We start from the raw sequence: 57671 nt of genomic DNA on the forward strand, positions 1-57671 counted from the left end.
GGCCATAGCGTCTGTGACCCACCCGATCCCATCCCGAACTCGGACGTGAAACCAGACAGCGCCAATGGTACTACTGCCTAAGCAGTGGAAGAGTAGGTCGCCGCCAGGCTTTGAAGCCAGCACAAACAAAACCCATTCACAACGACACGCCCACGGCCCCGCGAGCAGCAGCTTGCGGGGCCGGTTGCGTTTGAGGGCCGATGGAGGGAGGGGCCCCCGTTCCCCCTGTTTCCAGCGGAGGCCCCTCGGGCCCGTCGGCAGGAGGACCAAGGGTGCCGCCGACGGAATGCCATGCAAGCTACTGTGCCGCAGCGGGAAAGCCCATTAGGCCGAATGGCCTAGCCGCGCTTGACAGCCGCGCCCGCAGTCCCGGATAGCTGGGCCGGGGAGACCGGCGTGAAGGCGGCGCATCGCGATCAGATCCTCGTCAACGAGGTTCGCACCGAACTGAAGGGGAGCGTCGCCGCCTGGATCGGCCTGGCGTCGGTTACGGCGTTCCTGGCCTGGGAGTTCGCCGCGCTTCGGGACCAGATCGGCTACCAGCTCTGGTTCGGCACCATGACCGTCTTCCTGACCGGCTGGCTGATCGCCTGGACGCGCTTCGTGACGCGCCCGCCCCCCGAGGACGCGATCGTTTCGACCTGGATACCCTGCGCGAAGGCCGGCATGATGCTGTGCAATCTGGCGACCGCTGCCAGCGTCTGGGTGTTTCTACCCGCATCGCCGCCCGAACTCCGGGCGTTGATGATCATTCTATACGCCTGGTATCTGATCATCCAGTTCGCAGCAGCCAGCGAAGCGACGCAGGTGCTGACGAGCGCAGTCGTCATGGTGCTGGGTTCGCTCACTGCCTGGCTGCTGGTGGCGCGGCCGCCTTATGCGCTGCCGCTCGCCTGTTTCCTGCCGCTGTTCGGCGCAACGTTGATCGCGGTGCGGAGGTTCATCCGTCAGGCAGTGGTGGCGGCGACAGCGGCGCGCGCGGAGACCGAGGAAGCGCGCGGCGAACTTGCCCTCGCCTTGACGGCCGTCGCCCGCGAGCGGGACGCCAAGACCCAGTTCATCCGCGCTGCTTCGCACGACCTGCAGCAGCCGCTCCAGGCGGCCGCCCTGTTCCTCGACCGCATCAAGCCGGGTGGCCGCGCCGCCGAACAGGCGCCCTCGATCGGCGGCCTGCGCCAGGCGCTGACTGCAGCGCGCGCCCTTGTCACCGCCATGCTCGAGCATCTGAAGCTGGAAGGCGGTGTGATCCGCCCGCGCATCGAGCGGCTGACAGCCGGTGACGTGTTCGACCGCGTGCTCCTGACCCAAGGGCCCGTTGCCGCTGCCGCGGGCATCCGCATCCGCCGGGCCGGTTCGCGTGTCGTGCTTACGGCCGATCCGGCACTGCTCGCCCGCGCGTTGGAAAACCTCATTGCGAACGCTGTCCGCCATGCCGAAGCGCGGCGGATCCTGCTCGGCTGCCGCCGCGAGCGTGGCAGCGTGCGCCTCTGGGTGATCGATGACGGCAAGGGGCTGGGCGAAGGCGACGAAGCGCGCATCTTCAGCCCGTTCGAACAGGGTGCCCATGTCGGCGCGTCCGGCGGCTTCGGATTGGGCCTTGCCTCGACGCGGGGGCTTGTCGCGCTGATGGATGGGCAATGTGGCGTCGCCAAGATGATCCGCGGAGCTGCCTTCTACATCTCTCTGCCAGTTACGACCGGTACAGAAGCCGAGGATCTGCGTTGCGCTGCCTGATTGGTGACGATCATCCGCTGATGAGGCAGGCGCTCGCCGCGACGCTCACCGGCCGCTGGCCGGAGCTGTCGGTCGATCAGGCGGCGGGCTTTCCAGAGACCTGGGCGCTGGCGGGAGGCGGCCCCGACTTCTGCCTTGTCGACTTGGCCATGCCCGGCGCCGAGCCGGTCCAAGGCGTGCAGCGGCTGCGGGACATGGCGCCCGACCTGCCGATCATGGTGGTCACCGGCCTGACCGATCCCGCCCTGCTCGACGCGATCCGCGCCTGCGGCGTCATCGGCATCCTTTCGAAGACGTTCGACGCAGAGGAGCTGCTCGACCCGCTCCAACATGCTCTGGGCCTGCCGAATGGTGCCGACGAGCCAAGTCTCACCGACCGCCAGCGTGACGTGCTGCGGCTGATGGGCAGCGGCCTCACCAACAAGGAGATCGGTCTCCGCCTTGGCATCGCGCCGGCGACCGTCAAGATCCACGTTTCCCGCATCATCGCCTTGCTCGGCGCCGCCAACCGCACCGACGCAGTGTCGCGAGCGGAGAAGCGGGGACTTTCATCAACAGCTTAGCGGCCTCGCGGGAATGACAAGGGTAGACGGACGCCTTAATCCGCTCTCATGACCGATCTCGCCGATCCGTTCGATGCCATTGCCGACGCGCCTTTCGATAGCGCGTTGTCGGAGCGCTATCTTGTTTACGCCCTGTCCACGATCACCGCGCGTTCGCTGCCGGACCTGCGCGACGGTCTGAAGCCGGTCCATCGGCGGCTGCTCTGGGCCATGCGGTTGCTGCGGCTCGACCCGGCGGCGGGATACAAGAAGTGCGCACGCGTCGTCGGCGACGTCATCGGCAAATATCACCCGCATGGCGACCAGTCGGTCTATGACGCGATGGTTCGCCTGGCGCAGACCTTCGCGCTGCGCTATCCGCTCGTCGACGGGCAGGGCAACTTCGGCAACATCGACGGTGATAATGCCGCTGCCTACCGTTACACCGAAGCGCGGCTGACCCAAGTCGCGATCGACCTGATGGCCGGCCTCGACGAAGGCACGGTCGATTTCCGCCCGACCTATAATGGCGAAGAGGAAGAGCCGGAGATCATGCCCGGCCTCTTCCCCAACCTGCTCGCCAATGGCGCGAGCGGGATCGCGGTGGGCATGGCGACCAGCATTCCGCCGCACAATGCGGCCGAAGTGCTTGATGCCGCCATGCTGCTGATCGACGAGCCGGACGCTGAGCCGGCACGGCTGCTGGAGCATGTGAAGGGACCTGACTTCCCCACCGGCGGCGTCATCATCGACGGGCCCGGCGCGATCGCCGAAGCTTATGCGACCGGGCGCGGCGCCTTCCGGGTGCGGGCGCGTTGGACGAAGGAGGATACCGGCCGCGGCACCTGGGTCGCGGTGGTGACCGAGATTCCTTATGGCGTGCAGAAGGGCAAGTTGATCGAAGAGATCGCGGCTCTGGTCAACGACAAGAAGCTGCCGATCCTGGAGGATATTCGCGACGAGTCCGACGCCGAGATCCGGATCGTATTGGAGCCGCGCAGCCGCACCGTCGACCCCGACATGCTGATGGACAGCCTGTTTCGCTTGAGCGACCTGGAAGTGCGGGTCCCGCTCAACATGAACGTGCTAGACGCGCACCACACGCCCCGCGTGCTGGGGCTGAAGCCGGTGCTCGAAGGCTGGCTCGCCCATCAGTTCGTCGTGCTGGTCCGCCGCTCCGAGCATCGGCTCGCCCGGATCGACGATCGGATCGAGCTGCTCGACGGCTATCTGATCGCCTATCTGAACCTCGACCGCGTGATCGAGATCATCCGTACCGAGGACGAGCCCAAGCCGGTGATGATGGCGGAGTTCGCGCTGAATGACCGGCAGGCCGAAGCCATTCTCAACATGCGCCTGCGCTCGCTGCGGCGCCTGGAGGAGATGGAGATCAAGGGCGAGCGCGCCAAGCTCGACGAGGAGCGGGAAGGGCTGCGCGCGCTGCTCGCCAGCCCCGCTCGTCAGAAGACGCGGATGAAGCGTGATCTTGCGAAGCTACGCGATCGCTACGGCCTGGAGACGACGCTTGGCGCCCGCCGGACGTCGATCGAGGAAGCCGGCCCGGCGCGCGAATATTCGCGCGAGGCGATGATCGACAAGGAGCCGATCACCGTTGTGCTGTCGCAGCGCGGCTGGATCCGTGCGCTGAAAGGCCATGCCGAGCTTGCCTCGGCCGAGACGATGAAGTTCAAGGAAGGCGACGGCCCGGCCTTCGCCTTTCACGCCTACACCACCGACAAGATCCTGATCGCGGCGGAGAATGGCCGCTTCTACACGCTGGCCGGCGACAGGCTGCCTGGCGGCCGCGGCTTTGGCGAGCCGATCGGGCTGATGATCGATCTGGATGGCCAGATCGGCGTCGCCGCCTGTTTCGCGGCAGGCGCCGGCCGCCTGTTGCTCGCTTCGTCGGACGGTCGTGGGTTCATCGCCAAGGTGGACGAGGTCGTCGCCGAGACCCGGAAGGGCAAGCAGGTCGTCAACATCCGCACCGGCGCCAAGCTGCGCATCGTCCGCCGCATCGCCGAGGATGCCGATTATGTCGCAGTCGTCGGCGACAATCGAAAACTCGTTCTCTTCCCCTTGACGGAGCTCCCTGAGATGGGCCGCGGCCAGGGCGTGACCCTGCAGCGCTACCGGGACGGCGGCCTGTCGGACGCGGTCGCGCTCAAGTTCGCGGACGGGCTCAGCTGGTCGATGGCCGGCGGCAGCGGACGTACGCGGACCGAAGCGGACCTCACACCCTGGCGCAGCGCACGAGGCGCGGCTGGTCGCATGGCGCCGATCGGCTTCCCGCGCGACAATCGCTTCGGCTGACGCCTACCAAAGGGAACACCGCCTTAACCATTCGCGTCTAGGGCAGAGGCCGAATGGCTCTCGCCCGCAAGCTCGCAAGCGCCCCCTCGGCGCATCCTCTCTCGCTGGTCGAGAGCGCGCCGCTTGCCCGAGCCGCGGACCAGTTGCGGCGCCCCTTCCTCGAGGCGCTGCCGATCGCAGCCGCGATCCTGGAGACCGATGACGCGAGCGACCTGCGCATCGTCGATGCCAATGATGCATTTAGCCTGTTGGGCGAAGATTTGCTGTCCCGCTGCGACTTTGCCGGCCAGGTACGTGACTTCCTGCAAGGTTCGGGAGCGATCCTGGAGTGCGATTGGAGCGACGGCGACCCGATCGCCGGCCGCTGTTACAGCATCCGTGCTGCCCGGCTCGCCCGCATTCAGGGTATCAAGCCGCGCTGCTTGCTGACCTTGCTGGACCGCACCGCCGAACGCGCGACGGAAAAAAGCCTCAGGCGCGAGATGTTCAGCGACAGCCTGACCGGCCTGCCGAACCGCGCCGGTTTCAGCGAAGCGCTGGAGACCGCGCTCGCCGGTGCGGAGCCCGGCTCGCATGCGGTACTGATCATCGATCTCGTCCGCTTCAGCCGCATCAACGAGTCGATCGGCCCAGTGGCTGGCGACGAGTTGCTGATCACCATCGCCCGCCGCATGCTATCCGCGATCCGCATCGGCGACACCCTCGCCCGGACCGGCGGCAACGAGTTCGGCGTCTGCGTGAAGCTGAGCGATGGGCCGGAGGAAGCACTCGCCGTCGCGCGGCGGCTCGCCGACGTGCTCGTCGCTCCGTGCCGCTTGTCAGATCTGGAAATTCGGATGGACTGCGCCATCGGCTGCGCGGTGCTCGAACCGGGCTGCGATGGCGACGAGCTCGTCCGCCGCGCCCAGTTCGCGGTGAAGCGTGCTAAAGCGAGCGGCGATGTGGAGCTTTACCAGCCCCGCGCCTTTGACCTTGCGCGTCATCATTTCTCACTGGAGACCTCGCTCAGGCGCGCGATCGAGGCGGAGCGGCTGACTCTAGCCTTTCAGCCGATCGTCGATCTGCAGACCGGCCGCGTCGAAAGTTTCGAAGCCCTGGCCCGCTGGCAGGAAGCGGGGCGCGACGTGCCTCCCAGCAGCTTCATCCCTGTGGCGGAGGAGTCGGGTCTCATCGTGCCGCTCGGCCGATGGGCGTTGGAGGCGGCGCTTCGCACCTTGCGCGGCTGGGACGAGCGCGCAGGCGGGCGCTCCTCTCCGCGCGTCAACGTCAATCTGTCGTCCATCCAGATCACGCGCGACGACGTGCCCCAGCTTGTCACCGGCCTGCTTGCCACCCACGACCTCGATCCGGCGCGTCTGACCTTGGAGATCACCGAAAGCGCCATTATCGCCGAGCCGGAGCGCGCGGCGCGCATGCTCCATCAGCTGCGCGACATCGGTGCGACGCTCGCGCTGGACGATTTCGGCACCGGCTATTCCAACCTGGCCTATCTGCAGCGCCTGCCGATCGGCGTGCTGAAGGTCGACCAGAGCTTTGTTACCAACATGCTGGGCGACAGGGACAAGGTCGCGATCGTGCGTGCAATCATTTCGCTGGCAGACGCGCTCGGCCTGAAGACCACCGCGGAAGGCGTCGAGACCAGCGAGCTGTCGCAGACTTTAGCCGCGCTCGGCTGCACCCGCGGTCAGGGCTATCTCTATGCAGCGCCGCTGGACCCCGAAGCCGCGTTCGACTTCTGGTCGCGGAGCGTGGCCGCGACCTCGTCCGCGAGCTGATCGACCCGCGCAAGCGGCGGGAAACCTTCTGCTACCCAACGATCCTCGACCATCCTGAGGGCCCGCGCGACGGCCGGTCCGGCGTCCAGCCCGCGCTTCACTAAGGCGCCGCCGGAAATAGGCAGGCGCGGCGGGTTCCAAGCGGCAATCGTAGCGGCCGCCTCTGCGTCGCCGTCGAGCAGCAGCCGGTCGATCGCCCCTTCCACACCGATGCGGTAGGCGAGTTCCTGCGATCCGGCGGCCGGTGCGGTGAGGGCCGCGGCGATGCGCTTGCGCTGCGCGTTCGACAGCTTCAGCCGCGCCGCGATCCCCTCTGCCTTGTCCGCGTCTTGCGGCCCGAGCGCGCTCAGCCGCCGGACCGGGTCGCCCGGTAGTTGCGCCGCCCGCTCCGCCCGAACCAGCGCTTCCAGCCGCTCCAATCCGGCTTGATCGAACTCGGGCAGCACTGGCTTGAATATGTCGGCGTTCAACATGTGCCCGATTGCCTGCGCCGGGTCGGCGGTGCCGAGCAGCTTCAGCAATTCATCGGCGATCCGCTCTCGGCTGAGCGCCATCAGGTCGTTCGCCCGTGCCTTACACGCCGCATAGGCGGCTTGCTCCGGCGCGCCGCGGCCGAAGCGTGCATGGAAGCGGAAGAAGCGCAGGATGCGCAGGTGATCCTCCGCGATGCGCTGCAGCGGGTCGCCGATGAAGCGCACCACCCCCGCCGCCAAATCGTCACCTCCGCCGAAATGGTCGAACACTTGCCCGGTCACCGGGTCGGCGGACAATGCGTTGATCGTGAAGTCGCGCCGCGCCGCGTCTTCTTGCCAGCCCCGGGTGAAGGCGACGGTCGCCCGCCGCCCATCCGTGCTGACGTCCCGCCGCAGCGTCGTGACCTCGACGGGCTTGCCGCCCACGACCACCCCCACCGTCCCATGCGCGATGCCGGAGGGACTGGACCACACCGTCAATCCAGCCGCTTCTGCTCGCGCCTTGACCTCCTCCGGCAACAGTTGCGTACCGATGTCGAGATCGCCGGGCTGCACTCCGGCGAGCGTGTCGCGCACCCAGCCGCCGATATAGCGGCTGCGGCCCTCGCCGAAGCCGATCGCCTCGCCCAGGCGCGCCAGCGCCTCGCCGTCCCAGCCGGCGGGCGGAACCGGAACATAGTTGATCGATGTGCTCAAAGCTTACCTCGTCATTCCCGCGAAAGCGGGAACCCAGTTGCTGCATCGGAGCAACCCGCTGGCCGATCAAGAAGAAGCTGGGTTCCCGCTTGCGCGGGAGTGACGAGAAGGATGTTCAGTCGCGCAGCCGATGCGCCAGATTGACGATCATCGCCGCCGTCGCGCCCCAGATCCGCCGCCCATTCCACAGGATTTCGTAATAGCGGCGCCGCTGACCCTGCCAATCGACTTCGCGATCCTGGTGATTGGCCGGGTCGAGCAGAAAGGCGAGCGGCGCCTCGAACCAGTCCGCCACCTCTGCCGCAGCGGGCGTCAGCGGCAGGTCGGGTGGCACCACGCCGATCACCGGCGTAACCTGGAACCCCGTGACGGTCACATAGCGGTCGACCGGCCCCACGACCTGGACACGGTCTCGCGGCAAGGCGATCTCCTCTTCCGCCTCGCGCAGCGCAGCCGCGACCGCGTCCTCGCCCGGATCGATCCGACCCCCCGGAAAGGCCACCTGTCCGGCATGTTTGCGCAGCGTTTCGGTCCGCTGCGTCAGGATCACGCCCGGCTCCTCGCGATCGGTGACGGCCACCAGCACGGCCGCCGGGGTAAGGCCGGTGACCGGCTCCAGCACCGCGTCACGCATGTCGCTCGACAGCGGCACAGGCTCGCGTCCGGAGCCGCGTGCCAGCGCCTCCGCCAGCCGCTCGGCCAGGCTCATCCGGCGATCGGGAAGAAGACGCCGTCGCTCCACAAGCCCGGCGGATCGGCCGCTTCCTCGATTGCGGCGTTGGCGAGCTCGTAATAGACCGAGCGCGCGACGAGAGCCTCCAGGCCATCACGCACCACCAGATAGGGATGAGGCCCGTCCGCCTTTTCTTCGAAGCGCAGCGGGTGATCGGGCCCGGCGACGATCAAATCGCCGGTGTTCAGCCGGAAGGCGAGCCGCCGGGCTTGCCCCTCGCCTTCGCTCTTCAGCTCGACGGCGACGAACGGCGCGTCCTCGACCGCAATGTCGAGCTTCTCGACAGGAGTAACCAGCACATAGGAGCCGTCCGGCTCGCGGCGGAGGATGGTCGAGAAAAGCTTGACCATCGCCTGCCGTCCGATCGGCGATCCTTGGTGAAACCAGGTGCCGTCGCGCGCGATCCGCATTTCGCTGTCGCCGCAGTGGCTGGGGTTCCAGCTCGCGACCGGCGGCAGCTTCGCCTCGCCGGCCAGCTTGGCGATCTCGGCGAGGGACAGTCCGGACAGGTCGGCAGGAGGGGCAGGCATGGGCATGGGTTTCGCCTAACTCACAATCCCGTCATGCTGAACTTGTTTCGGCATAACCGGTGAACCGACGGTGCGTTGGAGGGCTTATCTCGAAACAAGTTCGGGATGACGAACAGAGATGAGCTGCCCCTGGGCCCCCACTGTCCGCCTCAGCCGCGCCAGCAGACGATGCTGCTCGTACGGCCCCGCTTCGATCCGCCAGCGACCCGTCTGCTCGGCCGTGAAGCCCCAACGGCCATAATAGTCAGGGTCGCCGATCATCATCAGGGCGTCGGCACGTTCGGTTTCCGCGGCAGCAATCAGGGCGTCCATCAGCGCCGTGCCGACGCCTTGCCCCTGCGCCTCCGGCAAGACGGCGACTGGGCCGACCATCACCAGGCGCTCGACGTGCACGGCCGTGCGCAAAGCGACTGGCCAGCTCTGCAACGAACCGACCAGCCGGCTCCCATCCCAAGCCGCAAAGCTCAACTCGCCCAGCGACGCGGTCCCCTCCCGCAGCCGATAGGCGGTGCGGCCGTGCCGGTCGGCACCGAAGGCGGAATCGAGCAAGGCTTCGACCTCCTGCGGTTTGGCTTCGGTCAGGGGAGACAGGCGAAGGTTCAATCGTTGGTCCTCAAGACCGGGCATGGACGCCCGGAGCGGCGCGCTTTAGCGTTGCGGCGCCGCAATGGAAGCGAGATTCACTTGGGGGCAGGGAGGTTCCGCCTTTGAAGCTTTATGACGCCGTCTGGGCGCCGAACCCGCGCCGTGTCCGCATGTATCTGGCCGAAAAGGGATTGGAGATCGAACGGCGCATGGTCGATCTCGCCAATGGCGAGAATCTGCGCGATCCCTTTATCGGCTTGAACCCTCGCGGCACGGTGCCGGTCCTTCAGCTGGACAGCGGCGAGTGCATCGCGGACTCGGTCGCCATCTGCCGTTATCTCGAGGTGCTGCACCCCGACCCGCCCTTGTTCGGTCGCGATGCGCTGGAGATCGCCCGGATCGAAGCCTGGACCCGCAAGATCGAGGCGGAGGGCTATGCCGGCGTCGTCTACGCCTTCCGCAACCGCAACAAGCATATGACCGACCGCGCACTGTCGGGCCGCTGGCCGCCGGTTCCGCAGCTTCCCGAACTGGTGATGCGCGGCCAGAATATGTGGGCCTGGTTCCTGGAGACGCTGGACGAGCATCTGCGGGACCGCGACTGGATCGCGACGGACGCGTATAGCTTTGCCGACCTGACGGGGTTGATGACGGTCGATTTCGCCAAGGCCACGCGCCTGTCCGACGGCGACTTCCCGCCAGCTGTCGCGGCGTGGCATGCGCGCGTCTCCGCCCGGCCGAGCGCGACTGCGTGACGGCGGAGTTCGGCCAACCGCGCACTGCGATCGTCACGGGCGGCGCACGGCGCATCGGCTGCTCGATCAGCCGCGCCCTGGCGGCCGATGGCTGGCACGTCCTGATCCATCACCATAGCTCGACTCGCGAAGCCGCCGAACTCGCGGATGAACTCGGCGCCTCGACTGTTCAAGCTGATCTGGCCGACCCCGCGACTCCCTCCCGCATCGTTGCGGCGCTGGATGGGCTGCCGCCGCCCGCCCTGCTGGTGAACAGCGCAGCGGGCTTCGAACTCGATCAGTTCGACGATTTCACCGCCGAGCATTGGGACCGGCATATGTCGGTCAACGCCCGCGCCCCTGCCTTGCTCACCCAAGCCTTCGCCAAGGCAGTGCCGGAGGGGCAGAATGCGCTTGTCGTGAACTTGCTCGACGCCAAGCTCGCACAGCCCAATCCGGACTTCTTCACCTACACCATCGCCAAGGCGGCCTTCGCTGCGGTGACTGAGCTAAGCGCCCGCGTGCTCGCCGCGCGCAACATCCGCGTCTGCGCGATCGCACCTTCGGTCACTCTGGTGTCGGGTCTGCAGACCCGCGAGAATTTCGATCAGGTCCACCGCCTGAACGCGCTTGGCCGCGGGGTCACGGTCGAGCAGATCGTGGAGGCGCTCCGCTTCGTCATTGCGACGCCCACGCTCACCGGCCAGACGATCACGCTAGACGGTGGCCAGCGCTTCCTGGGCCTGCAAAGGGACGTGCAGTTTCTCTAGCAATCGTCATCCCGAACTTGTTTCGGGATAAGGGTGGAGCCGCTCGGACGCAGTCGATCAGCCGACTGAAGTCAGAGCGCCGGAAGGCTTATCCCGAAGCAAGTTTGGAATGACCTTTCTTCATCACTTCTGCGTCTTCAGCCAGGCGATCAGCTTCGCCCGCTTCGCCTTATCGGGCATGCCGACATAGATCATGCGCGTGCCGGGCACCTTCGCGCGCGGATTGGCGATATAAGCATCGAGTTCCGCTTCGCTCCAGACGCCCTTCTGCGCCTTGAGCGCCGGGGAGTAATTGAAGTTCGGCACGGCCGCCTTCTTCGCGCCGACGATCCGGTGCAGCGTCGGCCCCAATCGATTCTGACCCGGCTTGACGGTGTGGCACGCGGCGCAAGGGGCGAATGACGGATCGTTCTGCGCCTGCGCAGCGCCAGCCATGGTCATTGCTAATGCGAACAGAACCAAGCGCATCCGAAATCCCCGCCGCTTCAGCCTCGATGCCGCGCTCCTAAGCCGCTGAACATGAATGGCAAGTGACGTCGTTATTCGTCACCTTACCACTTCCGCAACTGCGAAATAAATCTGTTCGCACCTGCACAATTTTCATTGACCCAAATGTCATTGCTGTGAAACATTCGTGCAGGGGAACAAAGGGGACTGCGCATGAAGCTCGTCACCGCGATTATCAAACCCTTCAAGCTGGACCAGGTCCGCGAGGCGCTCACCGCGCTTGGCGTGTCCGGCCTCACCGTCACCGAGGTCCAGGGGTTTGGCCGGCAAAAGGGTCAGAAGGAAATCTACCGGGGCGCCGAATACACCACCAACACCGTGCCTAAGATCAAGGTCGAGGTGGTCTGCCCCTCCAATCAACTCGATCGGGTCGTCGAGGCGATCCAGCAGGCGGCCCACACCGGATCGATCGGCGACGGCAAGATCTTCGTCATCGAAGTCGGCCACGCCATCCGCATCCGCACCGGGGAGACGAACGATGCGGCGATCTGAACAGGGGGATCTCACGATGAAGCTGAAGCTTGCAGTGGCCGCCTTGCTCGGCCTGGGTGCGGAGCCCGCCTGGGCGCAGGGCGGGCCGGTCAAGGCGCCGACACCCGAGCAGATGGCGACTATGGTCGACAAGGGCGACGTCGCCTGGATGCTGGTCTCCTCCGCCCTGGTGCTGATGATGTCGGTACCGGCGCTCGCGCTCTTCTATGGCGGGCTGGTGCGCACCAAGAACATGCTGAGCCTGTTGATGCAGGTGCTGATGATCGTCTGCGTGGCGGCGCTCGTCTGGGTGTCCTGGGGCTATAGCCTCGCCTTCACAGGCGGCTCGCCCTTCATCGGCAATCTGTCCAAGGCATTCCTGCAGGGGGTGTCGACCAGCACCTACGCGGCGACTTTCAGCAACAACGTCTATCTGCCCGAATATGTCTATGTCGTCTTCCAGATGACCTTTGCCTGCATCACGCCGGCGCTGATCGTCGGCGCCTTTGCAGAGCGGGTGAAGTTCACCTCGCTGATGGTCTTCGTCGTCGCCTGGCTGACCCTCGTCTATTTCCCGATCGCGCACATGGTCTGGTATTTCGCCGGGCCGGACTTCCTATCCGACGCACCAACCGACGCCGGCTATCTCTATGGCATGGGTGCGCTGGACTTCGCCGGTGGCACGGTCGTGCACATCAACGCCGGCATTGCGGGTCTCGTCGGTGCGATCATGATCGGCAAGCGGATCGGCTGGCCGCGCGAGGCGACGCCGCCCCATTCGCTGACCATGACGATGATCGGCGCTAGCCTGCTCTGGGTCGGCTGGTTCGGTTTTAATGCCGGCTCCAACCTAGAGGCAAACGGCGTCGGCGCGCTCGCCTTCCTGAACACCTTCGTCGCAACGGCAGCCGCCGGGATCAGCTGGGCCGTCGTCGAGCAGATCAAGCATGGCAAGCCCTCGATGCTGGGCGCTGCGACGGGCGCCGTTGCAGGCCTCGTCGCGATCACCCCGGCAGCCGGCTTCGCGGCGCCTGGCACCTCGATCCTGCTTGGCCTCGCCGTCTCGCCGATCTGCTTCTTCTTCGTGTCGACGGTGAAGAACCGGCTGAAGTATGACGACACGCTTGACGTGTTCGGCGTCCACTGTGTCGGCGGCATCGTGGGCGCGATCGGCACGGCCATCGTCGCGGATCCGGCGCTCGGCGGGCAGGGCTGGTTCGACTATACGCAGTTTCCGGCCGTGCCCGGCGCCTATGACATGGCCGGGCAGCTCGTCACCCAGATCAAGGCGGTGCTGATCACGCTCGTCTGGTCCGGTCTTGTATCGGCGATCCTCTATTTCGTCATCGGCAAGACCCTGGGCCTGCGGCCAAGCGAGGATGCCGAGCGCGAAGGCCTCGACCTCTCCGCACACGGCGAGCGCGCCTACAACTACTGACGAGGTCCACCTGCGAGGGACTGACTGGCCGGCGGGGCGACTCGCCGGCCTCTTTTTTGTTGCAGTGCAGCATTTTTGTTCTTGTGCGCCGCGAAAAGCCTGTCATCATCCTGTCACGGCGGCACAGGCCCGAATGAGGCCCGAACCCGCCGGCGCAGGCTGGACGTGACGATAACCCAAGCAAGGTGGGGTATTATGCGCACGTCTTTCCAGGCTCTGACCATGGGCCTTCTTCTCGTCTCTTCGGCGGCTCACGCGCAGGAAGAGGAAGCTTCCGGCTTCACAATCAGCGGCAGCGTCGTCGGCGTGTCCGATTATCGTTTCCGCGGCGTCTCCCAATCTGACAAGGATCCGGCCGTCCAAGGTACGATCACGGTCACGCACAAGAGCGGGCTTTATGTCGGCGTGTTCGGATCGAACCTGGCGGGCTGGGGCACGTTCGGTGGCCCGAACCTCGAGTCCGACATATTCGGCGGCTATAAATTCCCGATCGGCGAGAGCGCATCGATCGACGTTGGGCTCACCTGGTACATGTATGCCGGCGGCGTCAACAAGACCGACTTCGCCGAGCCTTATGTGAAGGTGAACGGCACCGTTGGACCCGTCGCGCTCACCGCCGGCGTCGCCTATGCGCCGAGCCAAGAAGCGCTCGGCCGCTGGTATCGGACCGGTGCCGAGTTTGTCGCCGGCACACCGTCCGATCCGGGTGACAAGGAAGACAATCTCTATATCTGGGGCGATGCCGCGGCGGCGGTCCCGGGCACGCCGCTCACTGTCAAGGGGCATCTCGGCTATTCGGACGGCAATTCCGGCCTGGGTCCGAACGGGACCAGCGTGGCGCCGACCGGCAAGTATCTTGATTGGCTGCTGGGCATCGATGGGACCTGGAAGAACCTGACCCTGGGCGTCGCCTATGTCGACACTGACATCAGCAACGCGGACCGGCTGCCGCTGCTGCCCAATTTCGGCACGGTCGCAAGCGGCAAGTCGATCTCGGATTCCACAGTGGTGTTCTCGATCACGGCGGCATTCTGAAAAGTTAATCGCTTAACGGACCGTTAGCCAGGCAAGCCTATGAACCTCCGGTTCTTGTGGAGGTTCGCGCTTGCATCTCTGGCACTGGTCCGACTTGAAGGCATGGAGCGCGTCGTCCGCCGACCTGGTCGAAGCGCAATTGCGCTCGGTCGCGCGCTCCTACCCGCTCACCTTTGCGGCTACGGCCGCGGTGAGCGGAAGCTTCATCTGGGCGCTAAGCGATCTGCCAAACCACAAGTGGATCGTCGCGGGAGCGATGCTGCACCTGCTGGTCAGTTGCGCCGTCCTGTCGCGCTGGCTGATCCAGCGCCGATCAGGCTGGCGGGTGATCGACGCCGCCCGACAGGCTCGCGCGATCACGATCGAGTCAGGCTGCGTCGCCGCCGGCTGGTTCCTTTTCCTTTCCGTGGCCGGTATGGAGGCGTCGCCCGCAGACCAGGTGCTGGTCACGACGGTCATGGCGGGTGTGATGGCGGTGGGGGCGCTGCGTTATGCTGCCATTCCCGCCGCCGGGCTCGTCTTTCTCCTGATCGCTGGCGGCATAGCCGGCATTTTCGCGATTGCTTCGGCCATCCCGCTGACCGTCTATTTCTGCCTTGCCGTCTTTGTTCTGATGCTGGCCCGCACGGTGCTGGCTCAAGGCACCGCACTGCGCTTTCAGCATGAAGTCGGCGCAGACCTCGAACGCGCCGCGCGTGAGCGCGATCTGTTGGCCAATGAAGCGAGGATCGCTGCCGCCCAGGCTCAGCTGCGGGAGGCGGAGGAACTGAACCGCCGACGCGAGGCGCAGGACGCCGCGCGCCTGAAACTCAACGAAGAAATCGCGGCGAAGCTGAAGGCCTCGATCTTGCTGGCGCTGGACGAACTCAGTTGCGGTGCCGAGCAGACCGGCGCCAATGCGCAGGCGCTGGCCGCGCAGTCAGCACAAACATCGGATCAGATCGTCAGTCTTGCGGCCCGTGCTCGCAGCGCCGATGTGGATGCGGGCCATCTGCTCCGCTCGACCCAGGAGCTTGGCGCCGCGCTTGCCCTGGTCTTGTCGCGGGCCGACGAACAAAGGCGCACCACGCTCAAGATGCAGAGGCTGGCCTCCGAAGCCGACCATACCCTCCGCAACTTTATCGAGGCGGCAGCCAGCATCTCATCCATCGTGGATGCGATTTCGGGCTTTGCGCAGCAGACCAATCTGCTGGCTCTGAATGCGACGATCGAAGCGGCGCGGGCCGGTGAGTCGGGGCGCGGTTTTGCCGTCGTTGCCAATGAAGTGAAGGCGTTGGCGAACCAGGCGGCAGCCGCGACCGACGACGTGAAGGGCCGCTTTTCAACGCTCTCGACAGCGGTCGGTCGGACCTCCGACATTGTCGAGGAGATTAGGGGCAGCTTCGACCTGCTGCAGGAAGTGGCAGAGCTCGTCTCATCGGCAACCGAGAACCAGCAGCGCTTGGTGCAGACCATCCACCTTTACGCCGATGCCGCCGCCTCCGTCGCCTCCGAACTCCAGACCGGCGCCGCCCGCGCCGAGGAGGCGGCGAACGGCACCACCGGCCTGATCACGAGCGTCGAATCTTCGATCGCCCAACTCACCGCGCACGCCCACAAACTTCAGCGCGAGGCGCAGTCCTTCGTCGCCGAACTAAAGGCGGCGTGAGGGCGCGGCCGGTAAACGCTAGCGCACCCTCAAACGTCACCCCGTGGTCGACACGGGGCTCGGCTACTTCTTTGTCTTCAAACGCAGATATCATCCGCTTGGCTGATCGGCCATTTCGCGCAACGGATCAAAGCCAAGCCCCTGTCAAGCATGGGATGACTGGTTGAGTGATGGGGATTGCTGCGGCGAACGGAACGCCTCCAAACCATTCCTGACGGACCTCCAGGGCACGAGGCGAGGTGCCGCTGGCCTACTTACCCCGGGCCATGTCCGCCTGCTGCTCCAGCTTTTCTGCCTGCTCCTCGGCCGCCTCGCGGGCGGCGTCGGCTTGTTCCTCGAGCGCGTCGGCCTGGGCCTCGCGCGCGTCGTTGACGGCGTCCTCAGCCTGGTCCTGGCGTTCGCCCATGGTCTCGGCGGGGCCGCTCTGGATCGAGTCCTCGCTCTCGACCGCTCCCGACGCGTTGTCGGCCTTTTCGCCCGCCTGTTCGCGCGGGCCGTCGCAAGCGGCGATGGAAAGGGCGGCCAAAGTGGCCAGGCTGATCCGGATCATGCGTCGACCTCCCTGTTGATCTTGTGGAGCCGTTACGCGCTGAGTCCCTCACTCGTTCCATCGGCGATGCCCATGTCGCGGAAGGGGCGCGGCTCTGCCGGTGCGTCGTCGCAGTCGTTCAGCTGGAGCTGCCAAATGCCCACGTCGATCCAGCGCCCTTCCTTCCAGCCAACCCGTGGGTTGATACCGGCTCGCCTGAACCCAAGTCTCTCGTGCAACCGCAAGGACGCTGCGTTCGGCAAGGCAATGATCGCGATGGCTTGCCTGAAGCCCTGCGCGCGCAACATATTCAGCAGGGCTTCGTAAAGCCGGCGGCCTACGCCCCGGCCTTGCGCCTCCTCCGCGACATAGATGGTCGTCTCTGCCGCAAACCGATAGGCTGCGCGCGCGCGGAACGGCCCCGCATAGGCATAGCCGAGCACCACGCCATGCTCTTCGGCGACCAGCCACGGGTAGAGCCCTCCGGCTCTGTCCATCCGCACGCGCATTTCAGCCGCATCGGGCGCCCGTTCCTCGAAGGAGACGGCTCCCTTGGTGACATAGGGTGTGTAGATGGCAGCGATCCGCGCCGCATCCTCGGGAGCGGCGGCGCGAAGGCGCATCAGCGCGCCAGCTTCGCGAGCAGCCAGGCAAACAGCCCCGGGCTCGGCCGGACGCCAGAGGCGGTCGTGCCGCATTCGAGACAGCGCGCCTGGATCGACCCGCCGCCGGTCGCAAGCCGCCGCGCATCCTCGATCGCGCTCCAGGCTAGAGCCGTCTGGCGCGCGCCCAGCATCGCCAGCACATCGCCGCTACCGCCCTCGTCACTTGGCCGGCTCCAGTCGGCGGCGATCCGCTCGACCCAGCTTGGCGCCCGCTCCAGATAGACGAGATCGACATCGTCCGCGCTCAGCTTCGCGCGCCGCGCCGCCTCGCGCACGGCATCGTCGAACGATCCAAAGGCGTCGACCAGTCCCAGCTGCCGGGCGCTGCCGCCATCCCACACCCGGCCCTGCGCGATCTCGTCAACCCGCGCCGGCGGCAGCTTGCGCGTCGTGGCGACCAGTTCGACGAAGCGCCGGTACATGTCTTCGACGCCGGTCTGGGCCAGCCGGTCGAACTCCGGCGTGGTGCCGCCGAACAGATCGGGCTGGCCGCTGAGCGGAGTGGTCCGCACGCCGTCGCTGGTAACGCCGATCTTGGCCAGGGCATTCTCGAAGGTCGGCAACACGCCGAACACGCCGATGGACCCGGTGATGGTTGTCGGCTCGGCGAAAATGCGGTCGCCAGCCATCGCGACCCAATAGCCGCCGGAGGCCGCGACGGACCCCATCGAAACGACCACCGGCAAGCCCGCCTGCTTCGCTTCGATCAGCGCCGATCGAATCCGCTCCGACGCGAGCGCCGATCCGCCCGGCGAGTCGACGCGGACGACCAGTGCCTTCAGGTCGCCCCGGGCCAGACCCTGGCGTACGGCCTTGGCGATCGTCTCGCCGCCGGCCGCGCCAGGTCCGGCCTCGCCGTCTTGGATCGTGCCCGCGACCGTCACCACGCCGACATTACCGCCGGTATGTTTGACCGGATTGGCCGCGACCCAATCCTCCAGCCGCACGGCCTTGTAGCTGCCGCGCCTGGTGTCGCTGCCGGCGATCTTCGCCACGCGTTCGGCGAAGGCCTCGCGCTCGCCCAGTCTGTCGACCAGCCCTCTCTCCACCGCCGCATCGGCGAGCCGCCCGGCCCCTGCCGGGTTGGCAATCGATTCCGCCAGCCTCGCCTTGGCCCGGGCCGCGCTCACATGCCGCAGCCAGCCATTCCACAGCGATCCCGCCAGCGCCCGGTTCGCCTGCTCGGCCTCTGGCGACTGATCGGAGCGGAGATAAGGCTCGACCGCCGACTTGTAGCTGCCGACGCGATAGACATGCGCATTCACGCCCAGGCGGTCGAGCAGTCCCTTATAGTAAAGCCGCGACCCGCCCGGCCCGGTGAAGGCAACCGCGCCCATCGGGCTCAGCCACACTTCATTGGCGTGGGCCGCGAGCAGATAGCCGTCGTCGGTATAGCCGGTCGCGTAGGCGAGCACCGGCTTGCCGGCGTGCTTCACCCGGTCGAGCGCCTCGCCGACCTGCTCCAGCGCGACCTGGCCGCCGCCCAGAAAGCTGTCGAGATCGAGCACCACCGCCTTGATGTCGCCATCGCTACGCGCCGCGTCGAGCGCGCGGATCACGTCGCGCAGCCGGTGCTCGCGCGTGACGGGGCCGCCGCCGAGCGAGTCGAGCAGGCTGCGCTCGGCCGGCTGCTCGACAATCGTGCCATCGAGGTCCAGCAGCAGCGCGCCCGATCCGGTGGTCCGTGCCGGGCTCCAGGTCAGTGCCGCGTGCAGGGCCGCGAAGAACAGCAGCAGGAAGACGAGCACCAGCCCGTCCTTGATGCCCACGAGCAGCCGCCAGAAACCGGCAAGAAGGCGCATTCGATATTCTCCGATCGGTTGGCGCGAAGGTCGGCGGCACGCCGCCCCTTTGCAACCCCGTTCCGATTGTCGCGCAGGCGAAACTTTCTATCCGTTCAGCCTTGAAGCCCGATTTCGACCGGCATATATGACCGCTGCTGGCACTCGCGGCAGGTGAGTGCCAACAGCCATTACATACCGGAGGGACTAACGAAATGAACTTTCGTCCGCTGCACGATCGTGTGCTCGTCCGCCGCGTCGAAGCCGAAGAAAAGACGGCCGGCGGCATCATCATTCCCGACACCGCCAAGGAAAAGCCGCAGGAAGGCGAAGTGATCGCCGTCGGCGGCGGCGCCAAGTCGGAAGAGGGCAAGGTGACCCCGCTCGACGTCAAGGCCGGCGACCGCATTCTGTTCGGCAAATGGTCCGGCACCGAGGTCAAGGTCAACGGCGAAGACCTGATCATCATGAAAGAGTCCGACATCCTTGGGATTGTCGGCTGAGCTTTCAACGAACTCTGAGAAGGAACTGACACATGGCAGCTAAAGACGTCCGTTTCGCGCGCGACGCTCGCGAGCGCATCCTCCGCGGCGTGGATATCCTCGCCGACGCGGTGAAGGTGACCCTGGGCCCCAAGGGCCGCAACGTCGTCATCGACAAGAGCTTCGGCGCGCCCCGCATCACCAAGGACGGCGTGACCGTCGCCAAGGAGATCGAGCTCAAGGACAAGTTCGAGAATATGGGCGCGCAGATGCTGCGCGAGGTCGCGTCGAAGACCAACGACCTGGCCGGCGACGGCACCACCACCGCCACCGTGCTCGCCCAGGCGATCGTGCGTGAAGGCATGAAGTCGGTTGCGGCCGGCATGAACCCGATGGACCTGAAGCGCGGCATCGATCTCGCCGTCACCAAGGTCGTCGAGGACCTGAAGAAGCGCTCCAAGCCGGTCGCCGGCAGCCAGGAAATCGCCCAGGTCGGCATCATCTCGGCCAATGGCGACACCGAAGTCGGCCAGAAGATCGCGGAGGCGATGGAGAAGGTCGGCAAGGAAGGCGTGATCACCGTCGAGGAAGCCAAGGGTCTCGAGTTCGAGCTCGACGTCGTCGAAGGCATGCAGTTCGATCGCGGTTATCTCTCGCCCTATTTCATCACCAATCCGGAGAAGATGCAGGTCGAGCTGAACGACCCGTACATCCTGATCCACGAGAAGAAGCTCTCGAACCTGCAGGCGATGCTGCCGATCCTCGAAGCCGTGGTGCAGAGCGGCCGTCCGCTCCTCATCATCGCCGAGGACATCGAGGGCGAGGCGCTGGCCACGCTCGTCGTCAACAAGCTGCGCGGCGGCCTCAAGGTCGCGGCCGTCAAGGCACCGGGCTTCGGCGATCGCCGCAAGGCGATGCTCGAGGACATCGCGATCCTCACCAAGGGCGAGATGATCTCGGAAGACCTGGGCATCAAGCTCGAGTCCGTCACGCTCGGCATGCTCGGCCAGGCCAAGCGCGTCACCATCGACAAGGACAACACCACGATCGTCGATGGCGCCGGCGATGCGGAAGCCATTAAGGGCCGCACCGAGGCGATCCGCCAGCAGATCGAAGTCACCACCAGCGACTATGACCGCGAGAAGCTCCAGGAGCGTCTCGCCAAGCTCGCCGGCGGCGTGGCCGTGATCAAGGTCGGCGGCGCGTCCGAAGTCGAGGTCAAGGAGCGCAAGGACCGCGTCGACGACGCTCTCCACGCCACCCGCGCCGCGGTCGAAGAAGGCATCGTCCCAGGCGGCGGCACCGCGCTGCTCTACGCCACCAAGGCGCTTGAGGGCCTGAAGGGTCAGAACGACGATCAGACCCGCGGTATCGACATCATCCGCAAGGCGATCACCGCCCCGGTCAAGCAGATCGCGCAGAATGCCGGCGTCGATGGCGCCGTCGTCTCGGGCAACCTGCTCCGCGAAGGCGACGAGACCCAGGGCTTCAACGCTCAGACCGAGACCTATGAAAACCTGGTCCAGGCCGGCGTGATCGATCCGACAAAGGTCGTCCGCACCGCGCTCCAGGACGCCGCGTCCGTGGCCGGTCTCCTGATCACCACCGAGGCGACCATCGCCGAGCTGCCGCAGGATGAAAAGGCTCCGGCCGGCATGCCCGGCGGCATGGGCGGCATGGGCGGCATGGACTTCTGAGCCGGATGACGGCCGGAGCTAGCGCAAGCTAGCTCCGGACTCGTCACCGGCCGGCCGGCGGGTCGCCCAAGGGCGATCCCGACCGACGAGGCGGCGGCTTCGCCGTCGCCGGTCCACACCAAAGCCAAAGCAAAGGGCCGGAGCACAACCGCTCCGGCCCTTTCGCTTGCAACCAACCTTGAAGAACTAGCCCCATCACCAAACACCGTTCGGGCTGAGCCTGTCGAAGCCTTCCCTTTCTACTTGCCTTAAGAGAACAGAAGGAAGGGCGTCGACAGGCTCAGCCTAGGCGGAGATACGGGCGGCGCAGGCTGGATGAGCACAGGTGCTCGCTTTGCCGAAGCGAGGCGCTGCAGCCAACTTAGCGCCGATTACCCTAGAGGATCAGCGCTCCCATGCGCTCCGATCAAGCGACCGCATCGCCTCGGTGATCGCCACCGTATCTATGCTGACTCGCACCACTTTCGCGAGCAGCGCGATCATACTCTCTTTATAATCGGCGAACCGATAGGTGTTGAACTTCTCGCGGATGGTCGGGTCGCGCGGCGTCTTCTCCTTGTGCTGATCGAGCACCCAGTCGATTGCCGAGCGGTTGCCGAGCCGATAGTTCCAGGCCTCGCGTGGAATGCCGGTGATCTGCGTGTCCTCGTCGACGCGGACCAGTCCTTGCTCCGGCACGGACTTGAGGATTGGCTTGGGGTGTGTGCCCTCGGCGCGCTTCGGGTTGGGCGTGTCGATCCGCTCGATCGGCCAAGGCTCCACCTCCTCATAGCCGATATGCATCGCCATCAGCGCCTGCCCCCAAGCCACCCAGCGCGCGAAGTCGGGATAGAAGGGGATGCGCGGAAACTCGCGCTTCAGGTTGAGCGCATAGGTCTCGCGATAAATGGGATCGTGAAGGACGGCATAGACATAGTGGAAGATCGCGTCCTTGCTGACGCCCTTCTTGCCATAATGCGCGACGAACTTGTTGAGCGCCCAATCGGTGATGTTGTCGACCCGCTCGCCGGATTTTGTGTAACGGTAGCGGGGGAGCACGTTTGTCCCGGCGCCCGCTCCGACGAGATGCAAATCGGGTACCACGTCACTCGCTAAAGACATCCAAGGCTTCTGAGAGCCCGGCCCAGTCATGGCGAGGTATGGGTTCGGCACCTCTGTACCAAATGGGAAAAACCGATGCTGTTGGTACGGTCGATGGCTTATAATCGGCGCAAAATGTGTCACCACCTTTGTAAATGGGCGATAGAGTGCGCACCGCTTTAGTTTTCGTGAACTATGTAGGCGTTTCGGCTGCTTCAAATAGGCTTCAAGCTCACTGGTCCATTTAATCGAACGATCCACCCAATCTCCTGTCCGATTGGGCATTCCTTCCCTTCGCCATCGCCGATGCTCCCGGTTGAACGCGTTGACAAAGAAGCGAACCTTTTTGGCCAGCGTCAACGTGTTCCTGTCATAAACCCAGTCATCGCGATTGGTAGCAACTCCCAGGGAAAATAGCTTAAAGATTGCTCGATCACGCGAACCATCCTTCAGCTTGTTCTTTTTATCGACGAGCGGAATAAGGGCCGATGTCTCGGCTTCCGGAATATCGATCCAAGCTGCGTCTGGCCTATCACTAAGCACCTGCGACCTGGCAGTAGAAAGATCATGTGTGCTTACCCACGTTAGCTTTTCTTCCGCACTACCACTTGGCGCAGCGAGATAAGCCAAGCGGGCTGGCGCGCGATTCCCTCTCCGTTTGACCCAAAAGCTAACCGCGACGCCCGTGCCAATTCCAAAAACATTCCCCGAGCCGCCGACGCCCTGTTTTTTGTAGTCGCCGCCAAGGTCGACAATCCACGCCTCGGAGAAGTCTTCCGACACGATGCGTCGAAAACCGTCAGCTGTGTGGGCGTCAATGAAGCTCCGGTTGGTGATAAACGCGACGACGCCCTCGTCGCCGATGCGGTCACTCGCCCAACGAAAGAAGCGAACATACATGTCGTAGAGCTTCGTCTTCTGCGCTGTGCTCGCCTTGATGTAGGTGTTCTTTATGCGCGCATCGATGTGCGCATAGGTGCGGTTCTTGTTGTTGTCGTTTTCGTTCTGCTGGTTGGCGTTGTAGGGTGGGTTGCCAATGATGACGCTGATCTTGCGGCGGTTCTGGCGCTTGACGCGCTCCATGTTCTCGTCGGCCAACCCGCCGAGCAGGTCGAACTGATGGCCTGAATGGATCCCCAGCGCATCGACGTTATCCAGCGTGTCGACGAAGCACAGATTCTCGAACTCGGCGAATTGACCGGTGATCGCCTGGTAGGTCGCCTCGATGTTCAGGTTGGCGACGTAATAAGGCAGGATGGCCACTTCGTTGGCGTGCAGCTCTTCCTTGTATTTGTGCCTCAGTTTGTCGTGGTTGCCGCGGAAATGCTCGAGCAGCTCGACGATGAAGGTGCCGGTGCCGGTCGCAGGATCGAGGATCTCGACGCCCCGATCGATTAGGTTTTTGCCGAAATGCTTTTCGCACAGCCAGTCGGCCGATCAGATCATGAAGCGCACGATCTCGCCCGGCGTATAGACTACGCCCAGCCGGTCGGCGGCCTTCCTGTTATACGCCTTGTAGAAATCCTCGTAGAGCGCCTTCAGAAAACCCTGCTTCTCCGAATGGCTCTGGATCAGCGCGGCGGTGGAGGCGATTCCGGAATAATAGGGCGCAAGCGCCCGGAGCAGCTCCGCCTTTTCGCGCCCGGCGAACAATTTGTCCTCCAGCTTGTAGAGCTCGGCCGCGACATTGTTCTTGCGGTGGAAATCCGGGTCGTCGAACACCTTGGCGAAGATGCCTTCGGTCAAAATGTGCTGGATCAGCATCTCCCGCACGTCATCTTCGCTGACCGCCGGGTTGATCGCGTCGCGGGCGTGCTTCAGGAACGCCTGCACGGCGCCTGCGAACTCCGCCGACTGCGCGTTCTTCTCGGCGATGCGGTCGCGGAGCGCCGCCAGGATGTGCGGCAGGTCGGTCGCGAACTGCTTCACCGCCTTGTTGAAGTCGGCAATCTCCTGCCGCTCGTGCCCGAAGAAGCAGGTGAGGAGCTTCAGCAGGCTGTCATCGTCGGCCTGCATGGCGGCGCGCATCACCTCGCCGCCATTCTGGTAGAGCACCGCCGTCACGTCGTCGGTGAAGACGATATTGTCCTTCGGATAGCCTTTGCGGAATTTGGCCTCGATCTCGGCGGCAAGATCGTCATTCTCGTCCTTCGCTTCCCAATAGCCAAAGGGCACGCGCAGGCCGTGGAGCAGCGCGCCATCCACATAGATGCGCGTCATCTGCTTGGTCAGGATGTCGTGCTCGGCGATGAACTGAAGGTCGTGCGCGCGGCCCCAGCGCTTCAGCAGGTCCTTGAACGCCTCCCGCAGAACACTTTCACGGCGACTGCCGGAAACGGCGCGCAGCCGATCCAGTTCGGCTCGATATTCATTGATCAACTGACGGCTCAAGCGATGCCTCCCCTTAGTTACCTAAGCACAGGCCCCCGCTTGGGGGACAGCAAAAACTCACTGTCCTACATCCAACCATATAGGATAACTGATTCGCCTTCATCAGAAGGAGAATGGTTATGCCCGATTTCCCTAGCCCGCAGGGGCCCGCCGAACAGCCCATCCTCGCCCCCGAGCAGCCAGTCGACCCCGATGCCGGCTGGATGGCGGAGTTCGGCGACGACCCGGCGCAGGAAGAGCCTTCCCGCCGCGGCAGCTTCGATCGGGCGCGCAAGAAGCTGTTCCTGAAGGCGCTCGCCCGCGGTGCGACCATGGCGGAGGCGTCGCGGGCGGCGCGGATCGGCAAGCGCACCGTCTATGAACATGTCGAGCGGGACCGCACCTTTGCCGCCGCGTGCAGGGCGGCGACCGAGGTCGTCGCGCCGGTGATCGAGCTGGAGGCGTTCAAGCGCGGCGTCACCGGCATCGAGGAGGATGTGATCAGCTATGGCAAGCATGTCGGCACGCGCGTCAAACGCTCTGACGCTATCCTGCAGACGCTGCTCAAAGGCTCCAACCCGGACAAATATGGTCCGCATGCCGGCTCCGCCCGCGCCAAAGTCGGCAAGCGCAAGTGGCGGGAACGGGAACGGCAGCGCATCCGCGAAGAGCTGATCGCCGAGCAGGACACGAACCAGGAGGATCCGCAGGTCTTTCGAGACCGCATCGCGCGCCGGCTCGACCGGGTCTGCGAGCAGGTCGCCAAGGCACTCGTGGAGCAATTCGGTTGGGTCCGGCACGAGGAAACCGATCGGCTCGTGCCGCCCGGCTGGCGCCTGGTGCGGGATGAAGATTCACTAATTGCACGTGCAGAATGTGCGGATGGTGCGGAATGTGCGGATCGTGCGGAAGGCATCGACTACACGCGGCGCCCCAACTGGTCCGATGACGAGCTGGCGGAACTCAGCCCCATCACCATGGGCCAGCTGATCATGCAGCTGATGTGATGCTTGGCCCCGCCGTTCCCTTTCTCGGCCCCAGGCGTTAGGTGCCCGCCATGCCTCTTCCCACCGTTGCGATCGTCGGCCGGCCCAATGTCGGCAAATCCACTTTGTTCAACCGGCTGGTGGGCAAGAAGCTGGCCTTGGTCGACGACCGGCCCGGCGTCACCCGCGACCGGCGGGAAGGGGAAGCGCATCTGCTCGGCCTCGACTTCCGCGTGATCGACACCGCCGGCTTCGAGGACGAGGATCCCCAGTCGCTTCCCGGCCGGATGCGTGCGCAGACCGAGGCGGCGGTGCGGGAGGCGGATGTCGCCTTGTTTCTGGTCGATGCCCGCGCCGGCGTCGTGCCGCTCGACGAGGAGATCGGCCGCTGGCTGCGGGCGGAGGACACGCCGGTCGTGCTCGCGGTCAACAAGGCCGAGGGGCGGGCAGGAGAGCAGGGCGCTCTCGAGGCGCTGGCAATGGGCTTTGGCGATCCGATCCAGATCTCCGCCGAACATGGCGAGGGCCTCGCCGACCTGTTCGAGATGCTGCTCCCCCATCTGGAGCGCGGCGAGGAGGAAGAGCCGGACTTTGATGAGGACGATCCTTCGGCGCCCTTGAAGCTCGCCATCGTCGGCCGCCCGAATGCCGGCAAGTCCACTCTGGTCAATCGCATCCTTGGTCAGGAGCGGATGATCACCGGGCCGGAAGCCGGCATTACCCGCGACTCAATCGCGATCGACATGGAATGGGAGGGGCGGCCCATCCGTCTCATCGACACCGCCGGCATGCGCAAGCGGGCGAACGTGCAGGACAAGCTTGAAAAGCTGTCGGTGGCGGACGCCAGGCGCGCGGTCGATTTCGCCGAAGTCGTGGTGCTGCTGCTCGACGCGACGCGGGGGCTGGAGGCGCAGGACCTCCGCATCGCCGACGCCGTTCTACAGGAAGGCCGCGCGCTGATGATCGCGCTCAACAAATGGGACGTGGCCGAAAACGCGTCCTCGCTGTTCAATGGCGTCAAGGCGGCGCTGGAAGAGGGGCTAAGCCAGGTGAAGGGCCTGCCGGTCCTCACCGTCTCCGCGGCGACCGGCAAGGGCGTCGACACGCTGCTCAAGGTGGCGTTCGAAACGCGCGAGGCCTGGTCGCGCCGCGTGCCGACGGGCGAGCTCAACCGCTGGTTCGAAAACGCGCTGGAGAAAAACCCGCCGCCCGCGCCCGGCGGCAAGCGGATCAAGCCGCGCTACATCACTCAGGCCAAAACGCGGCCGCCCGGCTTTATCCTGTTCGGCACGCGCGTCGACCTGCTGCCGGAAAGCTATCGCCGCTACCTCGTCAACGGCATCCGCCGCGACTTGGGCTTCGGCGCGGTCCCGGTCCGCCTGACCATGCGCGCACCGAAGAACCCGTTCGATCGCGAGAAGAGCTAAGCATCCCGCCGAGCCGCAAAGCCCGCAAGCAAAAGCGCACACTGGTGGCGAGAGGCAGCGTAGTGACCGCGTATTCCAGGACGCTGAGGCCTTACACCTCTCTGCGAGATGATGAAGAAATGCCTTCTTCGTCGTGTCGTCGAACAGCTTCCGCCCCGGCGGCGCCTGCACCTGCATCCGCCGTCCCTTGTTCGCAATGATTCGCTTGGGCTCCCCCGCCATGCAACCCTCCAAAAGAAAAGGCGGCACGGCAAACGCCGACCGACCACACGACTCTCAGGGTGTAGGCATTTACCGGATCAGCGTGACGATTTCAAGGCGTTTTCACCTAATCGGTTCAATCCAAACGCAGTGACGTTACTCTGCCTTGGACCAGTAGCATGCGTCGAAGTCTGGAAAACTCACCTCACATAGCCCTGCAGGAATTCCATGCACGAAACCGCGGCCGGCCGGATCCGTGTGGCCTGTATGGAGCGATCCGTCTGGCGCCCGAACTTCCCAGGCGACTCCTGGTACGGGGTAGCCGTCCTCGTCACTAAGCGATATCCCGATCCATGTTACCTTGCAGGGTTCGATGGTGGACCCGCTTCTCGGTGTCAGCGAAGAGAGTTGCTTTGAGTGTAACCTAAGCATCTCAGGCCGTATCCGAAGCCGAACGAGTCTTGTGATCCTGACGGTCGTAGAGAACCATTCGGTTCGGGCACCTTTTATCGATCTCGTTATAGGCCCAGCATTGTTGATACGGCTGCGATACGCCAAAGGAGAGATAGCGGCATCGGACTACTTCAGAATTGACGGCTCCCCCATAACGTGCGGCGCAGGGAAGAAGCTTTGGAGTATTATTGCGCGGAAAAAAGGAGGCGTGACTGGCCACCAAGCCGGGGTCCATATCCTTCAAGCCTCGCTCGTTAAAGATTTCTATATGACAATGAGTAGGGTTAGCCCAGTTGCTTGAATTGCTATCGTGAAACCCTTGTCTGCCTACTAGCGCGATAAGGTCTCCGGCTTTCACAGGATTCTTGAACGGAGAGCTATCGCAGCTTATACTTCCTATGTTCGTTTGCGCGTGGAGGTAGATTACTTTAGAAACTTCTACACGCCACGGGCGAAGTTCTCGCTTCTGGAACTCACCACCGAACTTCTTTAGTTCTCCCCCGCACATGGCGAAGACAGGATCGCCCTCGTATCCTGCTACATCAATGCCGCCATGCATTCTTCGCCTAGATCTTTGTCTAATTTGAGCTTCCGTTGCTGTTGTAGGCCAGTTCTTCCTCTCTGGAGGCTCCATATAATACCACTCGGTCCACCTCGCCAACGGGTTCCCGGCCTCATTCTCTTCCCAGTAGATAGATCCCCACGTGAGGCGTGCTTCTCCGCTCCCCGGACAGCCTTGCTTACGGTGTTTGGAAAGGGTCGCCTCCGCGTCAACGACCTCACCTCTGAAAACCTGAAACTGCTGATTACTATGTCGGCGAACGGTGTATCGGGTTCCCTCGGGCGCGGCCGTTGAGAGAGAGGCAGCCTGTGCTCGGCAGAATGCCTGATCACCCACGATCTGAGTGCTCAGCGGCTTCCATAGGATCAACTGATCCGTTCCTAAACGCTGAAAGCGGAGCACGGGCAGGTCGAACGTCCCGCTCCGACCATTTCTTCCAAACTCTCCGTATCTCAAGGCCGAGAGGCCAGATGAAACCCGGGTCGGGACGAGCAATGTCGGACCACCCTGGCTGTTGAGAGCGGCGCCGGGGGCCACTGGGTAATCTCCGTCTGCGAGAAAATACTTCGCTAATGGTTGATATTTATCGGCGCCTTTGGGTTCAAACCACGTTGGTTGACACCAGACTAATGCGAGAATGCGACGAGTAATCCTACGAGACTGTCTAAAAGAGACTACTTCACTCACGGGAACCTGGAAGCCAGAAATGAAGTTGTTTAACGGATAATTCGCTCCACTATTGAATACTACCGACCAAGCGGAGACCGCTTCTCTTGATCCTGGTATATCCCGACTATGAACTAAGCTTCGGTCTAAGACGGGTATGCCTATCGAGTATTCTCGATCCGGGTAAGGGTAAGAAAACTTGAGATGTAGTAGCTCAAAATCCACATCTATGCTCTCCAGATTAAGAAACGTTGTGGAGAAATGAAACACTCCGCTCTCATCGGACTTCAAGCCTCGGCGTTCTGCCTCTCGCATAAGCAGCTTAGTTTCGTCACCCTCTTCCCCGCATGCTGCCGCTCGCAGCTTTTCCAAATCAACTTCAGCTTCATCCAGCGAAGCCTCTGGCGGCAACCTTTTCATGGCAACAAGAAGCGCTCGCGCCCATTCTACCCATTTTGATCGGGCTTTTGCTCTGCTGCGAGCGGCGCCGAACGCCTTCCTCCGTTTGTCCTTTTCTGTAATCTTTTGCCGTGAAAGAAGCCGATCTTTCGCCACCTGAACCTTCTCATCATCTGATAATGGAGCGGCATAGGGGGGCGGCTGCATGGGGTTCGGAGAACCGTCGACAAGGTGTGCGACCACTACCCCATTTATGCGGCATTTGCGCACATAAGCATGGGGAACAGCTCTCCCGGTCACTAAGTCTACTACTCTGATCTCGAGGCGATCTGCGACAGTGATCGTGCAACTAATGGGCACGTCATTTCCGTGAACCAAAGCTGCAGGAGCAGCAGTCGGTGTGCTTAGGACCGAGGCGGACGTATTACCGGGAGTCATTCTTCGCCTGGAACATGCGGTAAAATGTCCTCATCGGGCAATGGTAGGTCGCAAACTCCCGGAATGCGACTGTAATCAGGCTCTGCTCTACTGGGGTCTGGGCGCTCAGGTTCTCCACTCAGTCGGTGCCAGTCGTGCTCGGTCCTCAGAAAGCTGATTAAGTCCGGCCCAACCGCGCCATCGCCGAAAAGCTCAAGCTTCCCACGGTCTAACAGGAAATTGATCAAGGCTGCGCGTGTCTTGGGCCCGAATATTCCATCCGCAAACCCAACCTCATATCCGAGGTTTGCTAGCCTGTTTTGAATTCCCGTCATGGTATTCGCCGGGTCGAGGGATCCAATATTTACATCCACATCCCCCCACGGCAGCTTTAAAACAGCAAGGCGCGCGTCGGGGTGGGCCCAAGTTCTTGCGCGACCATTTGCGTCTGTCCTATCGGGGCTCTTGAACAGCCATCCACCACGAAGGTGTAATCGATATCACGCAGAGGATTGCCAGACGAGTCCTTAAGAACTACTACAATTTTAGCTCTACCTGGAACTTTAAAGGGATGCAGTCTTCCAGTTTGGCATTCTTCGCTTCTTGTAACCTTGTCGGGGATGTATAGTGGGTCGCCAGGCATCAAAATGTTAGGCGTGACCCTCTTCCGCTTTAGGTTGGCATTGAAGCCATGTTCCCAAATCTTCTGCCAGCGCATGTACAGGGAAGCTGCGATTGACGATACACACTCGCCCTGTCTGACTACATGAATTGCCATCACGGGAGCCGAGAGCAAATAGTGGGCAGTTTCCGCGCACAATCGCACGGGTGTCGAACTGACATGTTGCTCCCCCTGAGCGCAACGTCGTTAGCTAACTTCTACCTTGTTCTGCGTTCGCTTCAAGTCAGCATTCCGCGCCGGAAGTCGGCCAATCTTACGTCCGCTGCCTGATGCGGCTTGCTTGCTCCACATGAAGCAGAGCCCGATATAATCATGAGCCCAAATCCTAGCTCTTCTGGGTTTCGCGCCGACTTGCTAGCCGTATCGGGCGGACCTGACTCGCTCGCGCTCCTCCTGCTCGTCCCAGCGGAGAGCTACGTCCGCGCCGCGACCGTCGATCACGGCCTCCGCCCCGAATCCCGTGCCGAGGCGGAGCACGTCGCCGCCATCTGCGCGGCGCGCGGCATTGCGCACGATATCCTCACCCTCTCGCTCCCGCCCGGCACCGGCCAGGCGCAGGCGCGGGAAGCGCGATATGCGGCGCTCGGAGAATGGTGCCGGGCGCACGGGCTGACGCATCTCGCCACCGGGCATCATGCCGACGATCAGGCCGAGACGTTGCTGATGCGGCTGGCGCGCGGGGCGGGGCTGGCGGGGCTGGCCGGCATCCGGGCGGAGCGGGCGCTGGGCGGGGGCGTAACGCTGGTGCGGCCGCTGCTCGGCTATCGCAAGGCGGAGCTGGAGGCGATCGTCGCCGCGGCGGGCCTTACCCCCGTCCGCGATCCCTCCAACACCGATCCACGCTATGACCGCACCGCCGCGCGGGCGCTGCTGGCGGCGACGCCCTGGCTCGATCCGGCGCGGCTGGCGCGCAGCGCGGCGCATCTGGCGGAGGCCGAAGCCGCGCTCGAATGGGCCATTGACCGGCTGGGGGCGGAGCGGATGGGGGCTGAAGCAGGAGAGGAGAGCCTCAGCCTCGACCCCACCGGCCTCCCGCCCGAGTTGCTCCGCCGCCTGATGCGCCGCATCTTCGCCCGCTTCGGCGAGGAGCCGCGCGGCCCCGAACTCGCGCGCCTCACCGCCGCGCTGCACGAGGGCCGCACCGCCACCCTTGGCACCGTCAAAGCCACCCCTGGCCGCCGCTGGACCTTCAACCGCGCGCCGCCCCGCCGTGCTTCCGCGAAGGACTGAGACGGTGAGACGGTGATCACTTGGGCTTCTTGTTCTTGTTTTTATTCTTCGCCTCAGCTTCAGCCTCGACTGCTCCGGCCGCATCGGCCTCGTCTTCGGCCACATCGTTCGCCGGCGGGTGCACTTCGCTCGTGTCCCCCGCGCTGGGTTCGGTGAGCAGCTTGTCGGCCCTGGCAAGCGCCAGGCCCTGCAGCTTGTCGTCCACTTCCTTGATGTCTTCGAGGATCTCGGCGCGGCGCGATTCGTCGCTCTCTGACGTTCCCGTGATCTGCTTGCGTAAGGCCAGCAGATCACGCCTCCGTTCCCGAAGCTCCTCGATGGCACGGTCGCGCGACCGGCTCTCCAGCGCCGAAGTGGCGCCTTTCGCGTCGGTGGCGGCGTCGATCAGGACCTGCAACCCGTGCTCGAAGGAGCATGCGTGATGGTAGCGATTCACTGCCATGATCATCTCGTCCACGCTATGCGCGTCGATGCTTTGTGTGCGGGAGGAGTTGATTCCCTCGAGTAGCCGCGACCGTTCCTGGTCGATTGACCGCCCGATCGCGGTCGTCAGCTGGTTGCGATAGAAGGTCGCGTTCACATTGTCCTGGGTTCCGGCGCTGAGCGTGGCCAAGCCCGACAAGATCGACTTCGCCCGATCACCACCGACGATGGTCGACGCTCCCGAGAAACTCTGGGTCAGAAAGCTCAGCAGGAAATTGCTGCTGGATTGCACCGCCACCAGGCGGCCCTTCTCGATCTTGCAGGCATCGTCGGCATGCTTCAGCAACACGGCCGCGAGCCGGTTGCGGTCGAACCGCGCGCGATCGAGCATGGCCGCTTTCTTGTCAGCGTCGGTTTCCTTTAGCGCGTCGAAGCCGCTGGCCAGATCATAGGCAGGTCGGGTGCGGTCGTCGGGGAAGGCAAAGCAGTCGAGGTCGATGGCTCCTTGCTTGCTGTCGTACACGCCGCCGGTGAGGATGCACGGCGTCCGGAGCACTCTCCTGCCGTCCCTGCCCGCTTCGACTCTTGTAGGAGAAGGGGCTGCATCAATGGAGGCCTTATCCGCGTTCGAGTCCCAGGCGGTGCCGGGATAATAAGCGATGCTGCTGGGGTTGATCCGAGCACGGGCGCCCAGCCATGTGCACGCCGGCAGCGTCATCACCATCCCGGCAATCAGCAAGGTTCGAAGCATCGATCATCCCCCCGTTTCCAGCTCAGAGATCAGCGGTTCGGACATTGGCGGGCAAGCAGGACCTGATCCATTTCGGACGAAGCGGCTTAACGCGCGCACGGCTCGGCCCCCCGCCATTGTCGGTTAACACCTCCGCACCTATGTTGAGCGGGCCCATTCCCGAAAGATTCGAGCGCGATGAACGACAAGAAGGATCCGAACGCCCCCAATCCCTGGATGAAGAGCCTGTTGATCTGGCTCGGGGTGGTGCTCGCATTGGTGCTGTTCGTGTCGATGTTCGATTCGAAGACGCGCACCGTCGGCGGCGAGGGCATTCCCTATTCGGAGTTCCTGCAGCGGGTCGATGAAGGACAGGTCAAGGAAGTCGCGATCGCCGACAATATCGTCAGCGGCAGCTTCACCAACGATTCGACCTTCCGCACCCAGGCGCCGGACGATCCCCGGCTGATCGACCGCCTGATCTCCAAGGGCGTGAAATTTTCCGCTCAGGCCAAGGAAGAGCCGAGCTTCTGGATGATCCTGCTCTACCAGTCGCTGCCCTTCCTGCTGATCCTGGGCGTCGCCTTTTTCGTCATCCGCCAGATGCAGAAGAATGCTGGCTCGGGCGCGATGGGCTTTGGTAAGTCCAAGGCCAAGATGCTGACCGAGAAGCACGGCAAGGTGACGTTCGACGATGTCGCCGGCATCGACGAGGCGCGCGAGGAACTGCAGGAGATCGTCGATTTCCTGAAGGATCCGACCAAGTTCGCGCGGCTCGGCGGTAAGATCCCGAAGGGCGCGCTGCTGGTCGGCTCGCCCGGGACCGGCAAGACCCTGCTCGCTCGTGCCATCGCCGGCGAGGCGGGCGTGCCCTTTTTTACGATCTCCGGTTCCGACTTCGTAGAAATGTTTGTCGGCGTCGGCGCGTCACGCGTCCGCGACATGTTCGAACAGGCGAAGAAAAACGCCCCCTGCATCGTCTTCATCGACGAGATCGATGCGGTTGGGCGGCATCGTGGTGCCGGCCTCGGCAACGGCAATGACGAGCGCGAGCAGACGCTGAACCAGCTGCTCGTCGAAATGGACGGCTTCGAGGCCAACGAAGGCATCATCATCGTCGCCGCGACCAATCGGCCGGACGTGCTCGATCCCGCGCTGCTGCGCCCCGGCCGCTTTGACCGCCAGGTCGTGGTGCCGCGCCCGGACATTGAAGGGCGCGAGAAGATCCTCGCCGTTCACACCAAGAAGCTGCCGCTCGCTCCCGATGTGGATCCGCGCACCATCGCGCGCGGTACCCCCGGCTTTTCGGGTGCCGACCTCGCCAATCTGGCCAACGAAGCGGCGTTGCTCGCCGCTCGCAAGGGCAAGCGCCTCGTCTCGATGAAGGATTTCGAGGAGGCCAAGGACAAGGTCATGATGGGCGCCGAGCGCAAGTCCATGGTCATGACCGAGGACGAGAAGAAGGCGACTGCGTACCACGAAGCGGGCCACGCGCTCGTCTCGCTGCACGTGCCCGGCTGCGATCCGCTGCACAAGGTCACGATTATTCCGCGCGGCCGTGCGCTGGGCGTCACCTGGAACCTGCCGGAGCGCGACCGTTACTCCATGTCCATGAAGCAGATGAAGGCGCGGCTCGCGCTCTGTTTCGGCGGCCGCATCGCCGAGCAGCTCATCTACGGCAAGGACGAGCTCAACACCGGCGCGTCCAACGACATCCAGCAGGCCACCGACATGGCCCGTGCGATGGTCATGGAATATGGCATGAGCGAAAAGCTCGGCTGGCTCCGCTACCGGGACAATCAGGACGAGGTGTTCCTTGGCCACTCGGTTGCGCGGTCGCAGAACGTGTCCGAGGAGACAGCGCGCCTGATCGACCAGGAAGTCCGCCGGATCATCGAGGAAGCCGAAGCGACCGCGCGCGCGGTGCTGACCGATAATCTCGACGAGCTCCATCGCCTCGCCGAAGCCCTGCTCGAATATGAGACGCTTTCGGGCGAGGAGGCCAAGCGGGCGATCAAGGGCGAAGACATTGGCCGCGAGGACAAGAACAAGGGCGGCGTGTCGCCGATTGCGGCTGCCGGCACGTCGATCCCGAAGACCAAGCCCAATAAGCCTGGTCCATTCACCGATCCGGCACCGCAAGGCGCCTGATCACCAAAAACGGCGCCGGAGCAATCCGGCGCCGTTTTTCTTTAGGCGAGCGCGGCAGCTGATTGGAGCCGGCCCATGCTTGAAGCGACGTCTCCGGCGATAACCAACCTTTCCTGGGGGCGGATCGAAGTCGAGGGGCTGCCTGCCGGCAAGGATTACAAGCTCTTCCCTGGGGGAGGGCGCTAGTGGGACTGGCGTGAGACGGGGACGCGGCATGTGCCCGGCGTCCAGGTCACGGACGTGCAGGAGCTGATCGACAACGGCAGCGAGGTCGTGATCCTCAGCAGGGGCATGCACCTCGTCCTCCAGACACCGCCGGAAACCATCGACTATCTGTCCCAGCGGGGGTCGAGGTGCACGTTCTCGAAACCAAGGCCGCTGTGGCGCTCTATGGCGAGATCCGTACCTCGCGTGCGGTGAGAGCAGTCTTGCATTCCACCTGCTGATGAGCGGTCAGATGTCTTCGGTCGGTCAACCGGAGCCTTTCCAGATGCTACGGATGAAGAGAGAGCCAAGCTCCGTGTCAAACACGGGGCGACGATGCTTGAAGAACGATTGGTACGCAAAAAAAGGCGGTCCCTTGCGGGACCGTCCTTCTTGTTCTTCGGCCGTGGATCTTAGCGCTTTGAGAACTGGAAGCTGCGGCGCGCCTTGGCGCGGCCGTACTTCTTGCGCTCCACGACGCGCGGGTCGCGGGTCAGGAAGCCAGCCTTCTTGACCGTGGTGCGCAGGGCCGGCTCGAAGCGGGTCAGCGCAGTCGAGATGCCATGGCGGACCGCACCAGCCTGGCCGGAAAGGCCGCCGCCCTTCACGGTCGCGATCACGTCATATTGCTCGCGGCGTTCCGTGATGTCGAACACCTGGTTGATGATCAGGCGCAGCGTCGGACGCGCGAAATAGACGGTCTGGTCGCGGCCGTTGATCACGATCTTGCCGCTGCCCGGCTTGATCCAGACGCGCGCAACGGCGTCCTTGCGGCGGCCGGTCGCATAGGCGCGGCCGTACTTGTCGAGCTGCTGCTCGCGCAGCACCGCCTGGATCTGGTTCTGCTGGGGAGCCGCAGGAGCCGTGTCGCCGCCGGTGGCGACGGGGGCCACGCCCTGGGTGAGGTTGCCGAGGTCGGCGAGGGACTGACGCGTATCGGACATTATGCGCCCACCTTGTTCTTGCGGTTCATCGAGGCGACATCGAGCACCTCGGGGTTCTGCGCCTCATGGTCGTGGTTCGGACCGGCGAAGAGGCGTAGGTTGCGCATTTGCTGGCGGCCAAGCGGGCCGCGCGGGATCATGCGCTCCACGGCCTTTTCGAGCACGCGCTCGGGAAAGCGACCCTCGAGAATCTTGCCAGCCGGAGTCTCCTTCAAGCCACCCGGATAGCCGGTGTGCTTGTAGTAGATCTTGTCCTTCAGCTTCTTGCCGGTGAACTTCACCTTGTCCGCATTGATCACGATGACATTGTCACCGCAGTCGATATGCGGCGTGAAGCTCGGCTTGTGCTTGCCGCGCAGGATGTTGGCGATAATGGAGGCGAGACGCCCAACCACCAGCCCGTCGGCATCGATCAGATGCCATTTCTTCTCGACCGTCGCCGGCGTCGCCGACTTGGTCGTCTTCATGAGCGCCTTCATGGCTGCCCTCCGACGTTGAAACGAACTGCGCCGCCCGATCAGGGGCGGCGCTGACGCGGCGGCATTTGCGGCGGAGGAGGCGAAAAGTCAAGCAAACATGGGGTTTCCTGACGGGTATTCATTTACCAGCAGTTCTCGTCATCGAGAACTTGGTTCAGGACGAGGGTTAGGGCGAGCTCCAAGTTGGAAGGGGAGATTACCCCCCTTGAGCGAGCTGAACGCTTATCCCGAACCAAGTTCGGGATGACGGATGGGGGCTAGAACTCCCTCAGCATCGCCAGCTTGCGGGGTGCGATCAGCGACCAGCTGCTGGCGATGCGGTCCCCGACGCGCTCCCAATCCACGGCACCCTCCAGCCGCATGCCGATCCAGCCGCTCGGGCCGAAATAGGCGGGACGGTAATAAGCGTCGGGGTCTTGATCGATCAGCTGGGCCTGCTCGTCGGGTCCGCTCGTCTTGGCGATGATCGCGATGATGCCGTCACCGTGATGGTCCTCGGTGAAATAGCAGAACATCTTGCCACCCTGGACGCGGAAGCAGGACATGCCGTGGGAGACTGCTTCTTCTGCGCCGGGGAGTGCCATCGCCAGTTCCCGCACCCGCTGGAGCAAGGCTTCCGGCGTCCTGTCGCGCATCACCAAGTCAGCCAAAGCGCGCGGATAGAGCTGGTGCTCGGCGATCAGCACGCGGGCGGCGAGGCTGTCCGGCGTATCGCCCGGCAGCACGGCAACCTCAACCTGACCCAGTATGGGTCCGTCATCCAGCTCGGGCGTGACGACATGCACCGAACAGCCGGCGATCAGGTCCTTGGCTTCGAGCGCCCGCTTATGGGTATCGAGGCCCTTATATCTGGGCAGCAAAGACGGATGGATGTTGACGATCCGCCCCTCCCAGGCGGCGACGAAGTCCGGGGGCAGAATGCGCATGAAACCCGCCAGCGCGACGAACTCCGCACCGGATGAGCGAAGGGCCTGGTCTAGCGCCGCGAACAGCTCCGCCTTCTTCAGACCGGCCGGCGCCGCAAAAATCGGCACCGCTTCCGCTTCGGCGAGCTTCAACCCAGCGGCGTGACCCTTGTCGCTGGCGACCAGCACGATCTCATAAGGACAGTCCGTCAGCCGCGAGGCGTAGAGCAGCGCGGCCATGTTCGAGCCGCGCCCGGAGATCAGGACGGCGACGCGGGCCTTCGTTCCCGTGCTCACTTCGTCTTCGTCATTCCCGCGAAAGCGGGAACCCAGACGACTCGGGGCCGAGAAGAAAAAGCTGGGTCCCCGCTTTCGCGGGGATGACGGCTTGAGAGGCTAGCCAAGGTGCATGGCCTCCCAAGCCTGGCGTGCGCTCCAGGTTTCGTCGGAACCGGTGACGGTGCAGCCGCGCTGACCCGGTTCGACGCGACCGATCACGAACACCGTCTCGCCCGCTGCTTCGAGCGCTGCCTTAACCGCTTGCTCCTGCTCCGGCGCCACCACAGCGATCATGCCGACGCCGCAATTGAAGGTCCGCGCCATCTCGGCCGGCTCGATCGCGCCCTGGGCTTGCAGGAATGCCATGAGCCTTGGCTGCGGCCAGGCGTCGGCATCGATGCGGGCGTGCAAGCCTTCGGGCAGCACGCGCGGCACATTCTCGAGCAGTCCGCCGCCGGTGATATGCGCGAGCGCGGCGATCCTGCCCTCGCGGACAAGCGGCAGCAGCGATTTCACATAGATACGGGTCGGCGCCATCAACGCGTCGACCAGGATCACGTCCTGATCGAACAGGGCAGGGCGATTAAGTTTCCACTCCTTGTCGGCCGCGAGACGGCGCACCAGCGAATAGCCGTTCGAATGCACGCCCGACGAAGCGAGGCCCAGGATCATGTATCCGGCCTTCACCTGGTTGCCGGTCAGCGCCTGGTCGCGCTCCACTGCGCCGACGCAAAAGCCGGCGAGGTCGTAATCGCCATCGGCATACATGCCCGGCATCTCGGCCGTCTCGCCGCCGATCAGCGCGCAGCCGGCCTGGCGGCAGCCTTCCGCGATGCCGGCAATGACCCGCTCGGCAACGCCGCTCTCCAGCTTGCCGGTGGCGTAATAGTCGAGGAAGAACAGGGGCTCGGCACCCTGCACGATCAGGTCGTTCGCGCACATGGCGACGAGGTCGATGCCGACGCCGTCGTGCCGGTCATGTTCGATCGCAAGCTTCAGCTTGGTGCCGACCCCGTCGTTCGCGGCCACCAGCAGTGGATCGCTATAGCCTGCCGCCTTCAAGTCGAAGAAGCCGCCGAAGCCGCCGAGTTCAGCATCGGCGCCCGGGCGGCGGGTGGACTTGGCAAGCGGCCCGATCGCCTTCACCAGCGCATTGCCCGCAGCGATCGACACGCCCGCCTGGGCATAGGTGTAGGATTGGCCCTCGCTCATCGTGCCCGCCTAGCCACAACATGCTTGGATTTCCACCGGGGACACGCCAGAAGGGCCTCCGTGATCGCGCTTCACCGTTTTTCCGTGCCCCTGCCGCTCGTCCTGATCTTCGCGATGGCGCTTGGCCTCGCGGCGATGCTGCGCGCCCAGATCGAGGGCGGCGAGCGCGGCGTGCCTCCGATCGACAGCTCCTCGAGCTTCGAGGTATCAGGCATCGAGGTCGACGCTTATGGGCCCAACGCCGATGCCGCGCGGCTGGCGGGCTGGCGGGCGGCGCAGCGCAAAGGCTGGGACGCGCTCTGGGCGCGCACCCATGGCGGGGCGAGAGGGCCGGGTCTCTCCGACTCGGCGCTCGACGCGATCGTTGCCGGCATCATCGTGGAAGACGAGCAGATCGGCCCCCGCCGCTACATCGCGCGATTGGGCGTGCTGTTTGACCGTGCGCGGGCCGGTTCGATCCTGGGCACCTCCGGCAATCTGCTGAGATCGGCGCCGATGCTCGTGATCCCGGTGCAATGGTCCGGCGGCACGCCGCAATCCTTCGAGACGCGCACCGAATGGCAAAAGGCCTGGGCGCGCTTCCGCACCGGTAACAGCCCGGTCGATTATGTGCGGCCGACCGGCACCGGCGTCGATTCCCTGATGCTGACACCGGCGCAGACCTGGCGTCCGGGCCGGACCTGGTGGCGGCTGCTGATCGATGGCTATGGGGCCGCCGATGTGCTGATCCCTCAGGTGCAGATCGAGCGGCAATGGCCGGGCGGGCCGGTGATCGGGCGCTTCTCCGCTTTCCACGGACCGGACCGGGAGTATCTCGGCGGCTTTGTGCTGCGCGTTGGCGCGGCCGATGGCCTGCCGAAGCTGATGGACGAGGGTGTAAGGCGCATGGACGCGCTGTTCGTCCGCGCGCTGCAGGAAGGCCGCCTTGTTCCCGATCCGTCGCTGATCGTCGAACCCGAAGCGACCGAAGAGGAGTTGGAGGAGCTGGAAGAGGGCATTCCCGAAGAGACGGCGACGATCGAGTCCGATCAGCCGACGGCGGGCCTCTCCAGCTTCAACATCCAATACGACACCCCGGATGTCGGCTCCGTCAACGCCGGCGAGGCGGTGCTGCGCGGCATCCCGGGTGTCCGCTCCGCCCAGACAGCGAGCCTGGCACTGGGCGGCGTGTCGGTCATGCGGGTGACTTACGAAGGCGATATCGGCGCGCTGGCCTCGGCACTGAGCGCGCGTGGGTTCCAGGTCCAGCAGGGGCTGGGCACGCTCCGCATCCGCCGTGGCGGAGCCGCCCCTGCGGCTGCTCCAGCGCCAATACCGAGCCCCAGCGGCACGCCCGCCCGCAAATGAACCAGATCGCCTTGCCGCTCGGTTGGCCGGCCGACGAGCGTCAGGAAGATTTCATCGTCTCCGACAGCAACGCGCGCGCCGTCCGGCACCTGGAGCATTGGGGCACCTGGCCGGTCATGGCGACCATCCTGACAGGTCCGCGCAAGTCGGGCCGCAGCTTGCTTGGCCGGCTGTTCGCGAAGAAGTCGGGTGGGCGGGTGATCGACGATGCCGACCGCAAGCCCGAGGAGGAACTGTTCCATGCCTGGAACGCCGCGCAGGAAACGCATCGGCCCTTATTGATCGTCGCCGATGAGGCGCCGCCCGCCTGGAAGGTCAGGTTGCCCGATCTCCGGACCCGGCTCTCCGCCACTCCCGTAATCGCGCTCGGCGATCCGGACGACAGCCTTACAGCCGGGCTGATCGAGAAACTGCTGCTTCAGCGCAACCTGCAGGTGCCGCCCGGGTTGGTCCCCTGGCTGGCGCCGCGGATCGAGCGGACGCATGTCGGGATCATTCAGGCGGTGGATGCGCTCGACGAAGCGGCGCTCGCCAAGCGGGTTCGCTTATCTGTAAAGCTGGCGCGCGATACCTTCGGGGCCAGACAGGAGGATTTGTTTTGATGCGCCCTGAACCGATCCTGCGGGAGGAGGCGTCCCCGAGCGACGGGCAGCGCTATTTCAACCGCGAGCTGAGCTGGCTCGCCTTCAACCGGCGGGTGCTGGAAGAAGCGTGCAACCGCAACCACCCGCTATTGGAGCGGCTGCGTTTCCTGTCGATCTCGGGCAATAATCTCGACGAATTCTTCATGGTCCGTGTTGCGGGCCTGAAGGGGCAACAGTTGCAGTCGGTCGAGGAGCGGTCGCCCGACGGCCTCACCGTCTCTCAGCAGCTCGCCGCCGTCACGCGCGAGGCGGAGAGCCTGATGGAGAGCCAGGACCGGGTCTGGGCCGATCTTCAGGCGGCACTCGCCGAGGCTGGCATCCACGTCGTCCGCGAGGACGCGCTGCCGCTTGACTCGCGCGTCTGGCTGGAGGGCCATTTTCGCGAGCATATCTTCCCGATCATCACGCCTCAGGCGCTCGACCCGGCGCACCCGTTTCCCTTTATCCCCAATAAGGGCTTGAGCCTCATCTTCGATCTGGTGCGGCTGTCGGATGGCGAGGCGATCCGCGAGCTCGTGATGATCCCGCCCAGCCTGCCGCCCTTCATCCGCATCCCGGGCGAGAGGGCCTGCTTCATCGCAATCGAATCGGTGCTGCGTTGCTTTACCGGGCTGCTTTTCCCCGGCTATGAGGTGAAGGGCTCCGGCGCCTTCCGGATCATCCGCGACAGCGACATCGAAATCGAGGAGGAAGCGGAAGACCTGGTCCGCTACTTCCGCAGCGCGATCAAGCGCCGCCGCCGCGGCCGCGTCATCCGGCTCGAACTGGAAGAGGGTATCCCCGAAGCGCTGGAGCGACAGGTGCGCAGCGAACTGGCCGGTGCCGACGCGATCGTCACCGTTACCGGCGGACTGCTCGGCATCGGCGACCTGGAAGCGCTGGTCGAGGAGGATCGGCCAGACCTGAAATGGGACCCCTATTCGCCGCGCTTCCCGGAGCGCATCCGTGAATATGGCGGCGACTGCTTCGCCGCCATCAAGGCCAAAGACATCGTCGTCCACCACCCTTATGAGACGTTCGACGTTGTGCTCGCTTTCCTGCAGCAGGCGGCTGCCGACCCGGACGTGGTCGCGATCAAGCAGACGCTCTACCGCGCCGGCAAGCAGTCCGCCGTCATCCAGGCGCTGATTGCCGCCGCCGAGGCGGGCAAGTCGGTCACTGCGGTTGTCGAGCTCAAGGCGCGGTTCGATGAGGAGCAGAATCTGCTCTGGGCCTCCGCTCTGGAGCGTGCCGGCGTGCAGGTCGTCTACGGGTTTATCGAGTGGAAGACCCATGCCAAGGTCTCGATGGTCGTGCGGCGCGAAGGGGAGGGCTACCGCACCTATTGCCACTTCGGCACCGGCAACTACCACCCGATCACCGCGCGCATCTACACCGATATCAGCTTCTTCACCGCCGATCCGCGCGCGGGGCGCGATGCCGCGCAGCTGTTCAATTACATCACGGGCTATGTCGAGCCGGCGCAGCTGGAACTGCTCACCATGTCGCCGCTCGACATGCGCGACCGCCTGTCCGAGCTGATCGAGGCAGAGATCGCGCACGCTCGCGCCGGCCGGCCCTCAGGCATATGGGCCAAGATGAACTCGTTGGTCGACCCGGCGATGATCGAGAAGCTGTACGAGGCGAGCCAGGCGGGCGTACCCGTCGACCTAATCATTCGCGGCATTTGCTGCCTGCGGCCTGGCGTGCCGGTCTTATCCGAGAATATCCGCGTCAAGTCGATCGTTGGCCGCTTTCTCGAGCACAGCCGCATTTTCGCCTTCGGCAATGGCGGCGACCTGCCCAACGACAAGGCAAAAGTCTTCATCTCCTCGGCCGACTGGATGCCGCGCAATTTCGACCGGCGGGTCGAATATATGCTGCCTATCTCCAACCCGACGGTGCACGACCAGATCGTCGATCAGGTGCTGGTCGCCAACCTCATCGACAATGAACAAAGCTGGGAGCTGCATGCCGACGGCTCCTATGTTCGCGAAGCACCCGGCGAGCGGCCATTTAACCTGCACCGCTATTTCATGACCAACCCCTCCCTCTCGGGCCGCGGCAAGTCGCTCGCGAACAGCGATGCCGTGCCGAAGCTGAGCGTCAGGCGGCGCAGGTGAGCGAAGCCGATCTTCTGGAGTATCCGGACGTCGCGGCTGGAACCGGTGTGATGGAGCGGCAGGCGATCATCGACATCGGGTCGAACTCGATCCGCCTCGTGGTCTATGGCGGCCCGACGCGCGTGCCTGCTACGCTGTTCAACGAAAAGGTAATGGCGGGCCTCGGCCGCAGCCTCGACGCCACCGGCCGTATTCCGGACTCGTCGATCGAGGCGGCGGTGCGCGCGCTCGCCCGCTTCAGCCGGCTCGCCGAGGTCATGGGCGTGAAGCAACTTCGCACCGTCGCCACTGCCGCGGTCCGCGACGCCTCCAACGGCGGCGAACTGCTCGACCGGGCTGCGAAGCTTGGCTTGGACGTCGAGTTGCTGTCCGGCGAAGAGGAGGCCGAGGCCGCGGCGCTCGGCGTATTGGCGGCGATCCCCGAGGCTGACGGGATCGTCGGCGATCTGGGTGGCGGCAGCCTGGAACTGTCGCGGGTCGCCGGCGGCCAGGTGCTGGACCGAGTCTCGTTTCCGCTCGGCGTGCTGCGAATTGCACCGGTGCGCGGCACCAGGGGTGCGCTCGAAAAGCTGGTCAAGGAGCAACTTGCGCGGGCGCCCTGGCTCAGGCGGGCCAAGGGGCTGCCGCTCTATCTGGTCGGCGGGTCGTGGCGGGCGCTGGCGCGGGTGGACATGGCGCTCAGTGCCTATCCGCTTCCGATCATCCACCAATATGTGATGGCGCCCAGCGCCGTGCCGCGCCTCGCCCGCACCGTGCTTGAAACGAGCCGCGAGCAGCTGCGCATGCTCCCGTCGCTGTCGGGCTCCCGCATCGCGATGCTGGGTGAAGCGGCGTCGCTGCTGGCGGTCCTCGTGCGCGAATTGCACACCGGCAGCCTCGTCGTCTCGGCCTATGGACTTCGAGAGGGCCTACTCTTCGGCCGCTTGCCGCCCGAGCTTCGCCGCGAAGACCCGCTCCTCGCCGCCTGCCGCGAAGAGGCGGACGTCCAGGGCCGTTTTCCGGAGCATGGCGAGCTGCTCGACCGCTGGATCGCTCCGCTCTTCCCCGGCGGCACAGACGCAAGGCTGAGGCTCGCTGCCTGCCTGCTTGCCGACACCGGGTGGCGCGCCAATCCCGAGTTCCGGGCCGAGCGCGCGTTCGAGACGGGGGTGCACGGGAACTGGGTGGGGATCGACGCGCGGGGCCGGGTGCTACTCGGCCAAGCGCTGTTCACCGCCTTTGGCGGCGGCGCCAATGCGCTGGGCGAGCTCGCTGGGCTGGCCGGCGAGCAGGATTTGCGGAGGGCGGTCCGCTGGGGCCTCGCGATCCGCTTGGGCCAGCGTCTCAGCGGCGGCGTCGCCGACCCGCTGCGCCGTTCCTCGGTGCGCAGCGAAGGCAAGGCGCTGATCCTCAGCCTGTCGGGCGAAGACCGGCACCTCTATGGCGACGCGGTCGAAAAGCGCCTTCGCCAACTCGCCGCCGAAATGGGGCTGGAGGCGCGGCTCGCGTCCTGACCTCACCCCAGCGACAGGTGACGTGGCCGAGATACCAGCTTTCGCTGGCATTACGGCGTCACCTATTCCTCCGCGCGCGTCATCTTGAGCTTGCCGTTCTTGACGGCGAAGGCGAGACGGCCTTCGACCAGGTCGAGCGCGTCCTTTCCGAACTGTTCGCAGCGCCAGCCCTGGAGGATGGCAAGTCCGTCACGCTTGCCCGCGGCGAGCAGCTCCAGCTCATCGGTGCGGGCGAGCAGGCGCGGGGCGACATCGATTTCGCGCGCGCGGATCTTGAGCAGCAGCTTCAGCAGGTCCGCGACAAGCGATCCTTCCTTGCCGAGCCCAGGCTTGCGCTCCTCTCGCGGCAGTTCGTCTGGGCCGAGTGGCTTGGCCTCTGAGAGCGCCTTCATCAGCCGCGCGCCGATGTCATTGCCCCCCCAGCTGGCGGAAAGGCCGCGCACGCGCCCGAGATCGCTCTGCTCACGGGGTGGGTGGGCGGCGATATCGGCCAGCGTCTCGTCCTTGACGATGCGGCCGCGGGGCAGGTTCTTGCCGCGCGCCTCCCGCTCCCGCCAGGCAGCCAGCGCCTTCAGCCGGCCGAGCACGTCGGGCTTGCGGCCGGGAATCTTAACTCGCTGCCAGGCAAGTTCCGGCTCGTTGACGTAATTGGCCGGGTCGGCGAGCTTCTCCATCTCCTCGTCGAGCCAGTCGCCGCGGCCCTGCTTGACCAATCGCTTGACGATCATGGGAAAGATTTTGACGAGGTGGGTCACGTCGCCGATCGCATAGTCGATCTGGCGCCGGTCGAGCGGGCGGCGAGCCCAGTCGGTGAAGCGCGCGCCCTTGTCGAGCTGGATGCCGAGCCAGCAATCGACCAGATTGCCATAGCCGATCTGCTCGCCCTGGCCGAGCGCCATGGCGGCGATCTGGGTGTCGAAAATCGGGTGCGGCGTCTTGCCGGTCAGATTGAAGACGATCTCCACATCCTGGCCTCCGGCATGGAAGACCTTCAGCACATCCTCATTGTCGACCAGCAGGTCGAGCAAAGGCTGCAGGTCGAGGCCCTCGGCCTTGGGGTCGATCGCCGCCGCTTCATTCTCATCCGCAATCTGGATCAGGCAGAGATCGGGCCAATAGGTGTTCTCGCGCATGAACTCGGTGTCCACCGCCACGAAGTCGGACTTGGCGAGGCGGACGCAGAGCTGGGCGAGGTCGTCGCTGTTCGTGATCAGCGGATGGATTTGCATCAGCGTGCAATAGCTTGGCCGCGCGCCTTGACAATATGGGCGCGGATGAAGATGCGCGCGGCTTTGTTTTGATCGTCATTCCCGCGAAAGCGGGAACCCAGCCCTTACTACCTGCGGCAGGGCAACTGGGTCCCCGCTTTCGCGGGGATGACGAAGAGGGAAAAGCTGACCATGCACGCCTACCGCACTCACAATTGCGGCGCGCTCCGCGCCTCCCATGTCGGCGAGACAGTTCGCCTGTCGGGTTGGGTGCACCGCAAGCGCGACCATGGCGGCGTGCTGTTCGTTGATCTGCGCGATCATTATGGCATCACTCAAGTGGTAGCCGACGTGGATTCACCCGCGCTGCCGATCCTTGAAGGTCTTCGTGCCGAATCCGTTGTCACCATCGACGGTGTGGTGAAGGCGAGGGCGGCGGGCACGACCAATGCGAACCTGCCGACCGGGGAGATCGAGGTCTTCGCCAAAGGCGTGGCAGTGCAGTCGGCTGCGCATGAACTGCCGCTGCCGGTGGCTGGCGAGGCCGATTATCCAGAGGACATCCGCCTTCGTTACCGTTTCCTCGACCTTCGCCGCGAGCGCATCCACCAGAACATCGTGCTGCGATCGAACGTGATCAGCTCGATTCGACGGCGGATGATCGATCAGGCCTTTACCGAGTTCCAGACGCCGATCCTGACTGCGTCGAGCCCGGAGGGTGCGCGCGATTATCTGGTACCGAGCCGCGTGCATCCGGGCAAATTCTACGCGCTCCCGCAGGCGCCTCAGATGTTCAAGCAGCTGATCATGGTGGCCGGCTTCGACCGTTATTTCCAGATCGCCCCCTGCTTCCGCGACGAGGACGCACGGGCCGACCGTTCGCCGGGCGAGTTCTACCAGCTCGATTTCGAAATGAGCTTCGTCACCCAGGACGATGTGTTCGCGGCGATCGAGCCGGTGCTGCACGGCGTCTTCGAGGAGTTCGCGAACGGCCGCCAGGTCAGCGCGGCGCCGTTCCCGCGCATTCCATATCGGGAGGCGATGCTGAAATATGGCTCGGACAAGCCGGACCTGCGCAACCCCATCGTGATCAGCGACGTGTCGGAGCATTTCAAGGGCTCAGGCTTTGGCCTGTTTGCGCGTCTTGTCGAAGGCGGCTCGGTCGTTCGCGCCATCCCGGCGCCGAACACCGCCGGGCACAGCCGCAAATTCTTCGACGACATGAATGACTGGGCGCGATCGGAAGGCCATGCCGGACTCGGCTACATCACGCAGAAGGGCGGGGAGCTCGGCGGGCCGATCGCCAAGAACCATGGCGAGGAAGCCACGCGCAAGCTGGTCGCGGGACTCGGCCTTGGGCCCGATGACGGCATCTTCTTCGCGGCGGGTAAGGAGGCCCAGGCAGCCAAGCTCGCCGGCGCCGCCCGCACTCGCGTCGGCGAGCAGCTCGGCCTGATCGACCAGAACAGGTTTGAGTTCTGCTGGATCGTTGACTTCCCCATGTTCGAATATGACGAGGAAGCGAAGAAGGTCGATTTCTCGCACAATCCCTTTTCGATGCCGCAGGGCGAGTTGGAGGCGCTGGAGACCAAGGATCCTTTGGACATTCTCGCCTACCAATATGACATCGTCTGCAACGGCGTGGAGCTGTCTTCGGGCGCGATCCGGAACCACCGGCCGGAGATCATGTACAAGGCGTTCGAGATTGCCGGTTACAGCAAGGAAGACGTCGACACGAACTTTGCCGGCATGATCAACGCCTTCAAGTTCGGCGCGCCGCCGCACGGCGGCTCCGCGCCGGGTATCGACCGGATCGTCATGCTGCTGGCCGACGAGCCGAACATCCGCGAAGTGATCCTTTTTCCGATGAACCAGCGGGCCGAGGACCTGATGATGGGAGCGCCGAGCCAGGTCACGCCCAAGCAGCTGCGCGAACTCCACATTCGCACGGTGGACGGGCCGGGTACGAAGGAGGCGAAGGCTCCCGCGGCGGTGGTTGCCCCGGAATAGGACATTTTAGCGCGGTTCGGGCTGAGCATGTCGAAGCCCTCCCTTGTTCTTGCTGAGGTGTAGGAAGAGAAGGGAGGCCTTCGACAAGCTCAGGCCGAACGGTATTCATGGCGATCGACCTTTCCGACTACGAACGCGGCGCCCCTTACCCCGGCAACTATTCGGCCGATCTCGCCGCGTTGCAGGAGCGGCTCGCGCGCATCCAGGTCGCTCATATCGTGCACAAGCGTCGCGCGATCGTGCTGCTCGAAGGGTGGGACGCGGCGGGGAAGGGCGGCATCATCCAGCGGCTGACCGCCAAATGGGACCCGCGCTATTTCGACGTCTTCCCGATCTCCGCGCCGACCGCGGAAGAGAAGGACAAGCATTTCCTCTGGCGCTTCTGGCGGAAGCTGCCGGCGTCGGGCGAGATCGCGGTGTTCGACCGGAGTTGGTATGGTCGCGTGCTGGTCGAGCGGGTCGAAGGGTTCGCGTCCGAGCCCGACTGGCGGCGTGGCTATGACGAGATCAACGAGTTCGAGGCGCAGCAGCGCGACTGCGGCACGACAATCGTCAAGCTGTTCGTCCATGTGACGCAGGAGGAGCAGGACAAGAGACTGAAGAAGCGCTTCGAAGACCCGTGGAAGCGCTGGAAGACGGGGGCCGACGACTATCGCAACCGCGTCAGGCGGCCCGCCTATCTCGACGCGATCGACGACATGTTCCGGATGACGAACACCCGCTGGGCACCATGGACGGTAATCGACGGCAACGACAAGAAGGCCGCGCGGATCGCATCGCTCACTGCGATTGCCGACCAGCTGGAGGCGCATGTGCCGATGGAGCCGCTACCTCTCGATCCGGAGCTGGAGCAAATGGTCAGAAGGGAGCTCGGTTAAGCCGTCATCCCGAACTTGTTTCGGCATAAGCTATCCGCCTCTCCAGGCCGGTGCGGAACGGCCGGCATCCGTCGCTTCGACGCTTATCCCGAACCAAGTTGGGGATGACGGAGTCAGGGATATCGGACCTCCAAAACCTCATACTCCTTTTCGCCGCCGGGCAGTGCGATTCGGCGCACGTCTGCGATTGCAGCCCCCCGTAGCGCACGCGCGATCGGAGAGTCCCAGCCGACCAGGCCGCGCCCGGCGTCCGCTTCGTCATTGCCGACGATCGTGATCGTCCGCCGATTATCGTCTTCGTCGGCGATGGTGACGGTCGCGCCGAAAAAGACACGCGACTTGTCGGGCTGCGCGGCCGGGTCGACGACCTTGGCTGCCTTCATCTTGGCGGAGAGCCGCCCGAGCGTACGATCTATCTCGCGCAGCCTTTTGCGGCCGTAGATGTAATCGCCGTTCTCCGAGCGGTCGCCGTTCCCGGCCGCCCAGCTGATCGTCTCGACCAGCTTTGGGCGCTCGTCGCCGAACAGCCGGTCGTATTCGGCGCGCAGCGCAGCGAAGCCGGCGGGAGTGATGTAATTGGGGCGGTCCATGCCTCATCTGTACCCCGGCGTAGGCCGGGGTCCAGTCTGGGCCCCGGCCTACGCCGGGGAACGTCAACCCCGCGTATTCTTGCCCAGATATGCGCTGAGCAAGGCCGGTCCGCGCTTATGCGCCTTGTCCGGGTTCAGCGTGTCGTAGACGACCGCGTTCTCCAGCACGCGCTGCACATAGTTGCGCGTCTCGTAGATCGGGATCTCCTCGATCCAGCGAACAATGTCGGCGCCGGGCAGGCGCGGGTCGCCATTGGACCGGATCCACTTGTTCACATTGCCTGGCCCGGCATTATACGCCGCCACCGCCAAGGGGTAATTGCCACCATAATAGCTGAGCATCCGCTGAAAATAGCCGGAGCCGAGCTGGATATTGTAGTTGGTGTCGCTCGTCAGTGCGGGCGCGTCATAGCTTAGGCCGATCTTGCCCGCCTGCTCCCGCGCCGTGCCAGGCATCAGCTGCATTAGCCCTCTTGCGCCTGCATGGCTGACCGCCGCCTTGTCGAACTGGCTTTCCTGGCGCGCAATGGCGTGGATGATCGTTGTCCAGGCCTCCTGGCCCTGCGGCACGCGGACCAGCGGGTAGCCGGCGCGCACGGACGAGGACGCGCCATTGATCCGGGCGTTGCGGCCGACCATCACGGCCAGATCGGGCCGGCCGATGCCTTGGGCGAGTTCGGTGGCCAGCGCATGCTCTGCATCGCTCTCCACGCTCGCCGCGATCGCGCGGACGAACAGGCTCTGGTCGGTCCAGCGGCCCTGCTGACCGAGAATGCGGGCTGCGCGCACGATCTCACGCTGGTTGAATGCCAGCCGCTCCTGTGTGGTCGGAGCGGTGGCGCCCTGCGAGCCGGGCGCGGGAATCGGCCGGTTCAGCCGCTCGAGCGCGAGCTGGCCGTAAAACTGATCCGGGTGCGTCGCTGCCATAGCGAAGAGCCGCTGCGACTCCTCTGCCCGGCCAGCGACCTGTGCCGCGCGCGCGGCCCAATATTGTCCCTTGGCCTGTGTCTGGGGGGACTTGGCGGCGCGGCCATAGCGTTCGAACATGCCGATCGCTTCGGCGGCGCGGCCGCTCTTCAGCGCGTTCCAGCCTGCGAGCCAGACCAGGCTGGTGTAATCGTCCCGTTCGCCGATCGGCCGCTCACGAACCTCGACGCCCGGCGCATAGGTGCCGTCGACCAGCCGGGCGATCCGGTAGGCGGCGGCGACATCGCCAGCGGCAACCGCTTCGCGAGCCCCGGACAGCAGCAGCTCGAACCAGCGCTCGACTTCCGCCGGGCGGCCGGTGAGCGTGCGGTTCTGCGCCAGCCAGCCGCGCGCCGCAGCTGGAGAAGAGGCGCGCAGCCAGATCGCCTTGTCGGCAACGAAGCCGGCATCGTTCTGGAACGCACTCGGCAAGGCATCGGCGATCGACTGCGCATCGGGAGCGTTGGTGCGGAGCGCCAGCCGCGCCTCGTAGAGCGCCCGTCTGGCGGCAGAGGTCAGCGGTAGCTGACGGGCGGCGGCCGTCGTCTTGCCGGCCCAGAGCAGCCGGTCCATCCGCTCGTCCTGGTCGGCGGTGGTGAAGCTTGCTCCGAACCGATCGAAGATGGCTGTCTCGTCGGTCGCGTTCAGCGATCCTGACGTCCAGGCCTTGCGCGCCGAGATCAGCGCGTCCGAACGGCGGCCTACCAAGAGCAAGGCCTCGGCATAGCGCGCGTGACCCGTGTTTGTGAGCGGCGGGAATTTGTCGAAATAGGCGACGATCCGTCCCGGCGCGACGATGCCCGGCTGCAGCGCGCGCTCGGCAGTGCGGCGCATCGCCTGCTCGCCGGGCCAGCCCGGATGAGCGATCAGGAAGCTGGCATAGCTGTCGAACGGCAGATTGTCGGTCTGGCGCAGCGCGTTCCACTGCGAAATGGCCGAAGCCACGCCGTCGTTTGCGCTGTAGAGCGGCTGCGGCGCCGCCGGCTGGGTCGGAACCAGCTGGGTCGGATCGGCCACCACTGACGTCGCGCCAAGGCCGAACAGCAGCGCGGAGGGCAGGACAAGTCGCTTGCTCATGCTGGACAGTCTAGGCGCCTGATCCTTATTGCGCGGTGAACCGGCCATACGCGAACCCCTTACATGGTCGACCATGCCCGAACCGGCCGCTCGGGTGAAGGAGAGAAATGATGTTTTCCGGCTCGATTCCGGCACTTGTGACCCCTTTCCGCGACGGACAGGTAGACGAAGCCGGTTTCAAGGCTTTCGTTGAATGGCAGGTGAGCGAGGGCAGCCATGGCCTGGTGCCCTGTGGCACCACCGGTGAATCGGCGACACTCAGCTACGACGAACATTACCGCGTGATCGACCTGTGCGTGGAAGCGGCCGCTGGCCGGGTGCCGGTGATCGCCGGCTGCGGCTCCAACGACACCGCGACCGCCAAGCGGCACATGGCGCACGCCAAGGCGGCGGGGGCGGCGGCAGCCCTGGTCGTGATGCCGTACTACAACCGGCCGAACCAGGAGGGGCTCTATGCGCATTTCGCGAGCCTGGCCGAAGCGAGCGACTTACCGATCATCCTGTACAACGTACCCGGCCGCACGGTCGCCGATATGACGGTCGACACAATGGCGCGATTGGCCGAAATCCCGACGATCATCGGCGTGAAGGATGCGACGGGCAATGTCGCGCGCGTGACGGCGCAGCGGCTTGCCTGCGGCGCGGACTTCGTGCAGCTGTCGGGCAATGACGACATGGCGCTCGGCTTCAACGCAATGGGCGGCGTCGGCTGCATCTCCGTCACCGCAAATGTCGCGCCCAAGCTCTGCGCCGAGTTCCAGCAGGCGTGCCTGGCTGGTGACTGGACCAGGGCGCTCGAGCTGCAGGACCGGCTTTATTCGCTCCACGCGGCGCTCTTTAGCGACGCCTCGCCGGGCCCCGCCAAATATGCGCTCAACAGACTGAAGCCGGAACTCTCGGCCGAATTGCGACTTCCTATGACCCTTCCCGGGGAGGCAAGCCGCCGCGCTGTGGATGCGGCGCTGAAGCACGCAGGATTGATCTAATTTGGCCCGTCCCCGCCCGACCGAGTTCGACAAGAAGAAGATCGTCGCCGAGAACCGGCGCGCGCGGTTCGACTATTTTATCGATCAGGTGTTCGAAGCCGGCATCGTGCTGACCGGCACCGAAGTGAAGTCGCTGCGCTTCGGCGAGGGCTCGATCGCGGAGAGCTATGCCGAGGTGAAGGACGGCGAAGTCTGGCTCGTCAACTCGAACGTGCCGGAGTTCAGCCATGGCAACCGCCACAACCATGAGCCCAAGCGCCCGCGCAAGCTGCTGTTGAAAGAGCGCGAAATCAACAAGATGCACGGCGCCGTCGCGCGCGAAGGCATGACGTTGGTGCCCTTGTCCGTGTATTTCAACGGGCGAGGCCGGGCCAAGGTCGAACTTGCACTGGCCAAGGGCAAGAAGGCGCATGACAAGCGCGAGACGATCAAGGAACGCGATTGGAAGCGGGAGCAGTCACGGCTGCTGCGCGGCGGGTAAAACGCCTCCTCCTTCGTCATCCCCGCGGAAGCGGGGACCCAGCTTCTACTTCGTTCACTTCACCTCTGGGTTCCCGCTTTCGCGGGAATGACGAAAGGTGAGTTTCGTCCACGGCCTGAACCGCAAGCGTTTCCAAGCGTAATCAGCGCGTGCGCCCAGGTCTCTTTCCCAGCTTCTTCCTTTCCGGCTTCGAATGCTCGACCTTTCTGTGGAAGGACAAGGGCCGGCGCGACCTGACCGCCGAGCTGCAGCATTGCCGCCATGCGGATGAGGATTATGCGATGTTCCGCCCGCTGGGCATCGCGGTCGCTCGCGAAGGCATTCCCTGGCCGCTGGTCGATCGCAGTGGCGATTATGATTTCTCCTGCATCGATCCTTTCCTGGAGGCGCAGCGGCGGCACGGCATGCTGCCGATCTGGGACCTGTGCCATTATGGCTATCCGGACGATCTCGACCCGCACTCCGATGGCTTTGTAGATCGCTTCGCCGCTTACGCGCGCGCCGCCGCACACTATGTCGCCGAGCGCGCGCATCACGGGCCCTTGTTCTTCACGCCGGTCAACGAGCCGACCTTCTGGGGCTATATGGGCGGGGAGTGGTCCTGGTGTGCGCCCTTCGGCAAGGATGCCGAATGCCGCCGCCGCTTCACGACGATGCTGGCCCGCGCCGACATCGCGGCCGTGAAGGCAATACGCGCCGACTTCCCCGAAGCGCGAATGGTCCATATCGATCCGCTGATCTGGGTCGTCCCGCCGCGCGACCGGCCCGACCTCGCCGAGGCCGCGCAGCGCGAGAGCTATGACGATGCCTATATCGCCTGGGACATCATCTCGGGACTAAAGAACCCGGAATATGGCGGCAGCCCGGAGATCATCGATATCCTGGGCTTCAACAATTACAGTTTCGGCCAGATGGAGTATCGAGAGGGCGGCCCGCACGTCGCGCTGGAGCCGGGCGACGACCGCATCCGATCCGTCTGCGATTTGGTCGAGGAGGCCTGGGCCAAGTATAAGCGCCCCTGCATCATCGCCGAGACATCGGGCCGCGGACAGGGCCGCTCGCACTGGCTGAACGACATCGCGTCCGAGTGCCTGTCCGCCATCCGCCGCGGCGTCGACCTGCACGGCATCTGCCTTTTTCCCGCCGTCGACATGACCGATTGGCACACGGGCGAGTGGCTTCGCATGGGTTTGGCCGATACGGAGCCGTTGCCCGATGGCACATTGATGCGTGTGCCCAGTCGCGACTATGCCGAGACTTTGCGTCGATGGCAGTGCCTGCTGGAAGATGCCGGCGCGCTCGATGAGGATCCCTATAGCGATCCGATCGACCTAGACCGGATCGCCGACATAGCGGAGCGGCACCAGCTTACCGCCGACGCGGACTGGCACTAATGCCGCTGCCATCGAGAAGCGTTCCGCCTTGGGACAGAATCTTAAGGTTAATCCGCCCTTAAGAGCACTTGACGGGGGCCTGGAATCCGGGAACGCTGCCTCCATAGCGCCGAGGGGTGTCGGCGCACATCGAATGGGGGTTTCAATGCAAACTTTGGTGAAGCGTTCGGCGAGTGTGCTCGCCTTTGTGTCTGCGACCACGATGCTCGCGGGTGTCGCGCATGCGCAGAACATGGCCGTCAGCAAAGACGGCCGCTGGACGGCGGTCAGCGAGATTGTGGGCCAGACCGCGACGTCTTCGGTCGTTGCGCCAGCCGGCGGCGGCGGCGGCGATCCGATCTATATCCCGACGCCGGGCAAATACGCTGGCACGGTCGGGCTGCGGATGGTCTTCACCAATGCGAACAACGTCCAAAGCGCCTTTGTGTGCTCGGGCAGCCTGGTCAACGGAAACACGATCGTGACCGCGGCGCACTGCATGGTCAATCCGGGCGCCGGGACGTTCACCAGCGCTTCCGCTTTCTTCCACAACGGTCCAGACGGGCCGACTGTGTACAACCCGGCGCTCTCCGGTTCGACCGAAGTGGCGGTGGTGAAGGCCATCGCCCATCAGAGCTACACTGGGCAGGTCGTCGACGAAAACGATATCGCGATCTTCAAGCTCAACAGCGCGCTGCCGAGCTTTGCCAAGGCCTATCAGCTGTCGTCGCTGACCGACCTGACCGGCGTCGATCACACGATTGCCGGCTATGGCGCGCGTTCCACCGCCGGCGGCTCGACCGGCACGCTGGCGGTCAGCAATGCGAACACCGGTCGCCTGCGTGACGCCGACAATCGCTTCGACTTCCGCTTCGGCGATCCCGACTTCGAAGGCTATTTCGACAATGCCTTCGGCCCTCCGGGCGTTCCGGGAGCCTCGGCCAAGAACGTCTGGGTCTCCGACTTCGACAATGGCACTGCGTTCCGCGACAACTCGTGCAATCTCGCTGGGTTCGAGGCCTCGAGCGCACCGGCCATCTTCAACAAGCCGGTCTTCTCGACGAGCAAATATTGCGATCTCGGGCGCGGCGCGCGTGAAGGCATCGGTGCCGGCGGCGACTCGGGTACGGGCTATTTCGTGAACGGCAAGCTGGCTGCGGTCCACTCCTTTGCACTTTGGTATCGCAACGACGAGTCGGCCAATCGCTTTGGCCAGTTCAAGGGTGCAGTCTCGGTAGACTTCCACCGTGCCTTCATCAACGCTGGCATGCTGGAGGCCGTGCCGGAGCCGGCCACCTGGGCGATGATGATCGGCGGGTTCGGCCTCGCCGGCGCCGCAATGCGCCGCCGTGCGCGTACTGCCGTCACCTTCGCCTAAGCGTCGGACGACAAGATGGAAGCGCCGCCGGTCTCACGACCGGCGGCGCTTCCTTTATGGGCGACCTTTCAGAACGGCAGGATTGTCGCAGTACGCAAACACAACTTCCTTGCTCAAAGGGGAGCGTCGCCCCGTGCTTGACACGGGGCTTGGCTAATTTTGCCTCCGGCGCCGAGAGCCACAGATCGGGCCATTCCGCACCGGCTCGACAGCGGAGAAAAGCCAAGCCCCGTGTCAAGCACGGGGCGACGGCGGTGGAAGGCTCGATGTTGGAGCATAACGAAACGTCCGATCCCTTTCACTAGCGGACGTTCAGAACGGCAAGATTGTCTCGTACTGCGCGAGCGGCGGCGCGCCGCGCACATGGGCGCCTTGCCGGAGCAGGAAGGCGTGGCGGACGATCTCGGCCTGCTGCTCTAGGCCGTAACGCTCCAGCGGCCAGCCGGGCTTGATGGCGTAGTCGTAGCGGCAGAAGGGGTGGCGGGCGAGGGGGAGCCAGACGCCCCGCTGATGCTGCCAGACATGCGTCATTTCGTGGATGAAGAGGCCCTGCTCGCTTAAGGTCCGTTCGGCATAATTCTCGTGGAACAGCCCTCCTTCGGGGTGGAACCAGATATGGCCATCCGGCGACATAGCGACGCGGCGGGGCTGGAACGGCCACCATTTGGCGGCGTGGATGCGGACCTGTCCATAGTCGATGGATGCGCCGAACATGGCGGCGGCGATGTTGCGCTCGCCTTCGGTGAGGGGGCGGCCTTGGCTCCTGCTCATATCGTCATCCCGAATTTGTGTCGGGATAAGGATGGTGTCGTCGCGACGCCGCGAGTTCGCGGGATGTGCGGACCGAGCTCATCGTCGAGCCTCCCGCGGCGGACGCCTTATCCCGAAACGAGTTCGGGATGACGATCATTTCTGGGTCGGCGCAGGCTCACCTGCGGCGACCAGCGGCGCATCCGCCTGGATCCGCTCTCCGTTCGAAAAGGAAAAGGTGAGGGTGATCCGCTTGGGCGGCTTGATGCCGGGGTTGATGCTCCACAGCATCACATGCTTGCCGCCGGGCTCGAACTTCACTTCGCTGCCCGCCGGAACCTGGACGCTGGTGACCGGCTTCATTGCCGCCATGCCCTGTTGGCCCGCCATGGTCTCGTGCATCTCGCTGCGGATCGCGACCTCGGTCGAGACCCCGATCAGGCTCACATCCTGGGGCCCGCCCCGGACGGTGAAATAGGCGGCCGAAGGATTCTCCCGCACCGGCGAGTAGCGCACCCAGGCGTCCGTAACGCGGAGCTGCTCTTCCTTGGCGCAGCCGGCGAGTGCGATCAGAAACAGCGCGGAGAGGGAGCGGATCATGAGCGGACAACCTCCATCGTAACGGCTGCGTTCCCCTACGTCCGTGCTCTCCTTGCGGCAAGAACAAGCGCACCTATATCGCAGCCGTAACTGGGCGGTCGCCTCTTTTGGGGCCGCCTGATCAATGGTTTGAACTTTAGGGGCAGACAGAGGAAAAATGGCCAAAGTTATCGGGATCGATCTCGGCACCACCAACAGCTGCGTTGCGGTGATGGAGGGCGGCAAGCCCAAGGTGATCGAGAATGCCGAAGGCGCGCGCACCACGCCTTCCGTCGTCGCTTTCACCAAGGACGGCGAACGCCTGATCGGTCAGCCGGCCAAGCGCCAGGCGGTGACCAATGGCGACAATACCATCTTCGCGGTCAAGCGCCTGATCGGCCGCCGCTTCGACGATCCGGTGACCAAGAAGGACACCGAGCTGGTCCCGTACCAGATCGTCAAGGGCAAGAATGGCGACGCCTGGGTGAAGGCAGGCGGCGAGGATTATTCGCCGTCGCAGATCAGCGCCTTCACGCTCCAGAAGATGAAGGAAACCGCCGAGGCCTATCTCGGTGAAACCGTCACCCAGGCGGTGATTACGGTTCCGGCCTATTTCAACGACGCGCAGCGCCAGGCGACCAAGGACGCCGGCCAGATCGCGGGTCTTGAAGTGCTGCGCATCATCAACGAGCCGACCGCGGCTGCGCTCGCCTATGGGCTTGAGAAGCAGGACGGCAAGACGATCGCGGTTTACGATCTTGGCGGCGGCACATTCGACGTGTCGATCCTGGAGATCGGCGACGGCGTGTTCGAGGTGAAGTCGACCAACGGCGACACCTTCCTGGGCGGCGAGGACTTCGACGCCAAGCTG

General features: G+C 64.6%; 48 protein-coding genes, 1 rRNA gene and 2 pseudogenes (1 of these 51 running past the window's edge). 29 read left to right on the forward strand and 22 right to left on the reverse strand.

Annotated features, from left to right (window positions below):
• From rrf to VGT77_RS11395, 5 genes are all read left to right on the forward strand, one after another.
• Positions 1–109 (forward strand): 5S ribosomal RNA (gene rrf / locus VGT77_RS11375); the annotation flags it as partial.
• 239 nt (positions 110–348) lie between these two features.
• Positions 349–1734, forward strand: coding sequence for a HAMP domain-containing sensor histidine kinase (locus tag VGT77_RS11380; protein ID WP_327462638.1), 1386 nt, complete (start codon positions 349–351; stop codon positions 1732–1734).
• The gene (locus tag VGT77_RS11385) at positions 1722–2297 is read left to right on the forward strand and encodes a response regulator transcription factor (RefSeq protein WP_327462640.1); all 576 of its coding nucleotides are present in this window, start codon (positions 1722–1724) and stop codon (positions 2295–2297) included. Before VGT77_RS11380 ends, VGT77_RS11385 begins: the two co-directional genes overlap by 13 nt.
• Positions 2298–2345: 48 nt before the next feature.
• Positions 2346–4589 (forward strand): DNA topoisomerase IV subunit A, encoded by a 2244-nt coding sequence (gene parC / locus VGT77_RS11390; RefSeq protein ID WP_327462642.1) that lies wholly within the window; start codon positions 2346–2348, stop codon positions 4587–4589.
• Positions 4590–4642: 53 nt separating this feature from the next.
• Positions 4643–6364, forward strand: coding sequence for a bifunctional diguanylate cyclase/phosphodiesterase (locus VGT77_RS11395; protein ID WP_327462644.1), 1722 nt, complete (start codon positions 4643–4645; stop codon positions 6362–6364).
• Here the strand turns inward: VGT77_RS11395 and VGT77_RS11400 are convergent.
• From VGT77_RS11400 to VGT77_RS11415, 4 genes are all read right to left on the reverse strand, one after another.
• A complete protein-coding gene (locus VGT77_RS11400; RefSeq protein WP_327462646.1) occupies positions 6286–7533 on the reverse strand; it encodes a CCA tRNA nucleotidyltransferase in 1248 nt (415 codons plus the stop codon). The genes VGT77_RS11395 and VGT77_RS11400 overlap by 79 nt on opposite strands.
• A 115-nt stretch (positions 7534–7648) precedes the next feature.
• The gene (locus tag VGT77_RS11405) at positions 7649–8242 is read right to left on the reverse strand and encodes a CoA pyrophosphatase (RefSeq protein ID WP_327462648.1); all 594 of its coding nucleotides are present in this window, start codon (positions 8240–8242) and stop codon (positions 7649–7651) included.
• On the reverse strand, positions 8239–8802 hold the full coding sequence (locus VGT77_RS11410) for a DUF1285 domain-containing protein (RefSeq protein WP_327462650.1): 564 nt from the start codon (positions 8800–8802) through the stop codon (positions 8239–8241). The genes VGT77_RS11405 and VGT77_RS11410 overlap by 4 nt, the downstream gene beginning before the upstream one ends.
• 78 nt (positions 8803–8880) lie before the next feature.
• Positions 8881–9399, reverse strand: a complete 519-nt coding sequence (locus VGT77_RS11415; RefSeq protein WP_327462652.1) for an N-acetyltransferase — start codon at positions 9397–9399, stop codon at positions 8881–8883.
• 104 nt (positions 9400–9503) lie between these two features.
• Between VGT77_RS11415 and VGT77_RS11420 the strand changes: the two genes are divergently transcribed.
• Both VGT77_RS11420 and VGT77_RS11425 read left to right on the forward strand, forming a co-directional pair.
• Entirely contained in the window at positions 9504–10136 is a 633-nt protein-coding gene (locus VGT77_RS11420; RefSeq protein ID WP_327462655.1) for a glutathione S-transferase family protein, read from the forward strand.
• Positions 10133–10885 (forward strand): SDR family oxidoreductase, encoded by a 753-nt coding sequence (locus VGT77_RS11425; RefSeq protein WP_327462657.1) that lies wholly within the window; start codon positions 10133–10135, stop codon positions 10883–10885. Before VGT77_RS11420 ends, VGT77_RS11425 begins: the two co-directional genes overlap by 4 nt.
• Positions 10886–11008: 123 nt before the next feature.
• Here the strand turns inward: VGT77_RS11425 and VGT77_RS11430 are convergent, their stop codons facing one another.
• Positions 11009–11320 (reverse strand): c-type cytochrome, encoded by a 312-nt coding sequence (locus VGT77_RS11430; RefSeq protein WP_327462659.1) that lies wholly within the window; start codon positions 11318–11320, stop codon positions 11009–11011.
• A gap of 225 nt (positions 11321–11545) precedes the next feature.
• On the opposite strand from VGT77_RS11430, the gene VGT77_RS11435 reads away from it, so the two are divergent.
• The 4 genes from VGT77_RS11435 (at position 11546) to VGT77_RS11450 (ending at position 15984) form a co-directional block, all read left to right on the forward strand.
• Positions 11546–11884, forward strand: a complete 339-nt coding sequence (locus VGT77_RS11435) for a P-II family nitrogen regulator (RefSeq protein WP_327462661.1) — start codon at positions 11546–11548, stop codon at positions 11882–11884.
• A gap of 16 nt (positions 11885–11900) precedes the next feature.
• Positions 11901–13301, forward strand: coding sequence for an ammonium transporter (locus VGT77_RS11440; protein ID WP_327462957.1), 1401 nt, complete (start codon positions 11901–11903; stop codon positions 13299–13301).
• Positions 13302–13496: 195 nt separating this feature from the next.
• Positions 13497–14336 carry a TorF family putative porin gene (locus VGT77_RS11445; protein ID WP_327462663.1) on the forward strand — a complete coding sequence of 280 codons (840 nt, stop codon included), beginning with the start codon at positions 13497–13499 and terminating at the stop codon, positions 14334–14336.
• Positions 14337–14406: 70 nt separating this feature from the next.
• A complete protein-coding gene (locus VGT77_RS11450) occupies positions 14407–15984 on the forward strand; it encodes a methyl-accepting chemotaxis protein (RefSeq protein WP_327462665.1) in 1578 nt (525 codons plus the stop codon).
• 250 nt (positions 15985–16234) lie between these two features.
• Here the strand turns inward: VGT77_RS11450 and VGT77_RS11455 are convergent, their stop codons facing one another.
• Genes VGT77_RS11455 through sppA form a run of 3 tightly spaced genes read right to left on the reverse strand, consistent with a single transcriptional unit; the run spans position 16235 to position 18980 of the window.
• A complete protein-coding gene (locus VGT77_RS11455; RefSeq protein WP_327462667.1) occupies positions 16235–16534 on the reverse strand; it encodes a hypothetical protein in 300 nt (99 codons plus the stop codon).
• A 32-nt stretch (positions 16535–16566) separates the two neighbouring features.
• Positions 16567–17136, reverse strand: coding sequence for a GNAT family N-acetyltransferase (locus tag VGT77_RS11460; RefSeq protein ID WP_327462669.1), 570 nt, complete (start codon positions 17134–17136; stop codon positions 16567–16569).
• Positions 17136–18980, reverse strand: coding sequence for a signal peptide peptidase SppA (sppA, locus tag VGT77_RS11465; protein ID WP_327462671.1), 1845 nt, complete (start codon positions 18978–18980; stop codon positions 17136–17138). Before sppA ends, VGT77_RS11460 begins: the two co-directional genes overlap by 1 nt.
• Positions 18981–19174: 194 nt before the next feature.
• Between sppA and groES the strand changes: the two genes are divergently transcribed.
• Both groES and groL read left to right on the forward strand, forming a co-directional pair.
• Positions 19175–19462 carry a co-chaperone GroES gene (gene groES / locus VGT77_RS11470; RefSeq protein ID WP_327462673.1) on the forward strand — a complete coding sequence of 96 codons (288 nt, stop codon included), beginning with the start codon at positions 19175–19177 and terminating at the stop codon, positions 19460–19462.
• A 32-nt stretch (positions 19463–19494) separates the two neighbouring features.
• Positions 19495–21138: a chaperonin GroEL gene (gene groL / locus VGT77_RS11475; RefSeq protein ID WP_327462675.1), complete on the forward strand. Its 1644-nt coding sequence runs from the start codon at positions 19495–19497 to the stop codon at positions 21136–21138.
• Positions 21139–21522: 384 nt separating this feature from the next.
• Here groL and VGT77_RS11480 read toward each other — a convergent pair whose 3' ends face one another.
• Together VGT77_RS11480 and VGT77_RS11485 are read right to left on the reverse strand one after the other, a co-directional pair.
• The gene (locus VGT77_RS11480) at positions 21523–23481 is read right to left on the reverse strand and encodes a type ISP restriction/modification enzyme (protein WP_327462677.1); all 1959 of its coding nucleotides are present in this window, start codon (positions 23479–23481) and stop codon (positions 21523–21525) included.
• A 174-nt stretch (positions 23482–23655) separates the two neighbouring features.
• On the reverse strand, positions 23656–24609 hold the full coding sequence (locus tag VGT77_RS11485; protein WP_327462679.1) for a hypothetical protein: 954 nt from the start codon (positions 24607–24609) through the stop codon (positions 23656–23658).
• A gap of 119 nt (positions 24610–24728) precedes the next feature.
• Between VGT77_RS11485 and VGT77_RS11490 the strand changes: the two genes are divergently transcribed.
• Positions 24729–25595 (forward strand): hypothetical protein, encoded by an 867-nt coding sequence (locus tag VGT77_RS11490; protein ID WP_327462681.1) that lies wholly within the window; start codon positions 24729–24731, stop codon positions 25593–25595.
• 50 nt (positions 25596–25645) lie between these two features.
• Positions 25646–27001 (forward strand): ribosome biogenesis GTPase Der, encoded by a 1356-nt coding sequence (der, locus tag VGT77_RS11495; RefSeq protein WP_327462683.1) that lies wholly within the window; start codon positions 25646–25648, stop codon positions 26999–27001.
• Positions 27002–27635: 634 nt separating this feature from the next.
• On the opposite strand, the gene VGT77_RS11500 is transcribed toward der, so the two are convergent.
• Both VGT77_RS11500 and VGT77_RS15635 read right to left on the reverse strand, forming a co-directional pair.
• On the reverse strand, positions 27636–29525 hold the full coding sequence (locus tag VGT77_RS11500) for a M23 family metallopeptidase (protein WP_327462685.1): 1890 nt from the start codon (positions 29523–29525) through the stop codon (positions 27636–27638).
• 191 nt (positions 29526–29716) lie between these two features.
• A complete protein-coding gene (locus VGT77_RS15635; RefSeq protein WP_414713392.1) occupies positions 29717–30034 on the reverse strand; it encodes a peptidoglycan-binding domain-containing protein in 318 nt (105 codons plus the stop codon).
• Between the two features lie 698 nt (positions 30035–30732).
• Here VGT77_RS15635 and tilS point away from each other — a divergent pair.
• Entirely contained in the window at positions 30733–31611 is an 879-nt protein-coding gene (tilS, locus tag VGT77_RS11505; RefSeq protein ID WP_327462687.1) for a tRNA lysidine(34) synthetase TilS, read from the forward strand.
• Between the two features lie 16 nt (positions 31612–31627).
• On the opposite strand, the gene VGT77_RS11510 is transcribed toward tilS, so the two are convergent.
• Entirely contained in the window at positions 31628–32785 is a 1158-nt protein-coding gene (locus tag VGT77_RS11510) for a hypothetical protein (RefSeq protein WP_327462689.1), read from the reverse strand.
• Between the two features lie 177 nt (positions 32786–32962).
• Here VGT77_RS11510 and ftsH point away from each other — a divergent pair, with 177 nt between their 5' ends.
• Complete coding sequence (gene ftsH, locus VGT77_RS11515) at positions 32963–34915, forward strand: ATP-dependent zinc metalloprotease FtsH (protein ID WP_327462691.1); 1953 nt, start codon at positions 32963–32965, stop codon at positions 34913–34915.
• Between the two features lie 617 nt (positions 34916–35532).
• On the opposite strand, the gene rpsI is transcribed toward ftsH, so the two are convergent.
• The 4 genes from rpsI to purM form a co-directional block, all read right to left on the reverse strand.
• Positions 35533–36063 (reverse strand): 30S ribosomal protein S9, encoded by a 531-nt coding sequence (gene rpsI, locus VGT77_RS11520; RefSeq protein WP_327462693.1) that lies wholly within the window; start codon positions 36061–36063, stop codon positions 35533–35535.
• On the reverse strand, positions 36063–36542 hold the full coding sequence (gene rplM, locus VGT77_RS11525) for a 50S ribosomal protein L13 (protein WP_327462696.1): 480 nt from the start codon (positions 36540–36542) through the stop codon (positions 36063–36065). The genes rpsI and rplM overlap by 1 nt, the downstream gene beginning before the upstream one ends.
• Before the next feature lie 257 nt (positions 36543–36799).
• Positions 36800–37744 (reverse strand): phosphoribosylglycinamide formyltransferase, encoded by a 945-nt coding sequence (purN, locus tag VGT77_RS11530; RefSeq protein ID WP_327462698.1) that lies wholly within the window; start codon positions 37742–37744, stop codon positions 36800–36802.
• A gap of 99 nt (positions 37745–37843) precedes the next feature.
• The gene (gene purM / locus VGT77_RS11535) at positions 37844–38938 is read right to left on the reverse strand and encodes a phosphoribosylformylglycinamidine cyclo-ligase (protein ID WP_327462700.1); all 1095 of its coding nucleotides are present in this window, start codon (positions 38936–38938) and stop codon (positions 37844–37846) included.
• A 60-nt stretch (positions 38939–38998) separates the two neighbouring features.
• Between purM and VGT77_RS11540 the strand changes: the two genes are divergently transcribed.
• Genes VGT77_RS11540 through VGT77_RS11555 form a run of 4 tightly spaced genes read left to right on the forward strand, consistent with a single transcriptional unit; the run spans position 38999 to position 44524 of the window.
• Positions 38999–40285, forward strand: a complete 1287-nt coding sequence (locus tag VGT77_RS11540) for a heavy-metal-associated domain-containing protein (RefSeq protein WP_327462702.1) — start codon at positions 38999–39001, stop codon at positions 40283–40285.
• On the forward strand, positions 40282–40887 hold the full coding sequence (locus VGT77_RS11545; RefSeq protein ID WP_327462704.1) for a DnaA ATPase domain-containing protein: 606 nt from the start codon (positions 40282–40284) through the stop codon (positions 40885–40887). The genes VGT77_RS11540 and VGT77_RS11545 overlap by 4 nt, the downstream gene beginning before the upstream one ends.
• On the forward strand, positions 40887–43031 hold the full coding sequence (locus VGT77_RS11550) for an RNA degradosome polyphosphate kinase (protein ID WP_327462706.1): 2145 nt from the start codon (positions 40887–40889) through the stop codon (positions 43029–43031). Before VGT77_RS11545 ends, VGT77_RS11550 begins: the two co-directional genes overlap by 1 nt.
• The gene (locus VGT77_RS11555) at positions 43028–44524 is read left to right on the forward strand and encodes a Ppx/GppA family phosphatase (protein WP_327462708.1); all 1497 of its coding nucleotides are present in this window, start codon (positions 43028–43030) and stop codon (positions 44522–44524) included. The genes VGT77_RS11550 and VGT77_RS11555 overlap by 4 nt, the downstream gene beginning before the upstream one ends.
• Positions 44525–44586: 62 nt before the next feature.
• Here VGT77_RS11555 and rnd read toward each other — a convergent pair whose 3' ends face one another.
• On the reverse strand, positions 44587–45753 hold the full coding sequence (gene rnd / locus VGT77_RS11560; RefSeq protein WP_327462710.1) for a ribonuclease D: 1167 nt from the start codon (positions 45751–45753) through the stop codon (positions 44587–44589).
• Positions 45754–45924: 171 nt separating this feature from the next.
• On the opposite strand from rnd, the gene aspS reads away from it, so the two are divergent.
• The gene (aspS, locus tag VGT77_RS11565) at positions 45925–47742 is read left to right on the forward strand and encodes an aspartate--tRNA ligase (protein WP_327462958.1); all 1818 of its coding nucleotides are present in this window, start codon (positions 45925–45927) and stop codon (positions 47740–47742) included.
• Between the two features lie 107 nt (positions 47743–47849).
• On the forward strand, positions 47850–48620 hold the full coding sequence (locus VGT77_RS11570) for a polyphosphate kinase (RefSeq protein WP_327462712.1): 771 nt from the start codon (positions 47850–47852) through the stop codon (positions 48618–48620).
• 113 nt (positions 48621–48733) lie between these two features.
• Here VGT77_RS11570 and VGT77_RS11575 read toward each other — a convergent pair whose 3' ends face one another.
• Positions 48734–49210 carry a GreA/GreB family elongation factor gene (locus VGT77_RS11575; RefSeq protein ID WP_327462714.1) on the reverse strand — a complete coding sequence of 159 codons (477 nt, stop codon included), beginning with the start codon at positions 49208–49210 and terminating at the stop codon, positions 48734–48736.
• 63 nt (positions 49211–49273) lie between these two features.
• Positions 49274–51253, reverse strand: coding sequence for a lytic transglycosylase domain-containing protein (locus VGT77_RS11580; RefSeq protein WP_327462716.1), 1980 nt, complete (start codon positions 51251–51253; stop codon positions 49274–49276).
• A 110-nt stretch (positions 51254–51363) separates the two neighbouring features.
• Here VGT77_RS11580 and dapA point away from each other — a divergent pair, with 110 nt between their 5' ends.
• The 5 genes and pseudogenes from dapA to VGT77_RS15645 form a co-directional block, all read left to right on the forward strand.
• Positions 51364–52239 (forward strand): 4-hydroxy-tetrahydrodipicolinate synthase, encoded by an 876-nt coding sequence (gene dapA, locus VGT77_RS11585; RefSeq protein ID WP_327462959.1) that lies wholly within the window; start codon positions 51364–51366, stop codon positions 52237–52239.
• A gap of 1 nt (position 52240) precedes the next feature.
• A complete protein-coding gene (gene smpB / locus VGT77_RS11590; RefSeq protein ID WP_327462718.1) occupies positions 52241–52720 on the forward strand; it encodes an SsrA-binding protein SmpB in 480 nt (159 codons plus the stop codon).
• A gap of 149 nt (positions 52721–52869) precedes the next feature.
• Complete coding sequence (locus VGT77_RS11595) at positions 52870–54114, forward strand: hypothetical protein (protein WP_327462720.1); 1245 nt, start codon at positions 52870–52872, stop codon at positions 54112–54114.
• A 385-nt stretch (positions 54115–54499) separates the two neighbouring features.
• A pseudogene (locus VGT77_RS15640) lies at positions 54500–54892 on the forward strand (trypsin-like serine protease); the annotation flags it as partial.
• A 474-nt stretch (positions 54893–55366) separates the two neighbouring features.
• Positions 55367–55471, forward strand: a pseudogene (locus tag VGT77_RS15645) (PEPxxWA-CTERM sorting domain-containing protein); the annotation flags it as partial.
• A 312-nt stretch (positions 55472–55783) separates the two neighbouring features.
• On the opposite strand, the gene VGT77_RS11605 reads toward VGT77_RS15645, so the two are convergent.
• Together VGT77_RS11605 and VGT77_RS11610 are read right to left on the reverse strand one after the other, a co-directional pair.
• Positions 55784–56242: a vgr related protein gene (locus tag VGT77_RS11605; protein WP_327462724.1), complete on the reverse strand. Its 459-nt coding sequence runs from the start codon at positions 56240–56242 to the stop codon at positions 55784–55786.
• A 135-nt stretch (positions 56243–56377) separates the two neighbouring features.
• The gene (locus VGT77_RS11610) at positions 56378–56821 is read right to left on the reverse strand and encodes a copper chaperone PCu(A)C (protein WP_327462726.1); all 444 of its coding nucleotides are present in this window, start codon (positions 56819–56821) and stop codon (positions 56378–56380) included.
• A gap of 157 nt (positions 56822–56978) precedes the next feature.
• Between VGT77_RS11610 and dnaK the strand changes: the two genes are divergently transcribed.
• On the forward strand, positions 56979–57671 hold the start of the coding sequence (dnaK, locus tag VGT77_RS11615; protein ID WP_327462728.1) for a molecular chaperone DnaK. It continues 1221 nt past the right edge of the window; 693 of the gene's 1914 nt are visible here — the first part of the coding sequence; the start codon lies at positions 56979–56981; its stop codon lies beyond the right edge, outside the window.

This window comes from Sphingomonas sp. (genome assembly GCF_035944535.1).
Lineage (GTDB): Bacteria > Pseudomonadota > Alphaproteobacteria > Sphingomonadales > Sphingomonadaceae > Sphingomonas_B.

Coding starts and splice junctions, on each gene's coding strand:
- parC (WP_327462642.1), top strand. CDS start 2,346: ATGACCGATCTCGCCGATCCGTTCGATGCCATTGCCGACGCGCCTTTC.
- VGT77_RS11395 (WP_327462644.1), top strand. CDS start 4,643: ATGGCTCTCGCCCGCAAGCTCGCAAGCGCCCCCTCGGCGCATCCTCTC.
- VGT77_RS11405 (WP_327462648.1), bottom strand. CDS start 8,242: ATGAGCCTGGCCGAGCGGCTGGCGGAGGCGCTGGCACGCGGCTCCGGA.
- VGT77_RS11410 (WP_327462650.1), bottom strand. CDS start 8,802: ATGCCCATGCCTGCCCCTCCTGCCGACCTGTCCGGACTGTCCCTCGCC.
- VGT77_RS11430 (WP_327462659.1), bottom strand. CDS start 11,320: ATGGCTGGCGCTGCGCAGGCGCAGAACGATCCGTCATTCGCCCCTTGC.
- VGT77_RS11435 (WP_327462661.1), top strand. CDS start 11,546: ATGAAGCTCGTCACCGCGATTATCAAACCCTTCAAGCTGGACCAGGTC.
- VGT77_RS11440 (WP_327462957.1), top strand. CDS start 11,901: ATGAAGCTGAAGCTTGCAGTGGCCGCCTTGCTCGGCCTGGGTGCGGAG.
- VGT77_RS11445 (WP_327462663.1), top strand. CDS start 13,497: ATGCGCACGTCTTTCCAGGCTCTGACCATGGGCCTTCTTCTCGTCTCT.
- VGT77_RS11455 (WP_327462667.1), bottom strand. CDS start 16,534: ATGATCCGGATCAGCCTGGCCACTTTGGCCGCCCTTTCCATCGCCGCT.
- VGT77_RS11460 (WP_327462669.1), bottom strand. CDS start 17,136: ATGCGCCTTCGCGCCGCCGCTCCCGAGGATGCGGCGCGGATCGCTGCC.
- sppA (WP_327462671.1), bottom strand. CDS start 18,980: ATGCGCCTTCTTGCCGGTTTCTGGCGGCTGCTCGTGGGCATCAAGGAC.
- groES (WP_327462673.1), top strand. CDS start 19,175: ATGAACTTTCGTCCGCTGCACGATCGTGTGCTCGTCCGCCGCGTCGAA.
- groL (WP_327462675.1), top strand. CDS start 19,495: ATGGCAGCTAAAGACGTCCGTTTCGCGCGCGACGCTCGCGAGCGCATC.
- VGT77_RS11490 (WP_327462681.1), top strand. CDS start 24,729: ATGCCCGATTTCCCTAGCCCGCAGGGGCCCGCCGAACAGCCCATCCTC.
- der (WP_327462683.1), top strand. CDS start 25,646: ATGCCTCTTCCCACCGTTGCGATCGTCGGCCGGCCCAATGTCGGCAAA.
- VGT77_RS15635 (WP_414713392.1), bottom strand. CDS start 30,034: ATGACGGGAATTCAAAACAGGCTAGCAAACCTCGGATATGAGGTTGGG.
- VGT77_RS11510 (WP_327462689.1), bottom strand. CDS start 32,785: ATGCTTCGAACCTTGCTGATTGCCGGGATGGTGATGACGCTGCCGGCG.
- ftsH (WP_327462691.1), top strand. CDS start 32,963: ATGAACGACAAGAAGGATCCGAACGCCCCCAATCCCTGGATGAAGAGC.
- rpsI (WP_327462693.1), bottom strand. CDS start 36,063: ATGTCCGATACGCGTCAGTCCCTCGCCGACCTCGGCAACCTCACCCAG.
- rplM (WP_327462696.1), bottom strand. CDS start 36,542: ATGAAGGCGCTCATGAAGACGACCAAGTCGGCGACGCCGGCGACGGTC.
- purM (WP_327462700.1), bottom strand. CDS start 38,938: ATGAGCGAGGGCCAATCCTACACCTATGCCCAGGCGGGCGTGTCGATC.
- VGT77_RS11545 (WP_327462704.1), top strand. CDS start 40,282: ATGAACCAGATCGCCTTGCCGCTCGGTTGGCCGGCCGACGAGCGTCAG.
- VGT77_RS11550 (WP_327462706.1), top strand. CDS start 40,887: ATGCGCCCTGAACCGATCCTGCGGGAGGAGGCGTCCCCGAGCGACGGG.
- rnd (WP_327462710.1), bottom strand. CDS start 45,753: ATGCAAATCCATCCGCTGATCACGAACAGCGACGACCTCGCCCAGCTC.
- aspS (WP_327462958.1), top strand. CDS start 45,925: ATGCACGCCTACCGCACTCACAATTGCGGCGCGCTCCGCGCCTCCCAT.
- VGT77_RS11570 (WP_327462712.1), top strand. CDS start 47,850: ATGGCGATCGACCTTTCCGACTACGAACGCGGCGCCCCTTACCCCGGC.
- VGT77_RS11575 (WP_327462714.1), bottom strand. CDS start 49,210: ATGGACCGCCCCAATTACATCACTCCCGCCGGCTTCGCTGCGCTGCGC.
- VGT77_RS11580 (WP_327462716.1), bottom strand. CDS start 51,253: ATGAGCAAGCGACTTGTCCTGCCCTCCGCGCTGCTGTTCGGCCTTGGC.
- dapA (WP_327462959.1), top strand. CDS start 51,364: ATGTTTTCCGGCTCGATTCCGGCACTTGTGACCCCTTTCCGCGACGGA.
- VGT77_RS11605 (WP_327462724.1), bottom strand. CDS start 56,242: ATGAGCAGGAGCCAAGGCCGCCCCCTCACCGAAGGCGAGCGCAACATC.
- VGT77_RS11610 (WP_327462726.1), bottom strand. CDS start 56,821: ATGATCCGCTCCCTCTCCGCGCTGTTTCTGATCGCACTCGCCGGCTGC.